General features: G+C 51.3%; 45 protein-coding genes and 1 pseudogene (1 of these 46 only partly in view). 28 read left to right on the forward strand and 18 right to left on the reverse strand.

The window, feature by feature from the left end:
• The 6 genes from H9644_RS18290 to H9644_RS18315 form a co-directional block, all read left to right on the forward strand.
• Positions 1-342, forward strand: the 3' portion of a protein-coding gene (locus tag H9644_RS18290) for a YaiI/YqxD family protein (protein ID WP_191775813.1). It extends 117 nt beyond the left edge of the window; the window shows 342 of its 459 coding nt (coding positions 118-459); its start codon lies beyond the left edge, outside the window; the stop codon is at positions 340-342.
• Between the two features lie 182 nt (positions 343-524).
• The gene (gene aroL, locus H9644_RS18295) at positions 525-1,070 is read left to right on the forward strand and encodes a shikimate kinase AroL (protein WP_191775816.1); all 546 of its coding nucleotides are present in this window, start codon (positions 525-527) and stop codon (positions 1,068-1,070) included.
• A 28-nt stretch (positions 1,071-1,098) separates the two neighbouring features.
• The gene (yaiA, locus tag H9644_RS18300) at positions 1,099-1,290 is read left to right on the forward strand and encodes a protein YaiA (protein ID WP_064527094.1); all 192 of its coding nucleotides are present in this window, start codon (positions 1,099-1,101) and stop codon (positions 1,288-1,290) included.
• A gap of 254 nt (positions 1,291-1,544) precedes the next feature.
• Positions 1,545-2,222, forward strand: a complete 678-nt coding sequence (locus tag H9644_RS18305) for an AroM family protein (protein WP_064527098.1) — start codon at positions 1,545-1,547, stop codon at positions 2,220-2,222.
• Between the two features lie 71 nt (positions 2,223-2,293).
• Positions 2,294-2,578 (forward strand): pyrimidine/purine nucleoside phosphorylase, encoded by a 285-nt coding sequence (gene ppnP / locus H9644_RS18310; protein ID WP_064527100.1) that lies wholly within the window; start codon positions 2,294-2,296, stop codon positions 2,576-2,578.
• 144 nt (positions 2,579-2,722) lie between these two features.
• Positions 2,723-5,002, forward strand: a complete 2,280-nt coding sequence (locus H9644_RS18315; RefSeq protein ID WP_191775819.1) for a DUF2773 domain-containing protein — start codon at positions 2,723-2,725, stop codon at positions 5,000-5,002.
• 143 nt (positions 5,003-5,145) lie between these two features.
• Here the strand turns inward: H9644_RS18315 and rdgC are convergent, their stop codons facing one another.
• Positions 5,146-6,057 carry a recombination-associated protein RdgC gene (gene rdgC / locus H9644_RS18320; protein ID WP_130206205.1) on the reverse strand — a complete coding sequence of 304 codons (912 nt, stop codon included), beginning with the start codon at positions 6,055-6,057 and terminating at the stop codon, positions 5,146-5,148.
• Between the two features lie 124 nt (positions 6,058-6,181).
• Here rdgC and mak point away from each other — a divergent pair, with 124 nt between their 5' ends.
• Positions 6,182-7,090, forward strand: coding sequence for a fructokinase (mak, locus tag H9644_RS18325; RefSeq protein WP_191775822.1), 909 nt, complete (start codon positions 6,182-6,184; stop codon positions 7,088-7,090).
• Positions 7,091-7,259: 169 nt separating this feature from the next.
• Here the strand turns inward: mak and araJ are convergent, their stop codons facing one another.
• The 3 genes from araJ to sbcD all read right to left on the reverse strand — a co-directional run bounded on the left by araJ (position 7,260) and on the right by sbcD (position 12,912).
• Complete coding sequence (araJ, locus tag H9644_RS18330) at positions 7,260-8,444, reverse strand: MFS transporter AraJ (protein WP_191775893.1); 1,185 nt, start codon at positions 8,442-8,444, stop codon at positions 7,260-7,262.
• Positions 8,445-8,569: 125 nt separating this feature from the next.
• Positions 8,570-11,713 carry an exonuclease subunit SbcC gene (gene sbcC / locus H9644_RS18335; RefSeq protein WP_191775826.1) on the reverse strand — a complete coding sequence of 1,048 codons (3,144 nt, stop codon included), beginning with the start codon at positions 11,711-11,713 and terminating at the stop codon, positions 8,570-8,572.
• The gene (sbcD, locus tag H9644_RS18340; RefSeq protein WP_191775829.1) at positions 11,710-12,912 is read right to left on the reverse strand and encodes an exonuclease subunit SbcD; all 1,203 of its coding nucleotides are present in this window, start codon (positions 12,910-12,912) and stop codon (positions 11,710-11,712) included. Before sbcD ends, sbcC begins: the two co-directional genes overlap by 4 nt.
• Before the next feature lie 189 nt (positions 12,913-13,101).
• Between sbcD and phoB the strand changes: the two genes are divergently transcribed.
• From phoB to malZ, 5 genes are all read left to right on the forward strand, one after another.
• Complete coding sequence (phoB, locus tag H9644_RS18345; protein ID WP_000113933.1) at positions 13,102-13,791, forward strand: phosphate response regulator transcription factor PhoB; 690 nt, start codon at positions 13,102-13,104, stop codon at positions 13,789-13,791.
• Between the two features lie 57 nt (positions 13,792-13,848).
• Complete coding sequence (gene phoR, locus H9644_RS18350; RefSeq protein ID WP_191775833.1) at positions 13,849-15,144, forward strand: phosphate regulon sensor histidine kinase PhoR; 1,296 nt, start codon at positions 13,849-13,851, stop codon at positions 15,142-15,144.
• A gap of 406 nt (positions 15,145-15,550) precedes the next feature.
• Complete coding sequence (gene brnQ / locus H9644_RS18355; protein ID WP_000149639.1) at positions 15,551-16,870, forward strand: branched-chain amino acid transporter carrier protein BrnQ; 1,320 nt, start codon at positions 15,551-15,553, stop codon at positions 16,868-16,870.
• 75 nt (positions 16,871-16,945) lie between these two features.
• Positions 16,946-18,319 (forward strand): proline-specific permease ProY, encoded by a 1,374-nt coding sequence (gene proY / locus H9644_RS18360; protein WP_064527110.1) that lies wholly within the window; start codon positions 16,946-16,948, stop codon positions 18,317-18,319.
• A gap of 154 nt (positions 18,320-18,473) precedes the next feature.
• Complete coding sequence (malZ, locus tag H9644_RS18365) at positions 18,474-20,291, forward strand: maltodextrin glucosidase (protein WP_191775836.1); 1,818 nt, start codon at positions 18,474-18,476, stop codon at positions 20,289-20,291.
• A 4-nt stretch (positions 20,292-20,295) separates the two neighbouring features.
• On the opposite strand, the gene acpH is transcribed toward malZ, so the two are convergent.
• The gene (gene acpH, locus H9644_RS18370; RefSeq protein WP_064527113.1) at positions 20,296-20,877 is read right to left on the reverse strand and encodes an ACP phosphodiesterase; all 582 of its coding nucleotides are present in this window, start codon (positions 20,875-20,877) and stop codon (positions 20,296-20,298) included.
• Between the two features lie 91 nt (positions 20,878-20,968).
• Here acpH and queA point away from each other — a divergent pair, with 91 nt between their 5' ends.
• The 8 genes from queA to yajD all read left to right on the forward strand — a co-directional run bounded on the left by queA (position 20,969) and on the right by yajD (position 27,537).
• Positions 20,969-22,039, forward strand: a complete 1,071-nt coding sequence (gene queA, locus H9644_RS18375) for a tRNA preQ1(34) S-adenosylmethionine ribosyltransferase-isomerase QueA (protein ID WP_191775839.1) — start codon at positions 20,969-20,971, stop codon at positions 22,037-22,039.
• A 54-nt stretch (positions 22,040-22,093) separates the two neighbouring features.
• Positions 22,094-23,221: a tRNA guanosine(34) transglycosylase Tgt gene (tgt, locus tag H9644_RS18380; protein ID WP_000667317.1), complete on the forward strand. Its 1,128-nt coding sequence runs from the start codon at positions 22,094-22,096 to the stop codon at positions 23,219-23,221.
• Positions 23,222-23,243: 22 nt separating this feature from the next.
• Positions 23,244-23,576, forward strand: coding sequence for a preprotein translocase subunit YajC (gene yajC / locus H9644_RS18385; protein WP_000007629.1), 333 nt, complete (start codon positions 23,244-23,246; stop codon positions 23,574-23,576).
• A 27-nt stretch (positions 23,577-23,603) separates the two neighbouring features.
• On the forward strand, positions 23,604-25,451 hold the full coding sequence (secD, locus tag H9644_RS18390; RefSeq protein WP_064527117.1) for a protein translocase subunit SecD: 1,848 nt from the start codon (positions 23,604-23,606) through the stop codon (positions 25,449-25,451).
• Between the two features lie 10 nt (positions 25,452-25,461).
• Positions 25,462-26,433, forward strand: a complete 972-nt coding sequence (gene secF / locus H9644_RS18395) for a protein translocase subunit SecF (RefSeq protein WP_000046638.1) — start codon at positions 25,462-25,464, stop codon at positions 26,431-26,433.
• Positions 26,434-26,585: 152 nt separating this feature from the next.
• Positions 26,586-26,828, forward strand: coding sequence for a type II toxin-antitoxin system ParD family antitoxin (locus H9644_RS18400; RefSeq protein WP_001226938.1), 243 nt, complete (start codon positions 26,586-26,588; stop codon positions 26,826-26,828).
• The gene (locus H9644_RS18405; protein ID WP_064527119.1) at positions 26,821-27,102 is read left to right on the forward strand and encodes a type II toxin-antitoxin system RelE/ParE family toxin; all 282 of its coding nucleotides are present in this window, start codon (positions 26,821-26,823) and stop codon (positions 27,100-27,102) included. The genes H9644_RS18400 and H9644_RS18405 overlap by 8 nt, the downstream gene beginning before the upstream one ends.
• A gap of 87 nt (positions 27,103-27,189) precedes the next feature.
• Positions 27,190-27,537, forward strand: a complete 348-nt coding sequence (gene yajD, locus H9644_RS18410) for an HNH nuclease YajD (RefSeq protein ID WP_000974823.1) — start codon at positions 27,190-27,192, stop codon at positions 27,535-27,537.
• Between the two features lie 226 nt (positions 27,538-27,763).
• Here the strand turns inward: yajD and tsx are convergent, their stop codons facing one another.
• Together tsx and H9644_RS18420 are read right to left on the reverse strand one after the other, a co-directional pair.
• Positions 27,764-28,648: a nucleoside-specific channel-forming protein Tsx gene (gene tsx / locus H9644_RS18415; RefSeq protein ID WP_064527121.1), complete on the reverse strand. Its 885-nt coding sequence runs from the start codon at positions 28,646-28,648 to the stop codon at positions 27,764-27,766.
• 297 nt (positions 28,649-28,945) lie between these two features.
• Entirely contained in the window at positions 28,946-29,488 is a 543-nt protein-coding gene (locus tag H9644_RS18420; protein WP_064527123.1) for a SadB/YajI family lipoprotein, read from the reverse strand.
• Positions 29,489-29,638: 150 nt separating this feature from the next.
• On the opposite strand from H9644_RS18420, the gene nrdR reads away from it, so the two are divergent.
• The 6 genes from nrdR (at position 29,639) to pgpA (ending at position 33,745) form a co-directional block, all read left to right on the forward strand.
• The gene (nrdR, locus tag H9644_RS18425; RefSeq protein ID WP_064527125.1) at positions 29,639-30,088 is read left to right on the forward strand and encodes a transcriptional regulator NrdR; all 450 of its coding nucleotides are present in this window, start codon (positions 29,639-29,641) and stop codon (positions 30,086-30,088) included.
• Positions 30,089-30,091: 3 nt separating this feature from the next.
• A complete protein-coding gene (ribD, locus tag H9644_RS18430) occupies positions 30,092-31,195 on the forward strand; it encodes a bifunctional diaminohydroxyphosphoribosylaminopyrimidine deaminase/5-amino-6-(5-phosphoribosylamino)uracil reductase RibD (RefSeq protein WP_064527127.1) in 1,104 nt (367 codons plus the stop codon).
• 88 nt (positions 31,196-31,283) lie between these two features.
• The gene (gene ribH / locus H9644_RS18435) at positions 31,284-31,754 is read left to right on the forward strand and encodes a 6,7-dimethyl-8-ribityllumazine synthase (protein WP_001021161.1); all 471 of its coding nucleotides are present in this window, start codon (positions 31,284-31,286) and stop codon (positions 31,752-31,754) included.
• 19 nt (positions 31,755-31,773) lie between these two features.
• On the forward strand, positions 31,774-32,193 hold the full coding sequence (nusB, locus tag H9644_RS18440; protein WP_000801121.1) for a transcription antitermination factor NusB: 420 nt from the start codon (positions 31,774-31,776) through the stop codon (positions 32,191-32,193).
• A 78-nt stretch (positions 32,194-32,271) separates the two neighbouring features.
• Positions 32,272-33,249: a thiamine-phosphate kinase gene (thiL, locus tag H9644_RS18445; RefSeq protein WP_191775842.1), complete on the forward strand. Its 978-nt coding sequence runs from the start codon at positions 32,272-32,274 to the stop codon at positions 33,247-33,249.
• Entirely contained in the window at positions 33,227-33,745 is a 519-nt protein-coding gene (gene pgpA, locus H9644_RS18450) for a phosphatidylglycerophosphatase A (RefSeq protein ID WP_000154044.1), read from the forward strand. The genes thiL and pgpA overlap by 23 nt, the downstream gene beginning before the upstream one ends.
• 85 nt (positions 33,746-33,830) lie before the next feature.
• On the opposite strand, the gene yajO is transcribed toward pgpA, so the two are convergent.
• The 4 genes from yajO to xseB are packed head-to-tail and all read right to left on the reverse strand — an operon-like array spanning position 33,831 to position 37,888.
• Positions 33,831-34,805, reverse strand: coding sequence for a 1-deoxyxylulose-5-phosphate synthase YajO (gene yajO, locus H9644_RS18455; protein WP_191775845.1), 975 nt, complete (start codon positions 34,803-34,805; stop codon positions 33,831-33,833).
• Positions 34,806-34,859: 54 nt separating this feature from the next.
• On the reverse strand, positions 34,860-36,722 hold the full coding sequence (gene dxs / locus H9644_RS18460; protein WP_064527134.1) for a 1-deoxy-D-xylulose-5-phosphate synthase: 1,863 nt from the start codon (positions 36,720-36,722) through the stop codon (positions 34,860-34,862).
• A 24-nt stretch (positions 36,723-36,746) separates the two neighbouring features.
• Complete coding sequence (gene ispA / locus H9644_RS18465) at positions 36,747-37,646, reverse strand: (2E,6E)-farnesyl diphosphate synthase (protein ID WP_064527136.1); 900 nt, start codon at positions 37,644-37,646, stop codon at positions 36,747-36,749.
• Entirely contained in the window at positions 37,646-37,888 is a 243-nt protein-coding gene (xseB, locus tag H9644_RS18470) for an exodeoxyribonuclease VII small subunit (RefSeq protein WP_191775848.1), read from the reverse strand. Before xseB ends, ispA begins: the two co-directional genes overlap by 1 nt.
• Positions 37,889-38,093: 205 nt before the next feature.
• Between xseB and thiI the strand changes: the two genes are divergently transcribed.
• On the forward strand, positions 38,094-39,542 hold the full coding sequence (gene thiI / locus H9644_RS18475; RefSeq protein ID WP_130206242.1) for a tRNA uracil 4-sulfurtransferase ThiI: 1,449 nt from the start codon (positions 38,094-38,096) through the stop codon (positions 39,540-39,542).
• A gap of 53 nt (positions 39,543-39,595) precedes the next feature.
• Here the strand turns inward: thiI and yajL are convergent, their stop codons facing one another.
• Both yajL and panE read right to left on the reverse strand, forming a co-directional pair.
• Positions 39,596-40,186, reverse strand: coding sequence for a protein deglycase YajL (yajL, locus tag H9644_RS18480; RefSeq protein ID WP_191775851.1), 591 nt, complete (start codon positions 40,184-40,186; stop codon positions 39,596-39,598).
• Entirely contained in the window at positions 40,149-41,060 is a 912-nt protein-coding gene (panE, locus tag H9644_RS18485; RefSeq protein WP_000705865.1) for a 2-dehydropantoate 2-reductase, read from the reverse strand. Before panE ends, yajL begins: the two co-directional genes overlap by 38 nt.
• Positions 41,061-41,227: 167 nt before the next feature.
• Between panE and yajQ the strand changes: the two genes are divergently transcribed.
• Positions 41,228-41,719, forward strand: coding sequence for a nucleotide binding protein YajQ (yajQ, locus tag H9644_RS18490; RefSeq protein WP_001138904.1), 492 nt, complete (start codon positions 41,228-41,230; stop codon positions 41,717-41,719).
• Positions 41,720-41,858: 139 nt separating this feature from the next.
• On the opposite strand, the gene H9644_RS18495 is transcribed toward yajQ, so the two are convergent.
• The 5 genes and pseudogenes from H9644_RS18495 to H9644_RS21650 all read right to left on the reverse strand — a co-directional run.
• On the reverse strand, positions 41,859-43,223 hold the full coding sequence (locus H9644_RS18495; protein ID WP_191775854.1) for an MFS transporter: 1,365 nt from the start codon (positions 43,221-43,223) through the stop codon (positions 41,859-41,861).
• A gap of 148 nt (positions 43,224-43,371) precedes the next feature.
• Positions 43,372-44,262, reverse strand: a complete 891-nt coding sequence (gene cyoE, locus H9644_RS18500; RefSeq protein WP_000971336.1) for a heme o synthase — start codon at positions 44,260-44,262, stop codon at positions 43,372-43,374.
• An 11-nt stretch (positions 44,263-44,273) separates the two neighbouring features.
• Positions 44,274-44,603: a cytochrome o ubiquinol oxidase subunit IV gene (locus H9644_RS18505; protein WP_000019801.1), complete on the reverse strand. Its 330-nt coding sequence runs from the start codon at positions 44,601-44,603 to the stop codon at positions 44,274-44,276.
• Positions 44,603-45,217, reverse strand: a complete 615-nt coding sequence (locus H9644_RS18510; protein WP_000179822.1) for a cytochrome o ubiquinol oxidase subunit III — start codon at positions 45,215-45,217, stop codon at positions 44,603-44,605. The genes H9644_RS18505 and H9644_RS18510 overlap by 1 nt, the downstream gene beginning before the upstream one ends.
• A pseudogene (locus tag H9644_RS21650) lies at positions 45,207-45,410 on the reverse strand (cytochrome o ubiquinol oxidase subunit I); the annotation flags it as partial. The gene H9644_RS18510 and the pseudogene H9644_RS21650, both read right to left, overlap by 11 nt.

Consider the following 45,410-nt stretch of genomic DNA (forward strand, 5'->3'; position numbering starts at 1 on the left):
CCGCCATCGCAGTTTATTCGCACGCTGCGCGTCGCGGCAGGTTTTGACGTTGCCGATAATGAAATTGTACGTCAGTGTGAGGCGGGCGATTTGGTGATAACCGCTGATATTCCTTTGGCTGCTGAAGCCATCGAGAAAGGGGCGGCAGCACTTAATCCGCGTGGCGAACGGTACACACCTGCGACTATTCGTGAACGTCTGACGATGCGCGATTTTATGGATACCCTACGAGCCAGTGGGATCCAGACCGGAGGGCCAGATAGTTTTTCGCAACGTGACCGCCAGGCATTTGCGGCTGAACTTGAAAAGTGGTGGCTGGAAGTTCAGCGTAACCGTTCGTAAATGTAATTTATTATTTACACTTCATTCTCGCTCATTTCTTGATATAGTAAGGGATGTATTGAAGTTCGCTCCTTAAGTGGAATTATTTCTTTACAATCGAAATTGTACTAGTTTGATGGTATGATCGTTATTCTTACGAAACCGGCTTTCGCCGCATTGCGACCTTTTGGGAAAAACCCACGATGACACAACCTCTTTTTCTGATCGGGCCTCGGGGCTGTGGTAAAACAACGGTCGGAATGGCCCTTGCCGATTCGCTCAACTGTCGGTTTGTTGATACCGACCAATGGTTGCAATCACAACTCAATATGACGGTAGCAGAGATCGTCGAAAGGGAAGAGTGGGCAGGATTTCGCGCCAGGGAGAGCGCAGCTCTGGAAGCAGTTACTGCGCCATCCACCGTTATCGCGACGGGCGGCGGTATTATTCTGACGGAATTTAATCGCCACTACATGCGTGATAACGGGATTGTGGTTTACTTGTGCGCGCCGGTGTCAGTGCTGGTAAATCGTCTGCAAGCAGCGCCAGAAGAGGATTTACGGCCAACACTCACAGGAAAACCGTTAAGTGAAGAAGTTCAGGAAGTGCTGGAAGAACGCGATGCATTATATCGTGAAGTTGCGCATATTATCGTCGACGCTAATAACGAACCCAGCCAGGTAATCTCTGAAATTCGAACCGCTTTGGCACAAACGGCAAACTGTGATGGTCCTGGCACCTATACTTAATGTTCATTCCGCGAAATAAGGAAGAACAATGCCAACGAAACCGCCTTATCCCCGAGAAGCCAGAATCGTTTCGGTAGAAAAAGGCCAGCAAGGACAGACTGTGACCTGGTATCAGCTGCGAGCCGATCATCCCAAACCAGACTCTTTGATCAGCGAACATCCTACGGCCCAGGAGGCGATGGATGCTAAAAAGCGCTATGAGGACCCTGATAAAGAGTGACCGCATCAAACTGCTCGGAAGGGACTCTGAGTGCTATTACAACGGACCTGCATCACATTTTTCGCAATTCATGTTTTTCAAATAATTAGAATATTAAACAATAACAATCCATTACTGGAACTATTGGGAATCTTTACATTATGCCGTGCGCGTCTGCTGCTACGCTTTTTTGCATTTGTAGCATCGGCAAGCGTCCGCTGTGGTGCTTAGTATTTGCCCGGTAATTAACGACGAAAAAAGAAAGGTGGAAGACAATGAGCGCGTCGTTGGCGATTTTGACCATCGGCATTGTACCAATGCATGAAGTTTTGCCGCTTCTGACGGAGTACATTGACGAAAATAATATTTCCCATCATAGCCTGCTGGGGAAGTTAAGCCGCGAAGAGGTGATGGCGGAGTACGCGCCAGAAGCAGGCGAAGAAACTATTCTGACATTATTAAATGATAACCAGCTGGCCCACGTTTCGCGCCGTAAAGTGGAGCGTGATTTACAAAGCGTGATTGAGGTACTCGATAATCAGGATTATGACGTTATTTTGCTAATGAGTACGGCCAACATTAGTAATATGACAGCGCGAAATACGATCTTCCTCGAGCCTTTGCGCATTCTCCCACCGTTGGTTTCCTCCATTGTTGAAGGTCACCAGGTCGGCGTTATTGTACCAGTAGAAGAGCTTTTGGCCGTTCAGGCGCAAAAATGGCAAATTTTGCAGAGAACACCACTATTTTCGCTGGGAAATCCCATTCATGATTCGGAACAGAAAATCATTGATGCCGGGAAAGAATTGTTGGCGAATGGGGCGGATGTCATCATGCTGGATTGTTTAGGATTTAATCAGCGTCATCGCGATTTACTGCAAAAAAAGCTCGATGTACCTGTTTTGCTCTCTAACGTATTGATTGCAAGGCTGGCGGCGGAATTGCTGGTGTAATTTTACGTGACAGTTAGCACCTTTGGCCCCTATAGTGAAGAAGATGTTAAACCACCTGACAGGGCCAGTTTATGCTTCAAAGTAACGAATACTTTTCCGGAAAAGTGAAATCGATCGGTTTTACCAGCAGCGATACTGGCCGCGCCAGCGTCGGTGTGATGGTTGAAGGCGAATATACGTTCAGTACTGCGGAGCCCGAAGAGATGACGGTTGTCAGCGGGGCGCTGAATGTTTTGCTGCCTGGCGCCACCGACTGGCGCGTGTATGAAGCTGGTGAAGTATTTAATGTTCCCGGCCACAGCGAGTTCCATCTGCAAGTTGCCGAACCGACCTCCTATCTGTGCCGCTATCTGTAATATCGCGCCTTCCCGTCTGAATGGGAGGGCATTTTTCTGAAATATTCCTTATTTCACGAATAATAAAATCTCCGTTGCTGCTAATTTTTCTATTTTCGATATATTCATAATCTATCAAGGTTGATATTAATATCAGTGAAGATTATGAATAAAATAAAAATATTGATCATCTGTATGGTTGTATTTATTGCCACCGAAAATACTTACGCTGCAGAGTGGATCACTAGCGATGATCTTATTAAATCAGATTTCCATATCATGACTGCAGAAGAACGTAATGGAGTGAAAGAGGAAACCGATGATAGTATGGAATCCTCGTATATGCTTAAAAATAACATTCGTTGGTATTACCATAATGGAGATTTATCAATACCCAGCAATTTTAGTAATAAGCATACATTGGTGGTTAAGGGGAATTTAACCATTAATGGTGATTATGATGATTATTCGACAGGTAATGGTCAACTCATTGTGTTGGGCAATGTGATTGTCGACAACTTTATTAATCATGATTTCGCGTACGTCAAAGGTGAGATGAAAGCGAAAGGTTTAGTCTATGCTAATTATAATGATCATAACTTTGAAGTAATGAAAGGTATTACTGCTCGCGGAATTATTGTTTCAGACAAGGCGACGCAATTTGAGGTTAATAACGCTGAGTTTTATATCAACGAAGATTCCAGCAGTGAAAATTATGACTGGGATGCGAATATTCGAAAAGCGTATTCGCTGTTTGAGCCCGATCTCTATGAGATTACTGAAATTCAAACCGACGATGTGTTAAATGTCTATCCCGATTATGAGAGCGTAGCAGCCAGAGTTGCTCAGGGATTGCCGTTGTTTCGCGATAAACCTGTATCGGAGTTAAGTGAAAAATTGCAGTGGGTTGAACAGGGCAAGGTCGCAAAATTTCCGGCTGGCAACATTAAGCATGAAGATCCGCTGGTGGTGCGTTTTCTGACTCGCATGGAGAGTCTACCAACCGCTGTTATGCTGCAATTGCTACAGCATCCTGATGACCAGACACGGGAATATATGGCGCAGCGTTGGCCCGCCAGGCAAATGCATTTACTCACCGCGCCTTTTATTAAAGATCAGGCAGTGGCGAAAGGACTGATTAAGAACAGCGATATTTCACCAGAAGTGAATGAAAAATTAATGTCGACCCCTGTCGAGAGCGTCCAGCTCGAGCAGGCCAGGCAGGATAATCTGTCTCCAGAAACCATTGCCCTATTAAGCCAGAGTCCGTTTCCGATTGTTCGTAAGACGTTAGTCAGCCAGTACGATTACGCGTGGCTGGCACCTGCATCCGTAGTGGATGAACTGATAAACAGCGATGATGAGGAACTACGCGAACGAATTGCCGGTGCAGATTTGACTACACGACAAGCCGTGGCGCTGAGTAACGATAAATCACTTAAGGTTCGTGAAGCCGTAGCTCATGCCTTTGCGGAACTAAAAGTTACGCGGCTTTCTGCAAACATGAGTATTACCGACATTGAACGTATTGCGGATCAAATGTATCTCGATAATAAAGACCATAAAAATATCGTTATGGCATTATTTATTGCTTTACCAGAAGTGCGCCAACTGTCGCTGGCAAAAGAAGATGTACAATATTTACGTGAAGGTGCGCGTTATCTGACGTCAACTGAAGTGATTAATTATCTCCTGACACATTATGATAACCCCGCTGTCTGGAATGAATTAGCACATGATAAACTGCTGCCGTTGGAATATAAGAAAAAATTGTGGCAGCGCACATTGCAGTTAATGATGAGCAAACGGCAAGAAGATCAGGAGCAGGCGTATGATATACAACTGGAACTGATTGATAATGGCGTGGTAGATGAAGCAATGCTCAATGACGCCATCGATTTGCTGCCTGATTTACCGGCTGAATATCGTTACCGGATGCGCAATCAGTTATTTGATAAAAATGATTTACCATCAAAGATTATTTCCCGCCTTGATAAACAATATCGCTTTAATTCTGACTGGGCGCTGTCTGTTACAGACATGACAAATAGTAACCGTAGGCAATTTGATAGAGGATTACGTCGCTGGAATGATGATGATAGCGTTATTTTAGTCGAGCTGGATAAGCTGACAGATAAGTCTGATGACGAGTTTTGGCTGGCATTACTGCAAAGTCGACATGAACAATTACGTAAAACGGCGTTGATTAATGCGCATACGCCGACTTCCGCATTCACAGCATTGGTGACATCGCAGGATCGTCAGGGAGCGATTGCCAACCCGCAACTGCCTGTTGAGGTGAAAACGGCGTGGTTAAAAGAGGAACCATCATTATTGTTATTTGTCGATCGTCCGGATCCGCAACAATTACGAAAATTAGTTAAAACCGGATCGACACGGCAAATTCGTAGTGAAGCGCGCAATAAGCTTGAGGAATTAAAATGAGGTCACGGCGTAAAACGCATAATATTGCAGCGTTAAAAATCATCGCCCGACGTAGCGAATGAGTATATTAATGCCTGGCATGGCTTTGTACGCCGGATAAGACGCACCAGGCGTCGCATCCGGCATTGAAGGCAAACCAGCGATTAACGTTGCGCTTCGCCACCCAATCCTTCGATCAGGTTTTGAATTAACGCTGCCAGTTCGCCGGTCATCAGGATGAAATCGGCGTCAAAACGCTGGGCAAAATCTTCGCGGTCGATATCTTCGTTTTGATCGCGCAGTTCGTCGCAGAACTTCAGGCGCTTGAGCGAACCATCGTCGCACATTACAAACTGAACGCGTTGCTGCCAGTCGAGCGCCAGTTTAGTCACCACTTTTCCGGCTTCAATGTGATTGGTGATCTCTTCGCTGGTCAGATCCTGTTTCTTCGCGCGGATCACACCGCCATCTTCCAGCAGTGATTTCAGCTCGGCTTCATCGAGTAACTGGAAGCCCTGTGCCGCGCTACCGGAGCGTACCCATTCGGTTAGCGTCAGTTCAATCGGGTTTTCCATGCTCAATGGCACAACCGGTAACGACCCCAGGCTTTTACGCAGCAGTGCCAGCGTATCTTCCGCTTTTTTGGCGCTGGCGCAGTCCACCATGATCAAACCGTTCACCGTGTCGATCCACATCATGGTTTGGCTGAAACGGCTAAAGGCGCGAGGCAGCAGAGAGTGCAGCACTTCATCTTTCAGCGAATCTTTTTCGGTTTTCTTCAGCTTACGCGCTTGCTCGGCTTCCAGTTTGGCGATTTTCGCTTCCAGCGCCTGTTTAATGACCGGAGACGGGAGAATTTTTTCTTCTTTGCGCGCGCAGATAACAATTTGACCATTGGCAACGTGCGTTAACGCATCGCTGTGCGATCCCATCGGAGGAACCCAGCCCATCTTCGCCATATCCTGGCTGCCGCATGGGGTAAATGCCATCGAGGCTAGCTGTTTTTCCATCTCTTCTGCACGCAGCGAAATTTCGCGGCTAAGACGGTAAACCATTAAATTTTTGAACCACAGCATGATAATTTCCACGGCCTTGTCGTTAAATTTAGCGGGCATGATAACGAATTGTCGGCGGCCTTGCATTGCCAATCCGGTTGTCCGTCTCTACTCTATTGATATTGAAAAAAATAAGGAGAGTACCGTGCGTATAGGTATCGATTTAGGCGGCACCAAAACAGAAGTCATTGCACTGGGCGATGCAGGGGAGCAGTTGTACCGTCATCGTCTGCCCACGCCGCGTGATGATTACCGCCAGACCATAGAAACGATCGCCACGCTGGTGGAGATGGCGGAGCAGGCGACGGGGCAGCGTGGAACGGTGGGCATGGGCATTCCTGGCTCAATTTCACCGTATACCGGTGTGGTGAAAAACGCTAATTCGACCTGGCTTAACGGTCAGCCATTCGATAAAGACTTAAGCGCGCGGTTGCAGCGGGAAGTACGGCTGGCAAATGATGCCAACTGTCTGGCGGTTTCGGAAGCGGTAGATGGCGCGGCAGCGGGAGCGCAGACGGTATTTGCCGTGATTATTGGCACGGGGTGCGGCGCGGGCGTGGCGTTCAATGGGCGGGCGCATATCGGCGGCAACGGCACGGCAGGCGAGTGGGGACACAATCCGCTACCGTGGATGGACGAAGATGAACTGCGTTATCGCGAAGAAGTCCCTTGTTATTGCGGTAAACAAGGTTGTATTGAAACCTTTATTTCGGGGACCGGATTTGCCACGGATTATCATCGGTTGAGCGGACATGCGCTGAAAGGTAGTGAAATTATTCGTCTCGTTGAAGAACGCGATCCGGTAGCTGAGTTGGCATTGCGTCGCTATGAGCTACGACTGGCGAAGTCGCTGGCGCATGTGGTGAATATTCTCGACCCGGATGTGATTGTCCTGGGCGGAGGGATGAGCAATGTCGACCGTTTATATCAAACCGTTCCGCCGCTGATTAAACAATTTGTCTTCGGCGGAGAATGTGAAACGCCGGTGCGTAAGGCGAAGCACGGTGATTCCAGCGGCGTACGCGGTGCCGCGTGGTTATGGCCACAAGAGTAAAAAACGTAAGCAATTGGCGCATCATGCCTGATGCGTAGGTCGGATAAGGCGCTCGCGCCGCATCCGGCATTGTGCTCAGATGCCTGATGCGACACTGGCGTGTCTTATCAGGCCTACAAAATGAGCAGACCTGTACGCCGCATCCGGCACTGTGCACCGTGGCTGCAACCTACCCCTGTGGTTTTGCCAGCAGCGGACTCTCCGCCACTTGCTGGCGCTTATAGCGACCATACAACAGCAACGACGACATCGCAGCAAACGAGAGCAGGGCGGCAGGCAACGCCACGTAATTATACGCCAGCCCCAGCGTCAGCATCATCCCGCCGCAATAAGCGCCCACGGCGCTACCGAGGTTAAACGCTATTTGCCCACCTGCGGCACCTAATAATTCTCCGCCTTTGGCATTTTGCAGGAGCAGAATTTGCAGCGGTGCTGAGAGGGCGAATAATCCCGCACAACATATAAAAGCAAAAATAAGCGACGTTGTTTTCATGCCGCCGAAGAAAAAAAGCATCAGCAGTGCCAGCACAATAATGAAGTCCGTCACTGCCGCAATGCGTAGCGGCGAGTAACGTCCGGAAATCCGGCCACTTAGCACATTGCCCAGCACCATCCCCAGCCCGGCCAGCATCATAATAAAGGTCATCGCCGTTTCCGAAAAACCGGAAATAAACATCATGTAAGGTTTAACGTAGCTAAACCAGGCAAACACACCCGCATTGCCAAACATGGTGGCGGAGAAAATTAGCCACGGCGCAGGGCTACGTAAAAAGTGAAACTGTTCGCGCAGGTTTCCTTTCGCCTCGTCACGAATATCCGGCACCCAAAAATAGACCGATGCCATCACAGCAATATTAAAGACAGAGATTAATAAAAAGGTGTAGCGCCAGCTAAATTCCTGACTTAAATACGTCCCCAGAGGAATGCCCAACAAATTGGCGACCGTCATCCCGGAAACCATACCCGCCACGGCAGCGGTGACTTTGCCGGGCTTGATAATTTTCGATAACACAATCGCCCCGACGCCAAAAAATGCGCCATGCGGAAAACCGGAAACCAGGCGGCCAACGGCGAGCATCAGGTAAGACGAGGAGAGCGTGAACATGGCGTTACCGATGACGCACAAAGTCACCAGAAACAACAAGATATGTTTGAGCGAGTAGCGGCTGGAAAAAAGCGCGATTATCGGCGCCCCGACCACCACTCCCAGTGCATAATACGAAATCATATGCCCGGCGGCAGGAATCGAAATGCCAACGTTATGTGCCAGCTCCGTGAGCACGCCCATAATGCCAAATTCGGCCATCCCCAGGCCAAATGTGCCGAGAGCCAAAGATAAAATGACTTTTTTCATACCACCATCACAACCACCAGGACGGCTACGAATCACCGTAGTCAATAAAGTGATAGCTTGCAGGATAACGACCAGCGAGGCCAAGAGATAATTCGCCCCTCTGTATTCATTATCCTGCTGAATAGTTATTTCACCGCAAACGTGCTGTCCAGTTTGCTGTAGCCCAGTCCGTTGATCTTCTTCACTTTTATCTGCACCGGAATACGCTCTTTCATCGCTTCAACATGGCTAATCACCCCGATAGTTTTACCACTGGCGTTCAGAGCATCCAGTGCATCAAGGGCGGTATCCAGCGTTTCGCTATCCAGCGTGCCGAAACCTTCATCGAGGAACAGCGAGTCAATACGCGTTTTATGGCTGACCAGATCCGAAAGTGCCAGCGCCAGTGCCAGGCTCACGAGGAAACTTTCGCCGCCGGAAAGCGTACGGGTATCGCGTACCGCATCTGCCTGCCAGGTATCGACAACCTCGACTTCCAGCGCCTCGCTGGCTTTACGTTGTAACAGGTAGCGCCCGTGCAGCCGGGTAAGTTGCTGATTAGCCAGATGGACCAGATTGTCCAGCGTCAGCCCCTGAGCGAACTTACGGAATTTATCGCCCTCTTTGGAGCCAATCAGCGAATTAAGATATCCCCAGTCCTCGACCTGCTGGGTCGTCTGTGCAATTTGCTGCATTAAGGTTTGTTGTTGCTGACGGTTGTCTGCATCCTGCTTCAGCTGCTGGCGAATTTCCCCCTGGCGAGTGGTATTTTCACGTAATTTTTGGTTAGTTTGTGCTAACGCCTGCTGAATCTGTTCCGCAGCCAACGTGAGATCCAGTCCGCCAGGCTGTTGCTGTTGATGTTGTGCCAGTGTTTCTGCCGCCTGAGTTGCCAGCGCTTGTGCCTGACGACGCTGGTTTTCCAGATTCTGTTTCAGCTGTTCCAGCTGAGTTAGCGTCTGTTCATCCATTAACGCCGCAAGGAATGCCTGCTGATCGTCAAAAATGCTGTCCTGTAGCGCGGAGTCAAACTGCGCCTGAACTTTTTGCAGACTTTGCGCTGCCAGAACCTCCTGTTGCAGTAAGGTTTGCCACTGGCTTTGCAACGCGAGGCATTGTTCGTGAACTTGCCGCCAGTTTTCCAGCGTCACCGTTTCTTCGCTATGCGGGAGTTCATCACTTTGCGGCAGCGTTTCCAGAATTGGCGTCAACTGCTGAATACGGTTTTGCAACTCGGTTAATTCGTTCTGGCGCAGCTGCCAGCTCTGTGCTTCTTGCTGGCGCGCCGACAACCAGCTTTCTTCTTCATCTTCCAGTGGCAATGCCAGTGAGTAACTTACTAACGCTGCAGAGAGTTGCTGATGGTGTTGTTCAATCTGTTGTTGATACTGGGAAATTTGCTGATTATGCGCGGCAATTTGCGCCTGCAATTCATGACGCTGACTGAGTAATTGCAGTTGTTTTTCGTGCTCTTCCTGGGTGGCAAGCCACGGTTGAATATCGTCCTGTGGCTGCAAGGTGATATTGAGACTGGCCGTTAGTACACGCCATTCTTGAGTAAGTGCTTGCTCATCTTGCCGGAGGCTTTGCGCTTCGTTCTCATCACGCTGAAGCTGCTTTGTTAATGCGTCCAGTTGTCCTCGCAGCGCCGCGCCTTCTTCGCCGAGCTTTTTCACTTCGTTTTCCAGCGTTAATAGCCGGGCCTGATTAACGCCCGGTTCCAGCGACTGATACGCCTCGACCGCTGGGTGGCTGGTGGAACCACAAAGCGGACACGGCTGACCCGGCTGTAACTGCGCGCGTTGGGCTTCCAGCGTTTTAATGCGTGCTTCCTGCTCGCAAATGGTTTTGACGTCGGCAAGCTGTTGCGTTTTTTCCTTATAACGCTGGCGCATTTCGTTAAGTGCAGCGTTACGTTGCGTCTGTTCCTGAGTAACGTTCTGGATAGCAGCCTGTAGCTGCGCCAGGCGTTTTTGCTGGGGAACAATCTGCCCATGCAGCGCAATCAGGCGCTGACGCAGCGGACGTTGTTCGGCATGAAGCGCCTGGGCGGTGGCAACTTCATCGGCAGTTAATGCCAAAGAGAGCGTCGGAAGCGCATTAAGTTTTTGCTGCGCATGGGTTAACTGCTGTTGCCATTGCCGCAGATGCCCGCGATCGCTTGCCTGTTGGGCAAACTGCGCGCGCCATCCAGCCAGTTCGTTGTTCCACAGACGGAAACGGTCGTGTTCCTGTAACCATGCATTCAGTGTTTGTTGATACTGTTGTAATTCTGCCGACTGTTTTGCCGCCTGGTGACGAATGCCGCTGCGAAGCGCTATTGTGCTTTGTAAGCGAGTATTCACTTCTTCAATCTGCTGACGAGTATGTGCTAGCGCTGTTGAATACTCTGTGATTCGTTCCCAGTGCGGACGGAGATGCCGCGCGGGTTGCGCCAGGCCGAGCGCCGCCAGTTGCGGTTGTGCTTTTTCTTCCTCAGCTAACGCCTGTTGCAGTGCCTGCTGACGGCGACTGGCCTCCTGCTGCAACTCATCCTTCCGCGTTAACCAGTTAATTGATTGTTGTTCTTGCTGCTGCGCGGCGAGTAACTGTTTCTCTTCGTCAGTGAGTACCTGCAAACTTTCTGTAAGCGATTGCACCTGTTCTGGCGCTAATAAGGCTACGCCGCTGGCCTGCGCTTGCAGTTTCTCCAGCTCAGTACGGGCCGATTTATGCTGTTCAAAAACCATCGCCGAGATTTGCCCGTAGATTTCGGTGCCGGTTAACTCCTCCAGCAATTCCGCGCGTTCTTTCGGTTTCGCATTGAGGAAGGCAGCAAATTGCCCTTGTGAAAGCAGCATCGAACGGGTGAACCGCCCGTAATCAAGCCCGGTTAACGTTGCCGTCAGTTCCAGCTTATCTTTTACTTTATCAGCGAGGATTTTACCGTCTGCGCAGCGCGCCAGCTCTACGCGCGGCACCTGCAAATTACCGTCCGGCTGGTTACGCGCCCGATTCTGGCTCCAGAACGCGCGATACGCTTCACCTTTCACTTCAAATTCCACTTCCGCCAGACATTCGGCGGTATCGCGGGTCATTAGATCATTTTGTGATTGCGAAACGTTAGAGAGGCGCGGGGTTTCGTGATACAGCGCCAGACAAATGGCGTCCAGCAGCGTGGTTTTTCCCGCGCCGGTCGGGCCGGTAATCGCAAACAGCCCGTTGCTGGCGAACGGCTCGTGGGTGAAATCAATCTTCCATTCGCCTTTTAATGAGTTCAGGTTTTTCAGGCGCAGGCTGAGAATTTTCATGCTTCGTGTTCTCCGGCGAGGGTCTGCAACGTCGTGGCGAAAAGATGTTGCAGACGTTGATGCTGCGATTCATCCAGTTCTTCCAGTGCCAGACGGCGATTAAAAACTTCTTCGACGCTAAGTTCGCTGAGGGTTTCACGCTGTTGGCTGGCTAACACACGCTCGCGCTGTTCACGACTGCGGCGTACCAGCAATACCTCAACTGGCAGTGATTCGGTTAATGCCTGGATTTTGCGCTGAATATCATGCAGATACTCATCAGTAGTGATTTCAATATCCAGCCAGACAGGTGGCTCCTGTGGCACATCGCGCCATTGTTCCAGCTGTTCGATAATTGACGCCAGATCGCCTTTCAGTACCGCCATCGGTTGCGTTACCGGTACGTTCAGGTTTTCCACGCTCTCTAATTTGCCGTTTGAAAATGTCACCAGATGGACATATTTACTTTTGCCACATTCATCAAAACTCAGTGGGATAGGAGAGCCGCAATAGCGTACATGTTCCATGCCGCCAATAATCTGTGCGCGGTGAATATGTCCGAGCGCGATGTAGTCGGCTGGCGGAAAGTTTTGTGCCGGGAAAGCGTCCAGCGTGCCAATATAAATGTCACGCACGGCGTCACTTTTGCTGGCGCCAACGGTCGTTAAATGCCCCGTGGCGATGATGGGCAGAGGCTGATCGCCGCGCAGTTTGCAGGCATCTGCATAGTGTTGTTGGTAATAGTCGGTGATCGCTGTCAGCAAATGCTGTTGTTTTTCAATGCCGTTAAGCCCCGCCTGGCTGGTAATAATGTCACGCGGGCGTAAAAAAGGAATGGGGCATAGCACCGCGCCCGGCGTCCCGTCGCGACGAGGCAAGATTTGTGGGGCATGTCCGGCGCTGGCGACGACGGTAGTATTGAGGAACGCCATGATATCGCGCGATTCATTTAGCGTGGCTACCGAGTCATGGTTTCCCGCCAGTACCACCAGATGACAGCCAGTTTGCTGTAAATTGACAACAAAACGGTTATATAAAGTACGGGCGTAACTGGGCGGCGAGCCGGTATCGAAAACATCACCGGCAACAATAATCGCATCCACCTGATGGGTTTGTGCTGTCTCCAGCAGCCAGTCAAGAAAAGCCTGATGTTCGGCTTCGCGGCTTTTACTGTAGAAGTTCTGGCCGAGATGCCAGTCTGAGGTGTGAAGGATGCGCATAACGATTCCCTGGCGAAAAAGCATGGGCGCGATTATACCCAAACAGATATGTTATTTGCTTTTTTCTGCACCACGGAAATCAATAACCTGAAGGGATGTGCGACGTGCTTTTCATAAATCTGTCATAAATCTGACGCATAATGACGTCGCATTAACGATCGCAATCTATTTATTACAACAGGGTAAATCATGGCGAGACGTATTCTGGTCGTAGAAGATGAAGCTCCAATTCGCGAAATGGTCTGCTTCGTGCTCGAGCAAAATGGCTTTCAGCCGGTCGAAGCGGAAGATTATGACAGTGCTGTGAATCAACTGAATGAACCCTGGCCGGATTTAATTCTCCTCGACTGGATGCTACCCGGCGGCTCCGGTATCCAGTTCATCAAACATCTCAAGCGTGAGTCGATGACCCGGGATATTCCGGTAGTGATGTTGACCGCCAGAGGGGAAGAAGAAGATCGCGTGCGCGGCCTTGAAACCGGCGCCGATGACTATATCACCAAGCCGTTTTCCCCGAAGGAACTGGTGGCGCGGATTAAAGCGGTGATGCGCCGTATATCGCCTATGGCGGTGGAAGAGGTGATTGAGATGCAGGGGCTAAGTCTGGACCCGACATCTCACCGGGTGATGGCGGGCGAAGAACCACTGGAGATGGGGCCGACTGAATTTAAACTGCTGCACTTTTTTATGACGCATCCCGAGCGCGTGTACAGCCGCGAGCAGCTGTTAAATCACGTCTGGGGAACCAATGTGTATGTGGAGGACCGCACGGTCGATGTTCACATTCGCCGCTTGCGTAAAGCACTGGAACCTGGCGGGCATGACCGCATGGTGCAGACGGTGCGCGGTACAGGATATCGTTTTTCAACCCGCTTTTAACGCCTTGCTCTTCGGACGCAGAGCAGGGCTTATAATTTCATAACTGGAGTATCTTACGTGCTGGAACGGCTGTCGTGGAAAAGGCTGGTGCTGGAGCTGCTACTTTGCTGCATCCCGGCTTTCATCCTGGGTGCTTTTTTTGGTTACCTGCCCTGGTTTTTGCTGGCATCGGTAACAGGACTGCTTATCTGGCATTTCTGGAATTTATTGCGCCTTTCATGGTGGCTATGGGTGGATCGCAGTATGACCCCGCCACCGGGGCGTGGTAGCTGGGAACCGCTGCTGTATGGCTTACACCAGATGCAGCTGCGTAATAAAAAACGCCGCCGCGAACTGGGCAATCTGATTAAACGCTTTCGTAGCGGGGCGGAGTCACTGCCCGATGCAGTGGTACTGACCACGGAAGAGGGGGGGATTTTCTGGTGTAACGGTCTGGCGCAACAAATTCTTGGTCTGCGCTGGCCAGAAGATAACGGGCAGAACATCCTTAACCTGCTGCGTTACCCGGAGTTTACGCAATATCTGAAAACGCGTGATTTTTCTCGCCCGCTCAATCTGGTGCTCAACACCGGGCGGCATCTGGAAATTCGCGTCATGCCTTATACCCATAAACAGCTGCTGATGGTGGCGCGTGACGTCACGCAAATGCATCAACTGGAAGGGGCGCGGCGCAACTTTTTTGCCAACGTAAGCCATGAGTTACGCACGCCATTGACGGTGTTACAGGGTTACCTGGAGATGATGCATGAGCAGCCGCTGGAAGGCGCGGTACGCGAAAAAGCGTTGCACACCATGCGTGAGCAGACCCAGCGGATGGAAGGGCTGGTGAAGCAATTGCTGACACTGTCGAAAATCGAAGCCGCACCGACGCAGTTGCTTAATGAGAAGGTTGATGTGCCGATGATGCTGCGCGTCGTTGAGCGTGAGGCTCAGACTCTTAGCCAGAAAAAACAGACATTTACCTTTGAAATAGATAACGACCTCAAAGTGTCTGGCAATGAAGACCAGCTACGCAGTGCGATTTCGAATCTGGTCTATAACGCAGTGAATCATACGCCGGAAGGCACACATATCACGGTGCGCTGGCAGCGAGTGCCGCACGGTGCTGAATTTAGCGTTGAAGATAATGGACCGGGCATCGCGCCAGAGCATATTCCGCGCCTGACCGAGCGTTTTTATCGTGTAGACAAAGCGCGCTCCCGACAAACCGGCGGTAGCGGGTTGGGGTTAGCGATCGTGAAGCATGCGGTAAATCATCACGAAAGCAGGCTCAATATTGAAAGTACGGTGGGCAAAGGCACGCGTTTCAGTTTTGTTCTGCCGGAACGTTTAATTGCCAAAAACAACGATTAATCCGCCTTTGTCATTTTTTATTGCCATAAGCCAGCTGACGCTGGCTTTTTTTCTTTGCAGTCAAAAAATGGGCGCTGAATTTTACAATGTCTGGTGATTTTTTGTTCGCATGATTAGCCATAACTTTTTCGCTGAAATAGCGTTTTATACTGGTTAATGATTTCTTATCGTTATATCCCTCTGGTTTTTAGATCCCTTCTTGCTTTAAAACGTTATAAGCGTTTAAATTGCGCTTCAGGTGCTGTCATACTGACTGCATTCACGCGGTAAATCGAAAAACTATTCTTCGCCGCGCCTGGTTGGGAGTATTTCCCGCTAAAATTGTTTAAATATACCGCTGTATCATCCCCAGGGATTGGCACAAAAATTTAACGTTACAACACCACATCCACAGGCAGTATGATTTATGACCCATCAATTAAGATCGCGCGATATCATCGCTCTGGGCTTTATGACATTTGCGTTGTTCGTTGGCGCAGGTAACATTATTTTCCCTCCTATGGTCGGTTTGCAGGCAGGCGAACACGTCTGGACTGCGGCATTCGGCTTCCTCATTACTGCCGTTGGTCTGCCGGTATTAACGGTAGTGGCGCTGGCGAAAGTTGGCGGCGGCGTTGACAGTCTGAGCACACCAATCGGTAAAGTCGCAGGTGTGCTGCTGGCAACGGTCTGCTACCTGGCTGTCGGGCCGCTGTTTGCAACACCGCGTACGGCAACCGTCTCCTTTGAAGTGGGCATTGCGCCGCTGACGGGTGACTCAGCATTGCCGCTGTTTATCTACAGCCTGGTCTATTTCGCTATCGTTATTCTGGTTTCGCTCTATCCGGGCAAGCTGCTGGATACCGTGGGCAACTTCCTCGCGCCGCTGAAAATTATTGCGCTGGTCATCCTGTCTGTTGCGGCGATTGTCTGGCCTGCGGGCTCGATTAGCACGGCGACTGAGGCTTATCAAAACGCTGCGTTTTCGAACGGTTTTGTCAATGGCTACCTGACGATGGATACGCTGGGCGCGATGGTGTTTGGTATCGTTATTGTTAACGCGGCGCGTTCTCGCGGCGTAACCGAAGCGCGTCTGTTGACCCGTTATACCGTCTGGGCTGGCCTGATGGCGGGTGTTGGTTTGACTCTGCTGTACCTGGCGCTTTTCCGTCTGGGGTCAGACAGCGCGTCGCTGGTTGATCAATCCGCGAACGGTGCGGCAATTCTGCATGCTTACGTTCAGCACACCTTTGGCGGTGGCGGTAGCTTCCTGCTGGCGGCGTTAATCTTCATCGCCTGCCTGGTTACGGCTGTTGGCCTGACCTGTGCTTGTGCAGAATTCTTCGCTCAGTACGTACCACTCTCTTATCGTACGCTGGTGTTTATCCTCGGCGGCTTCTCGATGGTGGTGTCTAACCTCGGCTTGAGCCAGCTGATTCAGATCTCTGTACCGGTGCTGACCGCTATTTATCCGCCGTGTATCGCACTGGTTGTATTAAGTTTTACGCGCTCATGGTGGCATAATTCGTCCCGCGTGATTGCTCCGCCGATGTTTATCAGCCTGCTTTTTGGTATTCTCGACGGGATCAAAGCATCTGCATTCAGCGATATCTTACCGTCCTGGGCGCAGCGTTTACCGCTGGCCGAACAAGGTCTGGCGTGGTTAATGCCAACAGTGGTGATGGTGGTTCTGGCCATTATCTGGGATCGCGCGGCAGGTCGTCAGGTGACCTCCAGCGCTCACTAAATCACTGAACATTTGTTTTAACCACGGGGCTGCGATGCCCCGTGGTTTTTTATTGTGTTGATGGGTTAGGAATTGATGGAAAGTAAGAACAAGCTAAAGCGTGGGCTAAGTACCCGACACATACGCTTTATGGCACTGGGTTCAGCAATTGGCACCGGGTTGTTTTACGGTTCGGCAGATGCCATCAAAATGGCCGGACCGAGCGTGTTGTTGGCCTATATTATCGGTGGTGTCGCGGCATATATCATTATGCGGGCGCTGGGGGAAATGTCGGTACATAACCCGGCAGCCAGCTCTTTCTCGCGTTATGCGCAGGAAAACCTTGGCCCGCTGGCAGGTTATATCACCGGATGGACCTACTGCTTTGAAATCCTTATTGTCGCCATCGCCGATGTGACTGCTTTCGGTATCTATATGGGCGTCTGGTTCCCGACGGTGCCGCACTGGATTTGGGTGTTGAGCGTGGTGTTGATCATCTGCGCCATTAACCTGATGAGCGTGAAAGTGTTTGGCGAACTGGAGTTCTGGTTCTCGTTCTTTAAAGTTGCCACCATTATCATCATGATCGTTGCTGGTTTCGGCATCATCATCTGGGGGATTGGCAACGGCGGGCAACCGACCGGTATCCATAACCTGTGGAGCAACGGTGGCTTCTTCAGTAACGGCTGGCTTGGCATGGTGATGTCGCTGCAAATGGTGATGTTTGCCTACGGTGGTATTGAAATTATTGGTATTACCGCCGGTGAAGCGAAAGAGCCGGAGAAGTCCATTCCGCGCGCGATTAACTCAGTGCCGATGCGTATTCTGGTGTTCTATGTTGGTACGCTGTTCGTCATTATGTCTATCTATCCGTGGAATCAGGTAGGTACTGCTGGTAGCCCGTTCGTGCTGACGTTCCAGCATTTGGGGATTACCTTTGCCGCCAGCATTCTTAACTTCGTTGTGCTGACTGCCTCGCTGTCGGCAATTAACAGCGACGTGTTTGGCGTAGGCCGTATGCTGCACGGCATGGCAGAGCAGGGGAGCGCGCCGAAAATCTTCAGCAAAACGTCGCGTCGCGGTATTCCGTGGGTCACGGTGCTGGTAATGACTACTGCGCTGCTGTTTGCGGTGTATCTGAACTACATCATGCCGGAAAACGTCTTCCTGGTGATCGCTTCGCTGGCGACCTTCGCCACCGTGTGGGTGTGGATTATGATCCTGCTGTCGCAGATTGCCTTCCGTCGCCGTCTACCGCCAGAAGAAGTTAAAGCGCTGAAATTTAAAGTTCCTGGCGGGGTGGCAACAACCACCGCGGGGCTGATTTTCCTGGTCTTTATCATCGGACTGATCGGTTATCACCCTGAAACGCGCATCTCTCTTTACGTTGGTTTTGCGTGGATTGTGGTGCTGTTGATTGGCTGGATGTTTAAACGCCGCCACGATCGCCAGTTAGCAGAAAACCACTAATTCCTGCCTTTTGTCGCCGGATCAGGAGCAAAACCTGATCCGGCTCTTCCGAAAGTTATCCGCCCCCGTTCTCCTCCCTTAAATATCCTTCAGATGATGATTGATCCCGCATCAGGCTATGGCAAGGTGATCACATTTTAATCGTAGGGGAATTATGATGTTGAATGCATGGCACCTGCCGGTGTCCCCGTTTGTTAAGCAAAGCAAAGATCAACTGCTTATTACACTGTGGCTGACGGGCGAAGAGCCGCCACAGCGCATTATGTTGCGCATGGAAAACGATAACGAAGAAACATCAGTACCGATGCATAAACAGCGCAGTCAGCCGGAACCTGGCGTGACGGCGTGGCGGGGGGCGCTCTCTCTCTCCACCGGGCAGCCACGTCGGCGCTACAGTTTCAAATTGCTGTGGCACGATCGCCAGCGTTGGTTTACGCCGCAAGGTTTCAGCTCAGTACCGCCAGCACGGCTGGAACAGTTTGCCGTCGATGTGCCGGATATCGGACCACAATGGGCGGCAGATCAGATTTTTTATCAGATCTTCCCGGATCGTTTTTCCCGGAGTCTGCCTCGCAATGCCGATCAGGATCATGTCTATTATCATCACGCCGCCGGACAGGAAATCATATTGCGTGACTGGGATGAACCCGTCACGGCACAGGCGGGCGGATCAACGTTCTATGGCGGCGATCTGGATGGGATTAGCGAAAAACTGCCGTACCTGAAAAAGCTTGGCGTGACGGCGCTGTATCTTAATCCGGTGTTTAAAGCACCCAGCGTGCATAAATACGATACCGAAGATTATCGCCACGTCGATCCACAGTTTGGCGGCGACGGAGCGTTGCTGCGTTTGAGGCACAACACGCAGCAGCAAGGGATGCGGCTGATGCTGGATGGCGTGTTTAACCACAGTGGTGATTCTCATGCCTGGTTTGACAGGCACAATCGCGGGACGGGCGGCGCTTGTCATAACCCCGAATCGCCCTGGCGCGACTGGTACTCGTTTCGTGATGACGGCACGGCGCTCGACTGGCTGGGCTATGCCAGCCTGCCAAAACTGGATTATCAGTCGGAAAGTCTGGTGAATGAAATTTATCGCGGTGAAGACAGCATTGTCCGTCACTGGCTGAAAGCGCCGTGGAATATGGACGGCTGGCGGCTGGATGTGGTGCATATGCTGGGGGAAGCGGGCGGGGCGCGCAATAATTTGCAGCATGTCGCCGGCATCACTGAGGCGGCGAAAGAAACCCAGCCGGAAGCGTACATTGTCGGTGAGTATTTTGGCGATGCGCGGCAATGGTTACAGGCCGATGTGGAAGATGCCTCAATGAACTATCGCGGCTTTACTTTTCCGCTGTGGGGCTTTCTCGCTAATACCGACGTCTCTTACGATCCGCAGCAGATTGACGCTCAAATTTGTATGACCTGGATGGACAATTACCGTGCCGGGCTTTCTCATCAACAGCAACTGCGTATGTTTAATCAGCTCGACAGTCACGATACCGCGCGATTTAAAACGTTACTTGGGCGGGATGTTGCACGTCTGCCACTGGCGGTCGTCTGGCTGTTCACCTGGCCTGGCGTGCCGTGTATTTATTACGGCGATGAAGTGGGAGTGGACGGCAAGAACGATCCGTTTTGTCGTAAACCGTTTCCCTGGGACCCGGAAAAACAAGATACGGAGCTATTCGCGCTGTACCAGCGAATGATTGCGCTGCGTAAGAAGAGTCTGGCATTGCGTCGTGGCGGCTGTCAGGTGTTGTATGCCGAAGATAACGTGGTGGTGTTTGTGCGTGTGCTCAATCAGCAGCGTGTGCTGGTGGCAATCAACCGTGGTGAAGCGTGTGAAGTAGTGCTACCCGCGTCGCCGTTGCTTAATGTTGCGCAATGGCAATGCAAAGAAGGGAACGGACAACGGGTGGACGGGATCCTGACGTTGCCCGCGATATCAGCCACGGTGTGGATGAATTAATGCCTTATAACGCTTTGCGTGAAGCCTGCGCCATCATCCGCGGATAAAACTGCCAGAAGCGGGTTTCAAGGGCGTCGTAATGGGCGTCTAAATCGTACCAGGAGTCACGCAGAGCATCCAGGCGTGGGCGACGGCTTGCCATGCCGTTTAACACGTTCTGGATGAAATCCATATCGCGATAGCGCACCAGCCATTGCTCTGACCATAAGTAGTTGTTCAGATTAATAAAGCGCGGCGGTGAGTTCGGCAGAATGGTAAGCACTTGCTCGCGGGCATAACAGACAAATTCCTGTAGCGGAAAATCGGGCGACAGCTGCGACCAGTGGCGGGAAAGAAAGTGATCCCACATCACATCCAGCGTAATAGGCGCGACACGGCGCGTTTCATTACGAAACCACTCCCGCGCTTCGCGGACTTCCGGCAGATTGTCAGTTAACACATCGATACGCCGATGCATATGAATACCTGCGACCACGTCGGGCGGAAAACTTTCGTCAGGATTTCCGCGAACAAAATCAGCCAGTAAGTTGCCAGAGAGCGAGCTTTCCGCCAGGTGAGCTAAATGCAGGTGAGCTAAAAAATTCATCGATTATATTCTATCCAAAGGGGGTAAAGGTTGCAGGGAGAGCGCCCCGGCACTAGACTACCCGCCTCTTATTTTAGTCTGAGTCAGTGTCATGCGCGTTACAGATTTCTCCTTTGAATTGCCCGAATCCCTGATTGCCCACTATCCAATGCCTGAACGCAGTAGCTGTCGTTTACTGTCGCTGGACGGGCCGACGGGCGCGCTGACGCACGGTACTTTCACCGATTTACTCGACAAGCTCAACCCTGGCGATCTTCTGGTTTTTAACAATACCCGCGTGATCCCGGCGCGTCTGTTTGGGCGTAAAGCCAGCGGCGGCAAGATTGAAGTGCTGGTTGAGCGGATGCTCGACGACAAACGCATTCTCGCGCATATTCGCGCCTCGAAAGCGCCAAAACCGGGCGCTGAACTGATTCTGGGCGATGACGAAAGCATCAAAGCAACAATGACCGCTCGTCACGGCGCGCTGTTTGAAGTCGAATTTAATGATCAACGTTCGGTGCTGGATATTCTCAACAGCATCGGCCATATGCCACTGCCGCCGTACATCGACCGTCCGGATGAAGATGCAGACCGCGAACTTTATCAAACGGTTTATAGCGAAAAACCAGGCGCGGTAGCAGCACCGACCGCCGGACTGCACTTTGACGAACCGCTGCTGGAAAAATTACGCACCAAAGGCGTGGAGATGGCATTCGTGACCCTGCACGTGGGGGCGGGGACGTTCCAGCCGGTACGTGTCGACACCATTGAAGACCACATCATGCACTCAGAATACGCTGAAGTGCCGCAGGATGTGGTAGACGCGGTGCTGGCGGCGAAAGCGCGCGGTAACCGGGTGATTGCGGTTGGCACCACCTCTGTTCGCTCGCTTGAGAGCGCGGCCCAGGCGGCGAAAAACGATCTGATTGAACCGTTTTTCGATGATACACAAATCTTTATCTATCCCGGCTTCCAGTACAAAGTGGTCGATGCGCTGGTGACTAACTTTCACCTGCCGGAGTCAACGCTGATTATGCTGGTTTCAGCATTTGCCGGTTATCAACACACGATGAACGCCTATAAAGCGGCGGTAGAAGAGAAATATCGCTTTTTTAGTTACGGTGATGCGATGTTTATCACGTACAATCCGCAGGCAATTAATGAGCGCGTCGGGGAGTAATTCCGCGGCGCAGGTTTAAACGTTGGACTGTTTTTCTGACGTAGTGGAGAAAACATGAAATTTGAACTGGACACCACCGACGGTCGCGCACGCCGTGGCCGCCTGGTCTTCGATCGTGGCGTAGTGGAAACGCCTTGTTTTATGCCTGTTGGCACCTACGGCACCGTAAAAGGGATGACGCCGGAAGAAGTTGAAGCCACTGGCGCACAAATTATTCTCGGCAACACTTTCCACCTGTGGCTGCGCCCAGGACAGGAAATCATGAAGTTGCATGGCGACCTGCACGATTTCATGCAGTGGAAAGGCCCGATCCTTACCGACTCCGGCGGCTTCCAGGTCTTCAGCCTTGGCGACATCCGTAAAATCACCGAACAGGGCGTGCACTTCCGTAACCCCATCAACGGCGACCCGATTTTCCTCGATCCTGAAAAATCGATGGAGATTCAATACGATCTTGGCTCAGACATCGTCATGATTTTTGACGAGTGTACGCCGTATCCTGCTGACTGGGATTACGCTAAACGTTCGATGGAGATGTCGCTGCGTTGGGCGAAGCGTAGCCGCGAACGTTTTGACAGCCTCGGTAACAAAAATGCGTTGTTTGGTATCATTCAGGGTAGCGTTTACGAAGATTTACGTGATATCTCTGTTAAAGGTCTGGTAGATATCGGTTTTGATGGCTACGCTGTCGGCGGTCTGGCAGTGGGTGAGCCGAAAGCAGATATGCACCGTATTCTGGAGCATGTGTGTCCGCAAATTCCGGCAGACAAACCGCGTTACCTGATGGGCGTTGGTAAACCGGAAGACCTGGTTGAAGGCGTGCGTCGCGGTATCGATATGTTTGACTGCGTAATGCCAACACGTAATGCGCGTAACGGTCATCTGTTCGTGACCGATGGCGTGGTGAAAATCCGCAATGCGAAGTATAAGAGCGACACGGGGCCGCTCGATCCTGAGTGTGATTGCTACACTTGTCGCAATTATTCACGTGCCTACTTGCATCATCTCGACCGTTGCAACGAAATATTAGGCGCGCGACTCAACACCATTCATAACCTTCGTTATTACCAGCGTTTGATGGCGGGTTTACGCAAGGCTATTGAAGAGGGTAAATTAGAGAGCTTCGTAGCTGATTTTTACCAGCGTCAGGGGCGAGAAGTACCACCTTTGAACGTTGATTAATATTAATAATGAGGGAAATTTAATGAGCTTTTTTATTTCTGATGCGGTAGCGGCAACGGGTGCTCCGGCACAAGGTAGCCCGATGTCTTTGATTTTGATGCTGGTGGTATTCGGTCTGATTTTCTATTTCATGATCCTGCGCCCACAGCAGAAGCGCACCAAAGAACACAAAAAGCTGATGGACTCCATCGCGAAAGGTGATGAAGTGCTGACGAACGGTGGCCTGGTCGGTCGCGTAACCAAAGTAGCAGAAAACGGCTACATTGCTATCGCGCTGAATGATACCACTGAAGTAGTTATTAAACGTGACTTCGTAGCCGCCGTTCTGCCGAAAGGCACCATGAAGGCGCTGTAATTAAAATTTTTCCCTAAGGGAATTGCCGTGTTAAACCGTTATCCTTTGTGGAAGTACGTCATGCTGATCGTGGTGATTGTCATCGGTCTGCTGTATGCGCTTCCCAACCTGTTTGGTGAGGATCCGGCTGTTCAGATCACTGGCGCGCGCGGAGTCGCCGCCAGTGAGCAAACGCTGATCCAGGTCCAGAAAACGTTACAAGAAGAAAAAATAACTGCTAAGTCTGTGGCACTGGAAGAGGGCGCTATTCTTGCGCGCTTCGACTCCACTGACACCCAGTTACGCGCTCGTGAAGCATTAATGGGCGTTATGGGTGACAAATACGTCGTGGCGCTTAACCTTGCCCCGGCAACGCCGCGCTGGCTGGCAGCTATTCACGCTGAACCGATGAAGCTCGGTCTTGACCTGCGTGGCGGCGTTCACTTCCTGATGGAAGTGGATATGGACACCGCGCTTGGCAAGCTCCAGGAACAAAATATCGATAGCCTGCGCAGCGACCTGCGTGAAAAAGGCATCCCGTATACCACTGTTCGTAAAGAAAATAATTACGGTCTGAGCATCACTTTCCGCGATGGCAACGCCCGTGATGAAGCCATTGCGTATCTGAGCAAACGCCATCCCGATCTGGTCATTAGCAGCCAGGGCAGCAATCAGCTGCGCGCGGTCATGAGCGATGCGCGTCTAAGTGAAGCGCGTGAATATGCGGTGCAGCAGAACATTAACATCCTGCGTAACCGTGTAAACCAGCTTGGTGTGGCGGAGCCTGTAGTACAACGTCAGGGCGCAGATCGTATCGTTGTTGAACTGCCTGGTATTCAGGATACCGCTCGTGCGAAAGAGATTCTTGGCGCGACCGCGACGCTGGAGTTCCGTCTGGTAAACACCAACGTTGACCAGGCCGCTGCCGCATCTGGCCGTGTACCGGGAGACTCTGAAGTGAAACAGACCCGCGAAGGTCAGCCGGTTGTGCTGTACAAACGCGTGATTCTGACCGGTGATCATATCACCGACTCCACTTCCAGCCAGGACGAATACAACCAGCCGCAGGTTAACATCTCGCTCGACAGCGCAGGTGGTAACATCATGTCTAACTTCACTAAGGACAACATCGGTAAACCGATGGCGACCCTGTTTGTGGAGTACAAAGACAGCGGCAAGAAAGATGCTAACGGTCGTGCGGTTCTGGTGAAACAGGAAGAGGTGATTAACATCGCGAATATCCAGTCTCGTCTGGGTAACAGCTTCCGTATCACCGGTATCAACAACCCGAACGAAGCGCGTCAGCTGTCGCTGCTGCTGCGTGCCGGTGCGTTGATTGCACCGATTCAGATTGTTGAAGAACGTACCATTGGCCCGACCCTGGGTATGCAGAACATTGAACAGGGGCTGGAGGCGTGTCTCGCCGGTCTGCTGGTTTCTATTCTGTTCATGATCCTCTTCTATAAGAAGTTTGGTCTGATTGCGACCAGTGCTCTGATTGCGAACTTGATCTTGATTGTCGGCATTATGTCGCTGCTGCCTGGCGCGACGCTGAGTATGCCGGGTATCGCGGGTATCGTCTTAACCCTTGCGGTAGCGGTCGATGCGAACGTACTGATCAACGAACGTATTAAAGAAGAGTTAAGCAATGGGCGTACTGTTCAGCAGGCAATCGATGAAGGTTATCGTGGCGCATTCAGTTCCATCTTCGATGCGAACATCACCACGCTGATTAAAGTCATCATCCTGTATGCAGTGGGTACCGGGGCAATTAAAGGGTTCGCGATTACTACCGGTATCGGTGTGGCGACGTCGATGTTTACCGCGATTGTCGGTACGCGTGCCATCGTAAACCTGCTATATGGCGGCAAGCGCGTCAAGAAGCTGTCAATCTGAGGAGTGCGATGTGGCACAGGAATATACTGTTGAACAACTAAACCACGGCCGTAAAGTCTATGACTTTATGCGCTGGGACTACTGGGCTTTTGGCATCTCTGGTCTGCTGTTAATTGCCGCTATCGTCATTATGGGCGTTCGCGGCTTTAACTGGGGACTGGATTTCACCGGTGGTACGGTTATCGAAATTACGCTCGAAAAACCGGCTGAAATTGACGTAATGCGTGATGCATTGCAGAAAGCGGGCTTTGAAGAGCCGATGCTGCAAAACTTCGGTAGCAGCCACGACATCATGGTCCGCATGCCGCCTGCTGAAGGCGAAACTGGCGGTCAGGTGCTGGGCAGCCAGGTTCTGAAGGTGATTAACGAATCCACTAACCAGAACGCGGCGGTGAAGCGTATTGAGTTCGTCGGTCCGAGCGTGGGGGCAGACCTTGCGCAAACCGGCGCGATGGCGCTGATGGCAGCGTTGCTGTCTATCCTTGTCTACGTTGGTTTCCGTTTTGAGTGGCGACTGGCGGCAGGGGTCGTTATCGCACTGGCGCACGACGTTATCATTACGCTGGGTATTTTGTCGTTATTCCATATCGAGATAGACCTGACCATTGTGGCATCGTTGATGTCGGTTATCGGTTACTCGCTTAACGACAGTATCGTGGTGTCGGACCGTATTCGTGAAAACTTCCGCAAAATCCGTCGCGGTACGCCTTACGAAATCTTTAACGTGTCGCTGACTCAGACGCTGCACCGTACCTTGATCACATCCGGTACCACCTTGATGGTTATCCTGATGCTGTATCTCTTCGGTGGCCCGGTGCTGGAAGGTTTCTCGTTGACCATGCTTATCGGTGTAACCATCGGTACCGCGTCTTCCATCTATGTAGCATCTGCGTTGGCTCTGAAACTGGGTATGAAGCGCGAACACATGCTGCAGCAGAAAGTGGAAAAAGAAGGGGCGGATCAGCCGTCAATTCTGCCTTAAGGGTGTTTTAAATCAGTTCAGTTAAAAAAACCGTGGCGTTTTGGCGCTGCGGTTTTTTTTCGCCTGCCGCACATTCAACTGAATACAGCTTTGGTTGTAGAAAGAGTTCTGACATATACTTTGTATTAATAGTTAATACGTGGAGATCGCTTATGCGCAAAATTACCTCAGTAAGCGTTGGCGAACAATTAGATAGTTTCATTACCCGGATGGTCCAGTCTGGTCGTTATGGCTCGGCCAGTGAAGTAATGCGTTCGGCACTTCGTCTATTGGAACAACAAGAATCCAGGGATGAAGCTGTTAGAAATGCTGTTATTGAAGGTCTTGAGAGTGGTGAAAGTTCGATGACGCTTCGTGATATCGCAGCAGAAAGGAAGCAAAAACATCGTGTATAAGCTTAGCGGAAAAGCTGTTGAAGATTTCAGAGGGATCTATGACTACACGCTGGGAAAGTTTGGTGAGGAGCAGGCGGATTGCTATACCGACTCTCTCGGCATTTTTCTGGATACACTCTCTCAAATGCCCGAGATAGGGCAAGACTATGATGCGGTTCCAGAGGTAAAGAAGATCGCATTTAGGTTTCACACTATTTATTACGTTATAAGAGTAGATGACATCCTCATTGCGCGAATTCTTCATCAGCAGATGGAACCTCGCCGTCACTGGTAATGTGAGAATTTATTTACTCAGGATTGCGAAAATCTCCCCATCTTGGGAAACTGCGCGTAACCCTACATTTCATCCAGGTAACTTTTCATGGCTATCATCCCAAAAAACTATGCGCGGTTAGAAAGCGGCTATCGCGAAAAAGCATTAAAGCTCTATCCGTGGGTCTGCGGTCGCTGTTCCCGCGAGTTTGTCTATTCCAACTTGCGTGAGCTAACTGTGCACCATATCGATCATGACCATACCAATAACCCGGAAGATGGTAGTAACTGGGAATTGCTTTGTCTCTATTGCCACGATCATGAGCATTCGAAATATACCGAAGCGGATCAGTATGGTACGACAGTTATCGCCGGGGAAGATGCGCAGAAAGATGTCGGTGAAGCGAAATACAACCCGTTTGCTGATTTAAAAGCGATGATGAATAAGAAGAAGTGATAAAAAATGCCGGATATAAAATCCGCTGTTTGAGATTGATGACAAACGTAAAATTGCCTGATGCGCTACGCCTTATCTGGCCTACATAATCTCATCAATATATTGAATTTGCGTGCTTTTGTAGCTTTTGTAGGCCGGATAAGGCGTTTACGCCGCATCCGGCATGAACAAAGCGTACGTTGTCTACAATCTAAAATGCCGGATACAAGATCCGGCATTTTCACAATCAGAAGTTGTAACCTACCACCAGGTAACCACCCCAACCGGTAGAGCGAACGTTGAAGTTGCCGTTACCGAAGTTCAGCTCTGCATCATCGTTCCACTGACCACCGTCATGCCAGTAACGTGCAACGACAGAGTAGTGCCAGTGATCGTAGTTCAGAGCCAGAATATGGCTGGAAGCGATGGAGTTATTGGTACGCGTCTTAATACCATTCATTGCGTTACCGCTGTCATCACCCAGATCGGAACCCCAGTCGAAGTTGGTGAAACCGATGTAGCTTAACTGACCGCCCCACAGATCGGTAATCGGCACAAAGTATTTAATTTTGAAACGGTAACCGTCCCACTCGTTTTCGTTCGCTGCGCCGTAGTTCTGCCACTGGTATTTCGCATACACGTTCATGGACAGGCTCATCGGCAGACCCGTGTCGATGTCAGTACCCAGACCCATATACCAGGTGCTCTGGCGACCATCTTTGTTACGACCCATGTCGTAAATGTAGTTGTTCGCGAAGTACCACTCTTTGAACGGACCGAAGCTAAGATCAGTATTGGTCAGCTTGTCGATGGAGAAACGCGGTTCGATTTCCATAAACAGCGGAGAACCGTGGTTCCAGATACCTTTGGCATCGGAGTTACCGCCGAAGAATACCGGCGCATCCGCGTAACCATAGAAATCGAACCAGTCTTTTTTAGCGAATGCTTCATATTCCAGGTAAGTATCGTTACGGATCTGCGGTCCGAAACGAGTGTGATAGCTACCAACTACGTTAACGCTCTGGTGCCACCAGTCGGAAAGGTACTGCGGTTTATCGTTTTCAGCTGCGTTGACAGTAAAAGACGAAGAGAGCGCCAGTACCGCACCGGCCGCCAGTAATGTTTTTTTCATATGTATGCCACTATTTGAAAATCCCTTGCGGGAGTGAAAAAGGCGCAAATTGCGTTTCTAAATATTTCCTATTACAGAGGAGCCTATTATAAAAATCATTGCTCACAAAAATATGTTGTATTTCACAGTTCTATCATTTACGTAATCGATTGCGTTCACGAATACACATATTCGGGCGGGAATTGTACTGACTTTCACCCTTGTTGCAAACTTTTACTATCAATCCAGGTGATGTAAGCAGAGTAACAAAATGAAGGGGGGGATGTTGCGGGACGCACAAAACGCCCCGAAAAACGTTTACTGCATAACAGGTTGAATGTCGTGGATGCGAACAAAACCTAACTGGTCTGTTGAAATGCCATTTAACTGTAACGGAATGTCAACATCGCTCGGAGCGAGGACGCTGGCAGGTGCGTTAATCAATTGATTCTGCACATTGACTTCCTGAAAGTTGTCAGTTGTTCCCTGAATTTGCCCATATTCAACGGTTCCACTGAAAGCGGGTAAGGGATCATTGGACTCGCCCTGAATCCGTAACGTCAAAGTGGTGTCATCTGCATTTGGCGCAATATTCACCAGCGACATACGTAAAGTGCCAATTTGGCTTTCCAGTCGTGCCGGTGTATTTGCACCTGGCAACAGGTATACCCCACTACTGGATTTTGCGTTTAGCGTATTTTGCTGGGTGATTTTGACGGTTTCTTTGTTGAGCTGAGTCATCTCTTTATTCAACGTGTTGACGCTGTGTTTCATCTGGCGCACTTCGCTTTGCTGTACGCAGGCGTTCAGGCTGAACAGGCTTCCCAGCAGGAGTAGTCGAAAACATACGTTAATGTTCATAGGTAGTCCCTTTCTCGTCACAGTAAGTCTAATGGTAGAGGCTTAAAGCCGTGAAAGCATCGATCCTTTATCTCAAAAGCGTTGCGCCTTTGTTGTATCGTCAGTTCAGGGTAAAATAGATTTCTATTAATCACCTGGTCAGGACGCCGTATGCATTGCCCATTCTGTTTCGCCGTGGACACTAAGGTAATTGACTCTCGTCTCGTGAGCGAGGGCTCTTCCGTACGCCGCCGTCGGCAGTGTCTGGTGTGTAATGAACGTTTCACTACTTTTGAAGTGGCGGAACTGGTTATGCCGCGTGTCGTGAAAAGCAACGACGTGCGCGAACCGTTTAATGAAGAAAAATTGCGTAGCGGAATGCTGCGGGCGCTGGAAAAACGTCCGGTGAGTTCCGATGACGTCGAAATGGCGATCAACCATATTAAATCGCAACTCCGCGCCACCGGTGAGCGCGAAGTGCCGAGCAAAATGATTGGCAATCTGGTGATGGAGCAATTGAAAAAGCTCGATAAAGTCGCCTATATCCGTTTTGCCTCTGTCTATCGCAGTTTCGAAGATATCAAAGAATTTGGCGAAGAGATTGCGCGCCTGGAGGATTAAACCGTGCAGGACGAGTTATACATGGCGCGGGCGCTAAAGCTGGCGCAACGAGGACGCTTCACCACTCACCCTAATCCGAATGTCGGTTGCGTCATTGTGAAAGATGGCGAAATTGTCGGTGAAGGTTACCATCACCGCGCGGGCGAACCGCATGCCGAGGTACACGCGTTGCGCATGGCAGGTGAAAAAGCCAAAGGCGCAACGGCGTATGTGACACTCGAACCTTGTAGTCATCATGGTCGTACACCACCTTGTTGTGACGCATTAATTGCTGCTGGCGTTGCGCGCGTGGTTGCTGCGATGCAGGACCCTAATCCGCAGGTCGCTGGGCGTGGACTTTACCGTTTGCAACAGGCCGGCATTGACGTCAGCCACGGCCTGATGATGAGTGAAGCCGAGCAATTGAATAAAGGCTTCCTCAAGCGGATGCGCACCGGCTTTCCTTATATCCAGTTGAAACTTGGCGCGTCACTAGATGGCCGCACAGCGATGGCCAGCGGTGAAAGCCAGTGGATCACTTCACCTCAGGCGCGGCGCGATGTACAACGTCTGCGCGCGCAAAGTCATGCCATTTTAACCAGCAGCGCCACGGTGCTGGCAGACGATCCAGCCTTAACGGTGCGTTGGTCTGAACTGGATGAACAAACTCAGGCGCTCTATCCGCAACAAAATCTACGTCAGCCGGTACGGATAGTCATTGATAGCCAAAATCGCGTAACGCCGGAACACCGAATCGTGCAACAGCCGGGCGAAACCTGGTTTGCGCGTACACAGGAAGATTCTCGTGAATGGCCGGAAACGGTGCGTACATTGCTGATTCCAGAGCATAAAGATCATCTGGATCTGGTTGTGCTGATGATGCAACTCGGCAAGCAACAGATTAACAGTATCTGGGTGGAAGCGGGGCCAACGCTCGCTGGTGCATTGCTACAGGCTGGTTTAGTCGATGAGCTGATTGTCTATATCGCACCTAAACTATTAGGTAGCGACGCCCGCGGATTATGTACGCTGCCGGGGCTTGAGAAATTAGCCGACGCCCCCCAATTTAAATTCAAAGAGATACGTCATGTAGGCCCGGATGTTTGCCTGCATTTAGTGGGTGCATGATCTCCCGGCTCGAAAGGGAAGCAGCGCACGAAATATTATGCTAAAATCCGCCCCCCTGCGGGGCCATACTCGAACCCGAAGGAAGAAAATGAACATTATTGAAGCTAACGTTGCTACCCCGGACGCTCGCGTCGCCATCACCATTGCGCGTTTCAACAACTTTATCAATGACAGCCTGCTGGAAGGTGCGATTGACGCACTGAAACGTATCGGTCAGGTAAAAGATGAAAACATTACCGTTGTTTGGGTGCCTGGTGCCTACGAGCTGCCGCTGGCGGCTGGTGCACTGGCTAAAACCGGTAAATACGACGCGGTGATTGCGCTGGGGACGGTTATTCGTGGTGGCACTGCCCACTTTGAATACGTGGCTGGCGGTGCAAGCAACGGCCTGGCGCATGTTGCCCAGGATAGCGAAATTCCGGTTGCTTTTGGGGTGTTGACCACTGAAAGCATTGAACAAGCGATTGAACGTGCTGGCACCAAAGCTGGCAACAAAGGTGCAGAAGCTGCACTGACCGCGCTTGAAATGATTAATGTATTGAAAGCCATCAAGGCCTGAAATTAGTAAGGGGAAATCCGTGAAACCTGCTGCTCGTCGCCGCGCTCGTGAGTGTGCCGTCCAGGCGCTCTACTCCTGGCAGTTGTCCCAGAACGACATCGCTGATGTTGAATACCAGTTCCTGGCTGAACAGGATGTAAAAGACGTTGACATCCTGTACTTCCGTGAGCTGCTGGCCGGGGTGGCGACTAACACCGCATACCTCGACGGACTGATGAAGCCATACCTGTCCCGCCTGCTGGAAGAGCTGGGTCAGGTAGAAAAAGCAGTACTGCGCATTGCGCTGTACGAGCTGTCTAAACGTAGCGATGTGCCGTACAAAGTGGCCATTAACGAAGCGATCGAACTGGCGAAATCGTTCGGCGCAGAAGACAGCCATAAGTTCGTCAACGGCGTACTGGATAAAGCAGCACCTGTGATTCGCCCTAACAAAAAGTGATATCCAGGCCGGCAGAGTAACGGAAAGACAGTTCCGCACTTGCCGGCCTTTTCTTTTTCACCTGCTGAGGCATAACGTATGGCATGTGGCGAGTTCTCCCTGATTGCCCGTTATTTTGACCGTGTAAGAAGTTCTCGTCTTGATGTCGAACTGGGCATCGGCGACGATTGCGCACTTCTCAATATCCCCGAAAAACAGACTCTGGCGATCAGTACCGATACGTTGGTAGCGGGCAACCATTTCCTCCCTGATATCGATCCTGCGGATCTGGCGTATAAAGCACTGGCGGTAAACTTAAGCGATCTGGCGGCAATGGGTGCCGATCCGGCATGGCTGACGCTGGCATTAACCTTACCGGACGTAGACGAACCGTGGCTTGAGTCCTTCAGCGACAGTTTGTTTGAGCTCCTCAATTATTACGATATGCAACTCATTGGTGGCGACACCACGCGTGGACCACTGTCGATGACGTTGGGTATCCACGGCTTTGTCCCAATGGGACGAGCCTTAACGCGTTCTGGTGCAAAGCCGGGGGACTGGATTTATGTGACCGGCACGCCGGGCGATAGCGCCGCCGGACTGGCTCTCTTGCAGAACCGTCTCCATGTGGCAGACGCTAAAGATGCGGACTACTTAATCAAACGCCATCTCCGCCCATCGCCGCGTATTTTACAGGGACAGGCGCTGCGCGATCTGGCGAATTCAGCCATCGATCTCTCTGATGGATTGATTTCCGATCTCGGACATATCGTGAAAGCCAGCGACTGCGGCGCACGTATTGATCTGACATTGCTGCCGTTTTCTGACGCACTTTCTCGCCACGTTGAACCGGAACAGGCGTTGCGCTGGGCGCTCTCTGGTGGCGAAGATTACGAATTGTGTTTTACTGTGCCGGAACTTAACCGTGGCGCGCTGGATGTCGCTTTGGGTCATCTTGGCGTACCGTTTACGTGTATCGGGCAAATGACCGCCGATATCGAAGGGCTTTGTTTTATTCGTGACGGCGAACCTGTCACGTTAGACTGGAAAGGATATGACCATTTTGCCACGCCATAAAGATGTCGCGAAAAGTCGCCTGAAAATGAGTAATCCGTGGCATTTGCTTGCTGTCGGATTCGGGAGTGGGTTAAGCCCGATCGTTCCAGGCACGATGGGGTCGCTGGCGGCGATTCCCTTCTGGTATCTGATGACCTTTTTACCCTGGCAGCTCTATTCTCTGGTGGTGATGCTGGGGATCTGTATTGGCGTTTATCTTTGCCATCAGACCGCGAAAGATATGGGCGTGCACGATCACGGCAGTATCGTCTGGGACGAATTTATCGGCATGTGGATCACTCTGATGGCGCTGCCGACCAATGACTGGCAGTGGGTCGCCGCCGGGTTTGTTATTTTCCGTATTCTGGATATGTGGAAACCGTGGCCGATCCGCTGGTTTGATCGCAATGTGCATGGTGGTATGGGGATCATGATCGACGATATTGTCGCAGGGGTGATTTCTGCTGGCATACTGTACTTTATCGGTCATCACTGGCCGCTGGGTATTCTGTCGTAGGCTGAATAAGGCGCTCACGCCGCATCCGGCGATTGTGCACCGATGCCTGATAGGACGCTTGTCGCGTCTTATCAGGCCGACATTTCTATTTAAAACCTACCACCGGATGCGGTTTATACGGCGTTTCCAGTTCGGCAATTTGTTCCGGCTTCAAGGTGATGTCCACCGCGTTCAGCAATTCATCAAGCTGCTCTTCCCGCGACGTTCCGATAATCGGTGCGGCAATGCCCGGTTTGCTTAACAACCAGGCCAGCGCGACCTGTGCTCGTGTCGCGCCCAGTTCTTCACTGACGCCAGTTAACCGTTCTGCGATCCGCGCGTCATTTTCATCGCTTTCTTTATAGAGATTTTTTCCCACCTCATCAGACACCAAACGTGCAGTGTTTTCTCCCCACGGGCGTGTCAGACGACCCCGCGCCAACGGGCTCCACGGGATCACCGCCACGCCCTCCTGATAACACAGCGGCAGCATCTCGCGTTCTTCTTCGCGGTAAATCAGATTGTAGTGATCCTGCATACTGACAAACTGCGCCCAGCCGTGCTGTTTTTGCAGTTCCAGCGCCTGAGCAAACTGCGAGGCGTGCATGGATGACGCACCGATATAACGCGCTTTCCCGGCTTTTACCACGTCATTCAGGGCTTCCAGCGTCTCTTCAATCGGCGTGTTGTAATCCCAGCGGTGAATTTGCAGGATATCAACATACTCCATGCCGAGACGTTGCAGACTGTCGTCAATAGAACGTAGAATTTGCGAGCGGGATAAACCTTCTGGCAAATCACCAACGCGATGGAAAACTTTTGTCGCGACGACCACGTCATCGCGACGGGCGAAATCCCTCAGTGCGCGACCGACGATCTCTTCGCTGCTGCCGTCAGAATAGCTATTGGCGGTATCAAAGAAATTTATGCCGCCTTCCAGCGCGCGTTTAATTATGGGACGGCTGCTCTCTTCCGGCAGTGTCCATGCGTGATTACCGCGATCCGGCTCGCCAAAGGTCATACAGCCGAGGCAAAGTCGGGAAACGCGAAGGTCGGTTTTTCCTAAGGGGTTGTATTGCATGCTGCCACTCCTACCATGAATAATTTCTTAAGCATAGCAGGAGTGGAGTAGGGATTATGCCAGCCAGGCCTTGATTTTGGCTTCCAAACCGGTGGCATCGAGGCCGAGTTCGGCGCGCATTTCTTCCTGAGTTCCTTGTGGAATAAAGAAGTCCGGCAGGCCAATATTCAGCACTGGCACGGGTTTACGATGTGCCATCAGCACTTCGTTCACGCCGCTGCCTGCGCCGCCCATAATGGCGTTTTCTTCAACGGTTACCAGCGCTTCGTGGCTGGCGGCCATTTCCAGAATTAACGTTTCATCAAGCGGCTTCACAAAACGCATATCGACCAGCGTGGCGTTCAGCGACTCTGCGACTTTTGCCGCTTCCGGCATCAGCGTACCGAAGTTAAGGATCGCCAGTTTTTCACCACGACGTTTCACAATGCCTTTGCCAATCGGTAGTTTTTCCAGTGGCGTCAACTCAACGCCGACGGCATTGCCGCGCGGGTAGCGCACCGCTGACGGGCCATCGTTATAGTGATAGCCGGTATAGAGCATCTGGCGACATTCGTTTTCATCGCTCGGGGTCATAATGACCATTTCCGGAATGCAGCGCAGGTAAGAGAGATCGAAAGCGCCCTGGTGGGTTTGACCATCAGCACCAACAATGCCTGCGCGGTCGATGGCAAACAGGACTGGCAGCTTTTGAATTGCCACGTCATGCAGCACCTGATCATAGGCGCGTTGCAGGAAGGTGGAGTAAATTGCCACGATAGGTTTGTAACCACCAATCGCCAGACCAGCGGCAAAGGTCACCGCGTGTTGCTCGGCAATCGCTACATCAAAATAGCGATCCGGGAATTTACGTGAAAACTCGACCATGCCGGAACCTTCGCGCATCGCCGGCGTAATCGCCATCAGCTTGTTGTCTTTAGCCGCAGTTTCGCATAACCAGTCGCCAAAGATTTTTGAATAGCTCGGCAGGCCACCGCTACTTTTCGGCAAACAACCGCTGGAGGGATCAAATTTAGGCACGGCGTGGAAGGTGATAGGGTCTTTTTCTGCCGGTTCATAACCACGACCTTTTTTGGTCATGATATGCAGGAACTGCGGGCCTTTCAGGTCGCGCATGTTCTTAAGCGTGGTGATAAGCCCCAGCACATCGTGACCGTCAACCGGGCCGATGTAGTTAAAGCCCAGCTCTTCAAACAACGTGCCAGGCACCACCATGCCTTTAATATGTTCTTCGGTACGTTTGAGCAGCTCTTTAATGGGCGGCACGCCAGAGAAAACTTTTTTCCCGCCTTCACGCAATGAAGAGTAAAGCTTACCGGAAAGCAGCTGCGCCAGATGGTTGTTGAGCGCGCCAACATTTTCGGAAATCGACATTTCATTGTCGTTGAGGACCACCAGCATATCAGGACGGATATCGCCCGCGTGGTTCATCGCTTCAAACGCCATGCCAGCGGTAATCGCACCGTCGCCAATCACGCAGACGGTGCGGCGATTCTTGCCTTCTTTTTCAGCAGCAACAGCAATACCAATTCCGGCACTGATGGAGGTTGATGAATGCCCGACGCTTAATACGTCATATTCACTTTCGCCGCGCCACGGGAACGGGTGCAGGCCGCCTTTCTGACGGATGGTGCCGATTCTGTCGCGGCGTCCGGTCAAAATTTTATGCGGATAAGCCTGATGTCCTACATCCCAGATTAACTGGTCAAAGGGAGTGTTATAGACGTAGTGCAGCGCCACGGTCAGTTCGACCGTGCCCAGCCCGGAGGCGAAGTGCCCGCTGGAACGGCTCACGCTGTCGAGTAAATAGCGGCGCAGTTCGTCGCAGAGTTTCGGTAAACTCTCTTTTGGCAACAGTCGTAACTCCTGGGTGGAGTCGACCAGTGCCAGGGTCGGGTATTTGGCAATATCAAAACTCATCAGGGGCCTATTAATACTTATTGTTTATTTATTACGCTGGATGATGTAGTCCGCTAGCGCTTCCAGTGCCGAGGTATCGAGTGACTGTTCAGCCAGTTGTTTCAGTGACTGGCGGGCATCGTCGATCAGATCCCGGGCTTTCTTCCGGGCTTGCTCAAGACCCAGAAGTGCAGGGTAGGTACTTTTGCCAAGTTGCTGGTCGGCACCCTGACGTTTTCCCAACGTTGCAGTATCTCCCACCACATCCAGGATGTCATCCTGAACCTGGAAGGCAAGGCCGATGCTCTCTGCATACTTGTCGAGAATTGGCAGAGCACGACGTCCTTTATCTCCGGCGCTTAATGCACCAAGGCGAACGGCGGCGCGAATCAATGCGCCTGTTTTATGACGATGAATACGCTCGAGTGCGTCCAGAGGTACGTGTTTGCCTTCCGCATCTAAATCTAATGCCTGACCGCCGCACATTCCGGCAATACCGCTGGCATTCGCCAGTTCAGAAATCATCGAAATTCTGTCGCGGTCCGACACTTCCGGCATATCGGCATCGCTTAAAATCGAGAACGCCAGCGTTTGCAGAGCATCGCCAGCGAGAATTGCGTTGGCTTCACCAAACTTCACATGACAGGTTGGTAAACCGCGACGCAGATCGTCATCATCCATTGCCGGTAAATCATCATGAATTAATGAGTAAGCGTGGATACACTCTACGGCGGCGGCGGGTGCGTCCAGGGTGTTCATGCTTACGCCGAACATCTGACCAGTGGCATAGACCAGGAAAGGCCGCAGGCGCTTACCACCTAATAATGCGCCATACTGCATGGTTTCGACCACGGGAGTGTTCTGAAAGGGCAGTGGGGCGATATAACGGCTCAGCGCCTGGTTGGCCTGCTTAACGCAGGCTTCGAGTTGCTGCGGAAAGTCCATTACTCATTGTCCGGTGTAAAAGGGGTTGGAGAGGCGTCTTCATTGTCGGACAGCAAAATTTGTACACGCTGTTCGGCTTGTTGCAATTTGGCCTGCCCCTGACGTGCCAGCTGTACGCCGCGTTCGAACTCGTTCAGCGCCTCTTCCAGCGGTAGGTCGCCACTTTCCAGACGGGTCACAATCTGTTCCAGCTCGCCCAGCGCCTTTTCAAAGCTGGCGGGCGCCTCATTTTTCTTCGGCATAATGAATGTCTGACTCTCAATATTTTTAGCCCCGTCATGGTAACGGACTCAGGGCAAATAGCAAATAACGCGCAATGGTAAGGTGATGTGCGCAGCAAAGCGATGTTAGTGGTATACTTCCGCGCCTGGATGCAGCCGCAGGTGTGGGCTGCTGTATTTTTCCCTAAACAAGTCGCTTAAGACTTGCCAACGAACCATTGCCGCCATGAAGTTTATCATTAAATTGTTCCCGGAAATCACCATCAAGAGCCAATCTGTGCGCTTGCGCTTTATAAAAATCCTTACCGGGAACATTCGTAACGTTTTAAAGCACTATGATGAGACGCTCGCTGTTGTCCGCCACTGGGATAACATCGAAGTTCGCGCGAAAGATGAAAACCAGCGTCTGGCCATCCGCGACGCCCTGACTCGCATTCCGGGTATCCACCATATTCTCGAAGTCGAAGACGTGCCGTTTACCGACATGCACGATATTTTTGAGAAAGCGTTGGTTCAGTATCGCGATCAGCTGGAAGGCAAAACCTTCTGCGTGCGCGTGAAGCGCCGCGGTAAGCATGATTTTAGCTCAATTGATGTAGAACGTTACGTCGGTGGTGGTTTGAATCAACATATTGAATCCGCACGCGTGAAGCTGACGAATCCAGAAGTGACTGTCCATCTGGAAGTCGAAGACGATCGTCTCCTGCTGATCAAAGGCCGCTACGAAGGCATTGGCGGTTTCCCGATCGGCACTCAGGAAGATGTATTGTCGCTCATTTCCGGCGGTTTTGACTCCGGAGTTTCCAGCTATATGTTGATGCGTCGCGGCTGCCGCGTGCATTACTGCTTCTTTAATCTCGGCGGCGCGGCACACGAAATTGGCGTGCGTCAGGTGGCGCATTATCTGTGGAATCGCTTTGGCAGCTCCCACCGCGTGCGTTTTGTCGCCATTAATTTCGAACCGGTAGTCGGGGAAATTCTCGAGAAAATCGACGACGGTCAGATGGGCGTTATCCTCAAGCGTATGATGGTGCGTGCCGCGTCGAAAGTGGCTGAACGTTACGGCGTACAGGCACTGGTGACCGGCGAGGCGCTGGGACAGGTGTCCAGCCAGACCCTGACTAATCTGCGTTTAATTGATAATGTCTCCGATACGCTGATCCTGCGTCCGCTGATCTCTTACGACAAAGAACACATCATCAACCTGGCTCGCCAGATTGGCACTGAAGATTTTGCCCGCACCATGCCGGAATATTGCGGCGTGATCTCCAAAAGCCCGACGGTGAAAGCGGTTAAGTCGAAGATTGAAGCGGAAGAAGAGAAGTTCGACTTCAGCATTCTCGATAAAGTGGTTGAGGAAGCGAATAACGTTGATATCCGCGAAATCGCCCAGCAGACCGAGCAGGAAGTGGTTGAAGTGGAAACCGTCAATGGTTTCGGCCCGAACGACGTGATCCTCGATATCCGTTCTATCGATGAACAAGAAGATAAGCCGCTGAAAGTTGAAGGCATCGACGTGGTTTCTCTGCCGTTCTATAAACTGAGCACCAAATTTGGCGATCTCGACCAGAACAAAACCTGGCTGTTGTGGTGTGAGCGTGGGGTGATGAGCCGTCTGCAGGCGCTCTATCTGCGCGAGCAGGGCTTTAAGAATGTGAAGGTGTATCGCCCGTAATTGGTGGTTTTTACGTCGCATCTGGCCAGATGCGACGCTTACCGCATCCGACACTACTCGTAATAATTATAAATCCCTGCCGCCATCACCAGTTGTGATGCCACTTCATGGGCTTTCTCGCGCCCAGCCAGCAGGTCGATAATTTTCAGACCAAAGTCGATAGCTGTACCTGGCCCCTGGCTGGTCAGCAGTTTTACACGTGCATCCCAGACGACGCGCTTGTCCTGCCATTGTTCAGCGGGAATTTTGTCTTTCAGCGTTGGGAAGCCGGTCATATTGCCAATCGGGAAGATATCATGAGGCACCAGCACTGTGGCTGGCACGGCACAAATAGCCGCGACGATACGCCCGGAACGGTGGAACTGTTTGACAGTTTCAACAAGCAGAGTGTTATCACGAAAACACTCCGCGCCTTTAATGCCACCAGGCAGTACGATCACGTCATATTCGCCATCGGCAACTTCGACCAGCGGCGCATCCGCCAGCAGCTTCACGCCGCGCGAGCAGGTAATCGCCAGGTTACCATCGCTGGCGACGCTGGCAGTTGTGACATTAATGCCACCGCGAACCAGCAGGTCGATAGTGGTGACCGCTTCAGTCTCTTCACTACCAGGGGCGAGGCAAACCAGTGCCGATGCGCTCATATTCACTCTCCTTTCTTTTTACCATTTCAAACAGGCGGGTGTTTTCCGGTACGGCAATCCCATGCGCGCGGGCGCGGCGTAAGAGAAAACCATTGATATAGTCGATTTCAGTGTGGCGCAGCGCGCGGATATCCTGCAACATCGACGAGATATTTTCCGCTGTAGCATCAATTACCTGCATCACGTAATCACGCAAATCTTCTGCTGAAGTATGATGCCCTTCGCGTTCGATCACTGCCGCGACTTCTTCGCATATCTGCATAATTTCTTGCGGATGATGGCGTAGTTCACCGTTCGGGCAATTCCAGATGGCGGTCAGTGGATTAATCACACAGTTGACTGCCAGCTTGCGCCATAGCTCGGCGCGAATATTGTTATGCCAGGCGACATCAGGTAACACAGTCTGCAAAATATCCGCCAGATAGCTGTAATCGCCATCCTGTTGACGGGCCGGACCAATATGCGTAATACCGTTTGCCACATGAATAATGACATTGCCGTCGCGCCGCGCCGCATGGGTGGTGGTGCCCATCAGTAACGGTTGCTGAATGTTTTGCAACTCTTCGATGGTGCCCATGCCGTTGTGAATTAACAGTATTGGCGTGGTTACAGGCAGTGTGGACGCGAGGCTTTTGACGGCATCGGAAACCTGCCAGGCTTTCAGCGTCACCAGTAGCAGATCGCTGGTGGCCAGAAAATCGGGATCGTTAGCGGTCAGAGACTCATTAAATATCGAACCGTCAGTCTCAACCAGATTCACGCTACAATAAGGTTGCGGCACGCGCAGCCAGCCCTGAACTTCGTGCCCCTGTTTGCAAAGTGCTGTAAGCCATAATTGCCCTAAGGCACCGCATCCCAATACGGTAATTTTCATTGTTCCTCCTCACCCGCAACCACTCCGGGTGTTCAATAAGGCTATCCCTTAATTGTGCATGCTGTTGTGACTATGCACAATTAAGGGATACGTCCTGGTGCAGGACTGTCGGTTATTTAACTTTGCAGGTATTATGCTTCGCATCAAAAATGAAGGGAGAGGAAAAGATGCCATCTTTCGATATTGTTTCTGAAGTTGATCTTCAGGAAGCGCGTAACGCGGTAGATAACGCGAGCCGCGAAGTGGAGTCCCGTTTTGACTTCCGTAACGTTGAAGCCTCATTTGAGCTGAACGACGCCAGCAAAACCATCAAAGTGTTGAGCGAGTCCGATTTCCAGGTCAATCAGTTGTTGGATATTCTGCGTGCCAAGCTGCTGAAGCGCGGCATTGAAGGCAGTTCGCTGGATGTACCGGAAAATATCGTTCATAGCGGTAAAACCTGGTTTGTGGAAGCGAAACTGAAACAGGGCATTGAAAGCGCGACCCAGAAGAAAATCGTTAAGATGATCAAAGACAGTAAACTGAAAGTGCAGGCGCAAATTCAGGGCGATGAGATCCGCGTAACGGGCAAATCTCGTGATGATTTGCAGGCTGTCATGGCGATGGTTCGCGGTGGCGATCTCGGTCAGCCGTTCCAGTTCAAAAACTTCCGCGATTAATCGCGAATACGTGCGTTTTATTCATGCCGGATGCGGCATGAATGCCTTATCAGGCCTACAACAGTTTGTAAATTCAAAAGATTGCTGCAACTTTGTAGGCCTGATAAGCGTAGCGCAGCAGGCAATTTCGCCTCGTTTTTTATGCCTGACGAATTGCCTGTTCAACCTCAAAGCGATTCGTCACTTTGCTGTCGATTTTCACGTAAGCCGAATGTTCTTCTTCTGCAATCAACACTTCTTTGACACCCGCGGTTTCCAACAAATGCACTTTTAACGCACCGTTTGCGGCAATGTCCGCCGGGATTTCAATGCGTAAGCTGCTGACATACGGCGGTTCTTTCATGGTACTGGCGACTGCCAGCCACACGGCTGCCAGCGTTGCGCCAGCGAGAAATACCCCCTGACCGTCAAACATGCCGTCAATCCAGCCGCTCAGCGAACCGCCAATCGCCACGCCAAGAAACTGGCTGGTGGAGTAAACGCCCATCGCCGTACCTTTGTAACCTGCTGGTGACTCTTTACTGATAAGCGAGGGCAGAAGGGCTTCCATCAAATTAAACGCCACAAAGAACAGCTGCACGCCGACCACCAGTTGCCAGAACTGCGTTTGTGCGTTCCACAGCACGATTTCCGCAACCACGATCAGTCCTACGCAAAAAACAAAAACTTGCTTCATCTTGCGCTTAACTTCGGCGTAGATAATGAAAGGCACGACCGAGCCAAAGGCGATTAACATCGTCGCCAGATAGACCTTCCAGTGTTCAGCCGCCGGAAAACCTGCGCCAGCAAGTTGCCCAGGAAGAGCGACAAAGGTCGACATCAGCAAAATATGCAGGCACATAATGCCAAAGTTGAGTTTCAGTAGCCGCGGTTCTGCCAGCACTTTGCTGAAACTGCCTTTCACCATCCCGGATTCACGATTAAGTACATGCGTGCGGCTGTTGGGGACAACCCAAATGGTCAACGCGATGCCAGTCGTTGCCAGAATAGCGATCATCCAGAACAACGCGTGTAGCCCAAGTTTGTGAGTGATAATTGGGCCAAGCACCATCGCAATGGCGAAGGTAATGCCAAAACTCACGCCGATAAATGCCATCGCTTTGGTGCGGTTTTGTTCGCGCGTAAGATCGGAAAGTAGCGCCATAACGGCAGCGGCAATCGCGCCAGAGCCTTGTAACGCCCGGCCCAGAATAATTCCCCAGATGGAGTCAGAGAGCGCAGCGATAGCACTACCGGCAGCAAACACCGCCAGCCCGCCAACAATTAATGGTTTGCGGCCAATGCGGTCGGAAAGAAGGCCAAACGGAATCTGAAAAACGGCCTGGGTCAGACCATAAATACCAATGGCAATACCGATTAACGCTTCGCTGGCACCTTGCAGGGCCATGCCGTACGTGGTCAGAACCGGCAGAACCATAAACATGCCCAGCATGCGCAATGAAAATACGGTTCCTAAACCCCAGGTCGCACGCCGCTCACCTGGTGTCATTTTATAATCGTTCATTACCACCTCTATTTTAAATTCGCGACTAGTGTAAAGCGGTAAACGATTGGGGTAAACAAGCGGATTTTTTAGTAAATATTTCGTGGGGGATATGTTTCTAATGCTAAGAAAAAAGGTGCCGTAGCACCTTTTTAACAGAGATGTCGCGTTACCAAACGGCAGCCAGCAGCGTATGCGAGTCCGGCACCATAAAATCAACGGACATCATTACCGAGAGGGCAGTGATAGCGATGATAGAGAAGCCGAACAGCTTGCGCGCCCAGATTCTGTCATCAGCAACTTTATAACCGCGCAGGGCCATACCTAACCACCAGACGCTAACTGCCGCAGCGACTACCAGATATTTATATCCAGCGTAACCGCCAAGAGAGAGCATCAGCGTGGCAACGGCAAAGGCGATGATATACAGCGTGATGTGATTCTTCGCCACCGAAATGCCTTTCACCACCGGCAGAACCGGAATGTTTGCCGCCTGATAATCCTTAAAGCGGAAAATGGCGATGGCATAAGAGTGAGGCATCTGCCACAGGCTGAAGATAGCCAGCAGAATAGCTGCACCGCTATCGAACTCACCGGTCACTGCACAGTAGCCGATCACCGGCGGCGCTGCGCCAGAGAGAGAACCAATCAACGTGCCGTAAACCGAGTGGCGTTTCATGTACAGGCTATAAACGCCGACATACACCACAAAGCCCATCACCCCCAGCCAGCAGGCCAGCGGATTCGCGCCAAACCACAGCAGCATAAAGCCAGCAATACCCAGCAACGTGGCGTACACCAGCGAGACAGCAGGAGAGATCAGGCCTTTAACCAGCACCCGATTCTTCGTCCTTTCCATCTTTCTGTCGATATCCCTGTCGATGTAGTTGTTAAACACACAACCCGACGCCACAACCAGTGACACCCCAACCAACGTGTAGATAAACAGGGGATAATCAATGCTGCCCTTCGAGGCCAGCAAAAATCCCCCAATCACCGAGATCAGGTTGCCAAAGATGATGCCTGGTTTCGTTACTTGCAGGTATTGCTTAAACATCATAACCGCCGCTCTTAGTGCATCATCATGTTGTAGTTGAGGTTCCACATGATCCAAATGGAGCCTACAACCAGGATGGCGATGATTAGCACGGTGAAGACAAACGCCGTCATGTTCCAGCCTTCATCTGATTTGGTATTCATGTGCAGGAAGCACACCAGATGCACCAGAACCTGTACCACTGCCATTGCCAGGATTGTTCCCAGAATTACGGCCGGTGAGGCAGAACCTGACATCACCATCCAGAACGGAATTACCGTCAGAATGATAGACAGGATAAACCCTGTCATATAGGTTTTTACGCTGCCATGGGATGCGCCGCCGCTCACGTTAGAATGACTCATTACATCGCCCCCATCAGATAAACAACAGTGAACACACAGATCCACACCACATCCAGGAAGTGCCAGAACAGGCTCAGGCACATGATGCGGGTACGGTTAGTGCTGGTCAGTCCACGACGAGCGATTTGCACCATCAGCACAGCCATCCAGATAAGACCAGAAGTGACGTGCAGACCGTGGGTACCCACCAGTGCAAAGAATGCTGACAGGAAGCCGCTGCGATCCGGACCCATGTCGTTAACAATCAGGTGATGGAATTCATAGAGTTCCATCCCGATAAATCCGGCACCAAACAACCAGGTCAACGCCAGCCAGGAGATAACCTGGCTTTTGTTGTTTTTGTACATGGCGATAGCCGCCATGCCGTAGGTGATGGAGCTGAACAACAGCAGGAAAGTTTCAACCAGAACGAACGGCAGTTCGAAAATGTCCTTACCTGTCGGGCCGCCTGCGGTGCCGTTCACCAGAACGGCATAGGTAGCAAACAAGATAGAGAACAGAATGCAGTCGCTCATCAGGTAGATCCAAAATCCGAAGATTTTGGTTCCGCCTGCATCGTGGTGCCCGTGTTCGTGCGCGTGGGCAGTCGCGTGCGTCAAAGTATCAGTTGCCATTTTTCAGCCCTGCCTTAGTAATCTCATCGAAATGCTGGTTTTCCAGTTTTTCGATTTCTGCCACCGGCACGTAGTAATCCACGTCCTCGTCGAAGCTTTTCACGATCCAGGTGATGATCATGCCTGCGAAGCCAACAATCGCCAGCCACCAGATATGCCAGATCATGGCGAAACCGAAGATGGTGGAGAAAGC

It is taken from the genome of Escherichia whittamii (assembly GCF_014836715.1).
Classification (GTDB): domain Bacteria; phylum Pseudomonadota; class Gammaproteobacteria; order Enterobacterales; family Enterobacteriaceae; genus Escherichia; species Escherichia whittamii.

Bases quoted from the DNA above. Each gene is read 5' to 3' on its own strand.
- malZ (WP_191775836.1), top strand. From the start codon at position 18,474: ATGATGTTGAATGCATGGCACCTGCCGGTGTCCCCGTTTGTTAAGCAA.
- ppnP (WP_064527100.1), top strand. From the start codon at position 2,294: ATGCTTCAAAGTAACGAATACTTTTCCGGAAAAGTGAAATCGATCGGT.
- brnQ (WP_000149639.1), top strand. From the start codon at position 15,551: ATGACCCATCAATTAAGATCGCGCGATATCATCGCTCTGGGCTTTATG.
- araJ (WP_191775893.1), bottom strand. From the start codon at position 8,444: ATGAAAAAAGTCATTTTATCTTTGGCTCTCGGCACATTTGGCCTGGGG.
- queA (WP_191775839.1), top strand. From the start codon at position 20,969: ATGCGCGTTACAGATTTCTCCTTTGAATTGCCCGAATCCCTGATTGCC.
- yajQ (WP_001138904.1), top strand. From the start codon at position 41,228: ATGCCATCTTTCGATATTGTTTCTGAAGTTGATCTTCAGGAAGCGCGT.
- H9644_RS18315 (WP_191775819.1), top strand. From the start codon at position 2,723: ATGAATAAAATAAAAATATTGATCATCTGTATGGTTGTATTTATTGCC.
- yaiA (WP_064527094.1), top strand. From the start codon at position 1,099: ATGCCAACGAAACCGCCTTATCCCCGAGAAGCCAGAATCGTTTCGGTA.
- phoB (WP_000113933.1), top strand. From the start codon at position 13,102: ATGGCGAGACGTATTCTGGTCGTAGAAGATGAAGCTCCAATTCGCGAA.
- dxs (WP_064527134.1), bottom strand. From the start codon at position 36,722: ATGAGTTTTGATATTGCCAAATACCCGACCCTGGCACTGGTCGACTCC.
- yajO (WP_191775845.1), bottom strand. From the start codon at position 34,805: ATGCAATACAACCCCTTAGGAAAAACCGACCTTCGCGTTTCCCGACTT.
- sbcD (WP_191775829.1), bottom strand. From the start codon at position 12,912: ATGCGCATCCTTCACACCTCAGACTGGCATCTCGGCCAGAACTTCTAC.
- yajC (WP_000007629.1), top strand. From the start codon at position 23,244: ATGAGCTTTTTTATTTCTGATGCGGTAGCGGCAACGGGTGCTCCGGCA.
- proY (WP_064527110.1), top strand. From the start codon at position 16,946: ATGGAAAGTAAGAACAAGCTAAAGCGTGGGCTAAGTACCCGACACATA.
- thiL (WP_191775842.1), top strand. From the start codon at position 32,272: ATGGCATGTGGCGAGTTCTCCCTGATTGCCCGTTATTTTGACCGTGTA.
- cyoE (WP_000971336.1), bottom strand. From the start codon at position 44,262: ATGATGTTTAAGCAATACCTGCAAGTAACGAAACCAGGCATCATCTTT.
- yajD (WP_000974823.1), top strand. From the start codon at position 27,190: ATGGCTATCATCCCAAAAAACTATGCGCGGTTAGAAAGCGGCTATCGC.
- H9644_RS18305 (WP_064527098.1), top strand. From the start codon at position 1,545: ATGAGCGCGTCGTTGGCGATTTTGACCATCGGCATTGTACCAATGCAT.
- acpH (WP_064527113.1), bottom strand. From the start codon at position 20,877: ATGAATTTTTTAGCTCACCTGCATTTAGCTCACCTGGCGGAAAGCTCG.
- H9644_RS18510 (WP_000179822.1), bottom strand. From the start codon at position 45,217: ATGGCAACTGATACTTTGACGCACGCGACTGCCCACGCGCACGAACAC.
- thiI (WP_130206242.1), top strand. From the start codon at position 38,094: ATGAAGTTTATCATTAAATTGTTCCCGGAAATCACCATCAAGAGCCAA.
- H9644_RS18505 (WP_000019801.1), bottom strand. From the start codon at position 44,603: ATGAGTCATTCTAACGTGAGCGGCGGCGCATCCCATGGCAGCGTAAAA.
- tgt (WP_000667317.1), top strand. From the start codon at position 22,094: ATGAAATTTGAACTGGACACCACCGACGGTCGCGCACGCCGTGGCCGC.
- aroL (WP_191775816.1), top strand. From the start codon at position 525: ATGACACAACCTCTTTTTCTGATCGGGCCTCGGGGCTGTGGTAAAACA.
- rdgC (WP_130206205.1), bottom strand. From the start codon at position 6,057: ATGCTGTGGTTCAAAAATTTAATGGTTTACCGTCTTAGCCGCGAAATT.
- H9644_RS18495 (WP_191775854.1), bottom strand. From the start codon at position 43,223: ATGAACGATTATAAAATGACACCAGGTGAGCGGCGTGCGACCTGGGGT.
- nrdR (WP_064527125.1), top strand. From the start codon at position 29,639: ATGCATTGCCCATTCTGTTTCGCCGTGGACACTAAGGTAATTGACTCT.
- H9644_RS18420 (WP_064527123.1), bottom strand. From the start codon at position 29,488: ATGAACATTAACGTATGTTTTCGACTACTCCTGCTGGGAAGCCTGTTC.
- sbcC (WP_191775826.1), bottom strand. From the start codon at position 11,713: ATGAAAATTCTCAGCCTGCGCCTGAAAAACCTGAACTCATTAAAAGGC.
- H9644_RS18400 (WP_001226938.1), top strand. From the start codon at position 26,586: ATGCGCAAAATTACCTCAGTAAGCGTTGGCGAACAATTAGATAGTTTC.
- pgpA (WP_000154044.1), top strand. From the start codon at position 33,227: ATGACCATTTTGCCACGCCATAAAGATGTCGCGAAAAGTCGCCTGAAA.
- tsx (WP_064527121.1), bottom strand. From the start codon at position 28,648: ATGAAAAAAACATTACTGGCGGCCGGTGCGGTACTGGCGCTCTCTTCG.
- ribH (WP_001021161.1), top strand. From the start codon at position 31,284: ATGAACATTATTGAAGCTAACGTTGCTACCCCGGACGCTCGCGTCGCC.
- panE (WP_000705865.1), bottom strand. From the start codon at position 41,060: ATGAAAATTACCGTATTGGGATGCGGTGCCTTAGGGCAATTATGGCTT.
- ispA (WP_064527136.1), bottom strand. From the start codon at position 37,646: ATGGACTTTCCGCAGCAACTCGAAGCCTGCGTTAAGCAGGCCAACCAG.
- xseB (WP_191775848.1), bottom strand. From the start codon at position 37,888: ATGCCGAAGAAAAATGAGGCGCCCGCCAGCTTTGAAAAGGCGCTGGGC.
- yajL (WP_191775851.1), bottom strand. From the start codon at position 40,186: ATGAGCGCATCGGCACTGGTTTGCCTCGCCCCTGGTAGTGAAGAGACT.